Genomic DNA, 57671 nt, shown 5'->3' with positions numbered 1-57671 from the left:
ACTTTCAGGACCATAAATTTCTACAATTCGTCCACGCGGGTATCCACCAATGCCAAGGGCCTTGTCGATTGCTAAGGAGCCACTAGAGATAGAAGCAATCTTCATATCCGTAGCATCACCCATTCGCATAATAGAACCTTTTCCAAAGTTCTTTTCGATCTTTCTGATTGCAACGTCTAATGCTGCTTTTCGTTGGTCAGCCAAATCAAATTCCTCCTTTTTTACGGAATATCCGATAACTAATAATAACAGTTTTAACAAAAAAAACAAGAAAAAACTGAACAAAAGTTCGTTTTAAATTTTTAATTCATGATAAATCATCTGTAAACCATATTGAACGCTTAATATCCGAATTGCCTGCCGACCGATATATGGTGCAAGATGAAGTTGGCGGGTGATAGTTGGACGCCCTTTAATCGCTAAACCAATCCAAACCGTCCCTGCAGGTTGTCCTTCTAAGGAATCAGGACCTGCCACTCCTGTAAAGCCGATGCCAATATCAGCATTAAGTTTTTTCCGACACCCTTCACTCATGGCAGCTGCCGTTTCTGAACTTACCACCCCATATTGATTTATCAGTGTAGCAGGAATATCTAAAAGATTTTCTTTAACACTTGCTGCATATGTAACAAAACCACCATTAAAAACATTCGAAGCTCCCGGAACCGAACAGATTGTACTTTGGAACATTCCCCCCGTCAGACTCTCTGCTGCCGTCAATTTTAATTGTCGTTCCCGTAACAACTCAACAACTACTTTTGCGAGTGAAAGATCATCCCCAAGACCGAAAAAGTACGGTTCTTCAACTTGTAGAATTGCTGCCTGAGCTTGGTCAATTCTCTGTTGTGCTACTTCAGCTGGAAGGTCATGAACAGTCAGGCGAACCTGAATGGCAGTCGGTTGGACATATGATGTGATCACAACTGATTTAACATTTGCAGTCGCTGCTTCAATCTCATCCATTAATTGTGATTCTGGACGCCCTAAAAAGTTTAATGTTCTGCTAACTATTTGTTTTCCAGTTTGATAATGACTTTGAAGCTTTGGTAGTAAACTCTTATCGACCATCGCCTTAAATTCTGCTGGCGGCCCTGGTAAAACGGCGATTACTTTACCATTTGTTTCATACCAACATCCTAATGCTAGACCGACGGGATTTGCTAATGGTTCACCTCCTGCAAGGTATTGTGCTTGGCGAATATTTTCAGGTTCCATGGCAATTTGGCGTTGTTTAAACTTTTCCTGAATCCATCTCCAGTGTTGCTGGTCTGTCTGAAGGCCGGTTCCCATTGTTCTTGCGACAGTAGGCATTGTAATATCATCAGTAGTCGGACCTAATCCACCACAGATAAATACTAGCTGTGACCTGGTCAAGGCATGATTAATTACCCGCTCTAACCGGCTACAATCATCATCAACTGTTGTTTGATACGTGGCCGTAAGATCTAACTGAGTAAGCTTATCGGCTAAATAAGCAGCATTAGTATTAGTAATTTGCCCTAAAACCAGCTCGTTTCCGACTGAAATGATTTCTGCATCCATCAAATTTCACCCCTATTAATATATATACGTAAATTATAACGATTTTCACTAAAATAAAAAAACTTGTAGTCAAATTCTAATTAAACTACAAGTTCTTAAATTATTTAAATCCGTCAGAAAAAACACTACGGCCCTGAATAAAGTAATCCACACCAGAGTAAATTGTAAAGAATAGGCAAATATACAACATAATTTGTCCAAACGGAATATTCCACATTGCGAAAATAACATTGTTTAATAGCAAGAAAATAATCGCAATAAATTGAGTGGTTGTTTTTATCTTACCAGGCATTTTAGCAGCAAGAACAACACCATTTTGTTCAACCAGCAAAAGGCGGAGTCCAGTAACCGATAGTTCACGCCAAATAATAATCGCTGTCACCCATGATGGCACAACACCATTACCAGTTAAGACAATAAAAGCCGTCATTACTAATAGCTTATCTGCTAACGGGTCGGTAAATTTGCCGAAATTAGTTACCAAATGGTCGCGTCGTGCAATTCGGCCATCAAGGTTATCAGTAATTGTAGCTGCGATGAACAGAATGGCTGCAATCAATTGCGCAACCGGGATTGTCGCACCCAAAAAGCTTACGGCTCCCCATCCCTGCAACGGCAATACCATCAATAATAAGAAGAAAGGGATAATAATCAAACGAACAACAGTTAATTTATTAGGTAAATTCAAAATCTACAACTCCTTTAACAATGCAAGTTAACGAGCCGGTTGGCTGTTTGGACGGCTAGTATTATTAGCATTTGAGGGCCGCGTAGCATTGTTTGATTGATTAACTTGTGATGAGGATTGGTTATTAGGCGCACTTGAAGATTGACTTGAGGCACTGCTACTCGATTGGTTTTTACCAAAGTTAATTGTTACATTTCGTGTGTTTTGGTAACGTCCATTATCAGTAAAGTCAATGTCTTGATTACCAATCTTCATTTTGGTTGCTCGTGCATTACCAACTGTAATCACTAATGATGTTGTATCACGACCAATCTTTAAATCAGTCTTTTCATTGTTATTAAGCGTTCTGTTCAACAAGGTGTTATTGTTTGCCCGTACCTGCATCCATGAGCGGTCACTGGTCTCAATATGTAAACTTGTATCTGCATTCAATTGGTCTGCAGTATAGGTAACATTAGTATCGTTACGATTTGGTGCTTGTTGAAGCTTGATAGCCTTAGACTTGCTTTGCTTAGTACTTGCCTTTTTTGAAGATGTCGAAACTTTTTTACGACTTTCCCCAGAAACAGAAACCGAGCTATTATCAATTCGCGTAGAAGAATCACGATGGTTACGGGCGATTGCTGTAAGCCAAATAGCCGCTAAAACTAGCACAATTACACACGCGATAATAATTGTTGGCATATAGTTGCGAACTTTATCAACACTACCGCTAACTGTTTTTCGTTGGCTTGCACGTGTTTCCACTGCCTGTGCTAAGTGATCAGAATATTCTTCAGTCTTAGTTTGTGGTAATTGATCATCATATTTTTGCAATAATTCATTACCATCTAAGCCAACCATATTAGCATATTGTTTAATAAATGCACGGACATAAAAGTCCCCTGGTAATTCATCAAAATTTTCATCTTCAATGGCAATCAAATATCGTTTTTGAATTTTTGTTACCTGTTGAAGGTCATCAAGGGTATATCCTTTTTCTTCACGTGCTTTTCGCAAAATTTTACCAATTTCAATTTTTTTTTGATCGTTCTCGTTCTCGCTCATTGTTCTATCTCCATTTTTATTCTTCTTTTCCTTACTCTTGGATATTATATCATGCTCGCTTCTATAAATTAGCTAATAAATTTATAATCTTATCAGAAAAGTTAAGTTTACTGATGTTGTGGGACTACTTGATATACTGAGATGCCTTGAGGAGTAATAAATTCCTGAGCAACTTGATAGAGGTCTTCGATAGTAACCGTCTCAAGCATCTGGATTTCATCCATTAAATTAGCACCAGCAAAAAGGTCTCCGGCATATCGATTTGCAATGGATTCTGGTGAATCTAATAACCCTATTAACCGTCCTAATTCAGCATTTTTTATTCCTTCAAACCTAGTCCGTGCTGCCTCAATTTGTTGATCAGCGCTTTCTAAAATCTCAATCACTTCATCGGCAAAACGTTCCATTTGATTAGTATCAGAACTAAAGTACGCAAAGTGAAATCCACGTTGCATTTCAAAGTTGTAGCTAAAAGTATCATCGAGCGTTTCGTTATTATATAAACGAAGGTAATTATCTGAGGTATCGTCAAATAATACATCTAATAATAAATCAACTGCTAACTTGTAATGCAAACGTTCTTTACCATCACTGAACTGCTTTGTTCCTCGTAATCCCACCATTACTTTAGGACGAACAATATCCATCGTCAGCGACCTAAAAGGAATTACATCATGGGCAGTTGGGTCATTTAGCTTAAACAACCGTTGTGGCTTCTCAGCAGGCGCAAAAACTTTTTGTTGCTGATTTTGTTTTATCCACATCATCGTTTCATCTGGGTCTAACCGACCAACCAAAAACAAATTCATATTCGCAGGCTGGTAAAAGGTCTTATAAGTATCCATTAAAATCTCAGGAGTAATATGACTAATTGATTCAACAGTACCTGCAATATCAATCCGCATTGGATCTTTTGGATATAAATTCCCCAAAATTCCTAAATATAACCGCCAGCTTGGATCATCCTCATACATTTGAATTTCTTGTCCAATAATTCCTTGCTCCTTTTTCACAGTTTTCGCTGTAAAATACGGATCTTGAACAAAATCTAGCAATACATCTAAATTTTCGCGAAGGTTACTTGTTGTAGAAAACAAGTAACTCGTCTGGGTAAAACTGGTAAAAGCGTTAGAATCTGCCCCGAGTTTTCCGAAAAGATCAAAGGCATCATGATCTTCCTTTTCAAACATTTTATGCTCCAGAAAATGGGCTACCCCATCAGGAACTGTAATTGCATCTTTTTGTTGGTAGGGAATAAAGTGATTATCAATCGACCCAAAGTCAGCCGTCATAATTGCATATGTCTTATGATAGCCTTCCATCGGTAATAATTGAACCTTTAAACCGTTTGCCAATTTCTCACGATAAATGGACTGGTTAAATTTTTGATAAACTTGTTTATCCATGTAATTATTTCTCACCACTTAATAAATAAACTGCTTGAAGTTTCATTAGCTTCGCAACACGAGATACATCTGCAGAAGTAACTTTTCTTATTTCTGCGATAAAATCATTATTTGATTCATTAACTAATTTTGCTACTAATTGTTGCTCTAACACATTGCTTGCTAAATCATGCCCAGCACGATATTGGTTAATCAAACTATCCTGAACTTCTTTTAAGGTTTCTGTTGAGAAATTCCCTTGTTGAATTTCTATTAATTGTTGCTGAATCAGTTCTTGTACTTTTTCTTGATCGCTAGCTTGGACACCAGTTTGAACGCTTACAACGCCATTGAATGGTAACATGCGACTAGCTGCATAGTAAGCTAAGCTAGCTTTTTCTCGAACATTGGTAAATAACTTTGAGTAAGGTGTTCCTCCAAAAAGGCCATTAAATACTAAAGCCGCATAATAATCTTGGTCATGGTAATAGATTGGTAATGAATATGCCAAATTTAGTTTAGCTTGACTAACTTGTTGGTACTCCGTCTTTCGCTGAACTTGGTCATAGGCTAACTGATGATACAATGGGGAGTCACTGTTGACTAATCGATCCTTAAATGGCAACTGCGCAAAAACATCTTGTACTAATTGAAGGTCGATATCACCTAACACAAAAATATCTACTTTATCTTGACTAATCATTGATTGATATGTCGATACAAGACTTTTAGCTGTTAAACTATCAAGATCATTAATCTGTCCAAAACTCGGTACCTGCATCACTGAATCATCGCGGTAGTATAAGCTCATCAAACGCTGATTAGCTAAGAACTGCTTATCATCGTACAATGACTTAATCGCACTTTTTAAGTTATTAGACTGAATTCGAAAAGTAGGACCGTCAAATTCACCATCATCAATCAATGGATGAAACAGTATCTCGTTTATTAATTCGCTTATCTTTTTAAATAAATCTTCGCTAACAAAGCGATTGTTAACGAAACTTGCACGTAATCGCACCGTATGCATTTTTCCTAGACGATTAACGTATAAGTTAACATATGCCCCATACAAGGAAGCTAACTGACGCGCTAGGGCTGTCTGGGTTGGATAGCGATGCGTACTAGTCTCTAATAGGTTTGCCAATAAATTTCGTGCGGTAGCATTTGTTGGTGTTTGCGGAGTCGCAAAATCTATTAAGACGTGATTCATCTTAAATTGTTTTGTGGGTATCATGTGCAAATCCACGCCACGGGCAAGATTAAAATCCACGTTCTCTTTCTCCCTTCAATATAAAGTGCAGCAAGTGTTTATTTATGAACTGCACCCCATTTTCGTTCGCATTATCATACTGAATAATGATACGTTAAATATGAACAAATTACAAACCGATTACGAAAATTCGTTATATTTTTGTCAATTAATTTAGTAAGTAATGCTATTTCATTTTGTTTAAAAGATAATAGCGACCAAGCATTGACTGTAACAATACACTAGGCCGCTAAATATTTACTAATTGTTATCTGGTCCGAGATAATTACTGTCTTGACCGAACCACTTTTCATTAAGCTTTCGTAATTCACCATTTTTTTGAAGATTGCCAAGCCCATTATTAATCTTTCTTTTCAGGGTCTTATCGCCTTTCCTCATCCCTACCGCAAAGTGTTCTACTGGTAATTCTTTACTAATGTAGGTTCGATAGGAATTACTATTTGGCTGGTGCTTAATGTAGTAGTTCGCATACACTTCATCCATAAGTATTCCTTGGATACGGTTAGCATTTAAATCAATAAATGCATTAGGAAAGGTGTCATATAAGACTGGAGTATGATTCTTTATCTTATCTTTTAAAAGTTTGGGCTTCTCATCTAATACTGTTACCCCTGTTGAACCATTTTGGACCCCTAATACCTTTCCTTTCATATCATTTAAATTCCTTATGTCGCTTTTCTTCTTTGTTACAAGAATTTGTCGATTCTCTAAATAGTAACGACTAAAAGCAACCTTTTTTGCACGACTTGGATTAACAGAATAACCATTCCATAACAAGTCAATTGTTCCATTCTTTAACTCTGTTTCTTTCATCGACCAATCAATCGGTTGAAAATCAACTTTTATTCCATACTGCTTAAAAACAGCCCGTGCGAGATCAACATCATAACCTACTAACTTCCCATTTTTTTGACGAAACCCCATGGGAACAAAGCTATCATCTAGTCCTACAATTACACGTTTTCGTTTTTCAATCCTATTCCAAGTATCCTGGGTGTCCGCGCGCTCGGTAACACTTTCACAGCCACTAAGCAGAATTGCGGGAACCAGTAATAGAAGAAGCAGCCAAATTGCTTTTATTTTTTTCATTTCTGCTTCCTCCCTTACTATTCACCTTGCCGTTGGTCTATTGGCTGAACCTTTAAGATATCATCAGCAATATCTTGAGCAAAGTCTAAATCGTGAGTAACAATTAATTGGGTCATTCCATCTTTTTTTAACCCTAAAATAATATTTGCGACATCTTTTCGTAAATTAGGGTCTAATGCTGACGTTGGTTCATCGTAGCAAAGAATTTTAGGTTTCATTGCTAATGCACGGGCAATCGCAACCCGTTGCTTTTGACCCCCAGAGAGTTGATATGGATACAAGTTTCCCTTAGTATTTAATCCTAATTCTTCAAGTAATTTTTGTGCTTCTGCAATTGCCTCTTGCTTATCTTTCTTTAATACCATGATCGGTGCCAGAGTAATATTTTCCATTACTGAAAGATTAGGAAAAAGTTTATAGTCTTGAAATACTACCCCGATTACACGGTCAGCTGCATCAGTTCCTTGCGGGTCAAATTGACGCCCATCAATGAAGAATTCGCCACTATCAGGCGTCTCCAATCCTGTTATACAACGAAGAAGGGTCGTTTTACCAGCACCGGAAGGCCCAACAATGCAAAGTATTTCACCATCTTTAACTGTTAAATTAACACCATCCAAAATTTGCCGGTTACCAAAACTCTTTTTTAAATTTCGAACTTCTAACATTTGTCATTCCTCCCTTACTTAAAGTATGCGTAACATTTCTCAACTTGCCGCAAGATCAAGGTGCAAATCCCAACTAAGATAAGATAAATCAAACCAACAAGCATTAACGGAACCAAGGTGACGTCTCGTGAAGTTGCAACATTTCCAGCCCGTAGTAAGTCGCCAAGACCAATAACATATACCAACGATGAATCCTTTACTAAGTTAATAACTTCATTTCCGATCGATGGAATAACGATTTTAATTACTTGCGGAATAATTATTTTACGAAGTGTTTGCCAGTAACTTAACCGTAAGACACGAGCTGCTTCAAATTGTCCTTGATCCACTGATTGAAAACCACCACGAAATATTTCAGCAAAGTAGGCAGCATAATTAAGAATGAATGCAACAAGAGCCGCATCATAACGTTCAAATACGATGCCGATGATTGGTAAACCGTAAAAAACAAAAATTAACTGTAAAAGTAGCGGGGTTCCACGCATTAACCAAACATAAATTTCTAAAATCCACTTAAGCGGCTTAATTTTAGAAGTTAATCCTAAGCTAACTAAAATCCCTAGTGGAAGTGAGCCAACAAGTGTCCAGAAGAAAATTTGAAGAGTAAGCAGCGCTCCTTGAAATAATGAAGGTAAAATTTCACTTATGTATTGCATTGACATTTATCATTGCCTCCTTAAATAATTGCTTTGTTAAATAACAGTTAAAAAAATCCTCTAGGAATTAATTCCTAGAGGACGAATAAGTCGTGGTTCCACCTCACGTTTACAAACATCTCACAATGTCTGCCTCATCAAGTCTACTTAAAAGTTTGAAATCAAAAACGCCCTCGAGCCAAATGGCTACGAGGGCGTTTCCGCGGTTCCACCTCATAATGCTACCTTCTCACGAAAAATAGCCTTAGTGAGTTCATTAAATAAACTCCGTGCTGTAACGGGCTTCCCCGAGTCTTCCTACTGTGGACTTCAGAAGACCAACTCACAGATGTGATTCAAACTTTAGTATAGGTCTACTTCCACCAACCAAGACTCTCTTTGCTATACTTAAAATTCTACTAGTCTGTTCACTGTCATTTATGATGTTGTAAATATCCTATACTGTAATACCATTCATGTCAAGCATTATTTTAAATTTGGTTATCATCTATCGACCATCGATATAGTGCTCTAATTGGCCAAAAAAGCACAACAAAATAAATTAGGTTTAAGGCTAACGTTGGTGCTAACGTATAAACAAGATAATCACCAAAGCCAACATTAGTAATATCAATAAGGTAATAAGCCCAATAATTAAGGGTTTCAAATACTACAAGATCGACAAAATAAATCATAATCATCGATAGGAATGATGAACTAAAATAGTGCGATAAAAATTTTGTCATCGCAACTACGAGCGGGTATAAAAATATATATAATCCTAAAATACCAGAAAAATATAAATCGTATACTGCTCCTGCTGCAATAGCAAATGGAATTAGCGGTATTTCAATATCATCTTGAAAAAAGTAGGATAATACTAGCCACAATAAAACAAGTTCACTAACCATTGAATATGGGTAGCTAAAAAACAGCGGCGCCCACACATGGCTCAAGGCGCCATCCAAAAACAAACAAACAAACAGCCCTATTGGGAATATATATTTTAATCGTGATAATCGGTACATACTTATCACTCCTGTGAGGCGGCTTCAGCAACTGTAACAATATTAATATCATTAAAATCAGTTGCCGGAGTAATATAAATCTTCTGAGCAAGGCCATAATCATCTTTACCGACGCGAGATACCCGACCAACGTAAAGCCCTTTAGGAGTAATGCCACCCATTCCGCTTGTGACTACTTTTGTTCCCTTTTTTATCTTCGCTTTTGAAGTTACTTGACCCATTTCAAGTTCGTTATTTGCTTCATCATAGCCAGTAATAATACCATTAACAACCTTACCATTTTGACCATCTACAGTAATGGCAAAACGATTTGAAGATTCACTAGTATCACTTAGTAATTCAACCTTACTATTAGTCTTATTAACTTCGGTAATTCGACCAATCAAACCACTGCCACTCATCACGGGCATATTTTTCTTAATGCCACTAGATTGTCCCTTATTAATCACTAACTGTCGCTGCCAAGATGATGGCGTACGCATCAAAACTGCAGCAGTGACCGTATTATAGTCAGTCATCGAATTATTTAATTTTAACTGTTGTTTTAATTGCTTGTTTTCATGTGCCAAAGTCTGATCGCGGACCTTAGTTTGTGCTAATTCTGTCACCTGTTGTTTTAACTCACGGTTCTCAGAATAAGTATTCATTAAACCGTTCACTGAACTAACACTCGTCTGTGCCCAATTTACGGGGAGGGCAACTGCACTATCAACAAACCCAACAATATCATTCCCAAATTGTTGGATAATTGGTGGTGTATTTCGTCTATTCCGTAAAGAGACAGAGCCTGCCATTAATCCAAAGCAAATAACTAGAATTACCACAGCAATAACTAATCGGCGATTGGAAAAAAATTTCTGCATTATGTCCCTCCAATGCATACACAAGGTAATTAAGACGGGGCTTGCCAAACAATCTTGCCTGGCGATGAGCCCCGTTAACCATTAGTTAGTACCAATGATGATTTACTTATGACCTCTTAATGCTAGAGAATCATGGTTATTTTTTCTTCATTACATCAATACTCTTTAATGACTCACCAGTACCAATAGCAACACAATCTAGTGGATCATTGGCAATAAAGACTGGTACTTTGGTAGCATCAGCAATTACATCTGGTAAATGCTTCAATAATGCTCCTCCACCAGTTAGGACAATCCCATGGTCGATAACATCGGCAGCAATTTCAGGGGATGTTTCTTCTAATGTACCTTTAATTGCAGTAATAATACTATCAACAACATCTTGTAAAGCCGTCGATACGTCCTTTGCCGATACCTGCATTGTCTTTGGTAAGCCGGTAACAAGGTCACGACCACGTACCTGGGTTGTTCCCATTTCTTCTGCTGCCTCAACTGATGCAGAGCCAATATCCCACTTAAGCTTTTCGGCGGTTCGTTCCCCAATCAATAAATTCATATGCTGACGAACATACTGAACAATTGCATCATTCATTTTATCGCCAGCCATTCGAATAGAGCGGCTCGATACAATACCGCCTAAAGAAATAGTAGCAACATCAGTAGTACCACCACCAATATCAACAACCATGCTTCCAGTAGGATCCATTACTGGTAAGCCAGCTCCAATCGCCGCAGCAAATGGCTCCTCAATCACGTAGGCATCACGAGCACCAGCTACACGAGTCGCATCGATAACTGCACGTTTTTCAACTTCTGTAATACCGCTTGGTACACATACCATCACATATGGTTTTCCATTATTTCCTAACGTTTTATCAATATAATACTTCATCATTGCAACAGTCGTGTCGTAATCCGCAATGACACCATCCTTCATTGGCCGGATGGCAACAATACTTTCTGGTGTTCGCCCAATCATATCACGGGCATCACTGCCAACGGAAATTACTTCGTTGGTCTTAGCATTACGGGCAACAACTGATGGTTCACGCAATACAATTCCTTTTCCTTCAAGGTAGACAATTGTATTTGCGGTACCAAGGTCAATGCCAAGATTTTTTGTTCCGATTCCTAGCAATCTGCTTCTTCCCTTCATCTTTAAAATCAAATTAATATCGTGCATATTATACCATAGCCTCTCGGTACATACGAACATTAATATACATTAATACTGATAAAGAGACGCTATCTCACGCAGAAATTAAAAATTTCTTTACTTTTTAAAAAGTGACTTATCTTCACGCCAACTATAATAGGAGTCCCGCCCAACAATCATAAAATCAAGGAGGTGAATTCCTATAATTTCGCAGCCACGTTCCAGACGACGAGTGAAAGAGTCATCTTGATTAGATGGCCGAATATCACCAGTTGGATGGTTATGAATCATCACAATCCCATGCGCGGAACATTGAAGAGCATACTGAAAAATCTTATCAGGATATGTCACACATTCACATCCGCCACCGATAAATAATACTTTCCAGTCAATAATTTCATTATGAATATCGGTACATGCAATGCAAATATTTTCCTGCTCTTCTCCTTGGAATCGTGCAACCATGCTGCGGCCAAGTTCTACACTAGAATAAGCATGACCTACAATCTTTTCATGGCTTTTTGCTACTAACTGTCCTAACTCAAGCGCTGTAAAAAAGTTAACCATTTCTGGCGCCCAATCTAGCAGCTCTTCTTTTTCCGCTCGTGATAATCGTTTGATCGCTAACGGAGTAGGACATTTGCGCAAAAATCGCTGGCATAATTCTTGCTTTTTAGTACCCGTGCTCTCAGGAAATGCGTCAAATACTAACTTTACATAGTGATTAATCATTTCATTTTCCATAAATAAACATTCTCCTTTTTAACCCTCTATATATTTAAATACGAAAAATTTTTGATTTTGCACTTTTTATTTTGTAAATAATTTACGAACATCTGAAATAAAGTAGAGTGAGCCTGTAATAATCATTACATCTTCTGCATTCATTTGACGCGCAATTTCACTAATTCCAAGCTGCCATTCATCTGCAACTTGAACGGGATATTTGGTTGGAATATCGCTGATTCCTTCTTTAAGATCTGCACTTGGCCGCTTTGGCCCTGGCCCAGCAAAGTGTGTTACTACTAAATGAACGTTTCCTAGGCTTGCAAGTTCACCGAGCATTAAATCGTATTGTTTATCAGCTAAAATAGCAACAAGAATATAAACTTCTCTTTCAGCAAAATCCTCTTTAATTGTTTTAACCAGTGCTTGAATTCCTGGCAAATTATGAGCACCATCAAGTAATACTAACGGCACTTCGTTAACCTCTTCAAGTCGTCCCGGCCATGTGGTCTCCTTAAGTCCTTTAATTAATGCATGACGATCAAGAGTAAGTTCTTGTTGTTTCATAAAAGTTTCAACAGCCGCAATCGCAACTGCAGCATTTTCAACTTGGTAATCCCCGCCTAAACCCAGCTTAGCCTCTAAACAATGTATTTGGGGACTCTGATATTTTATTTTGGCCAAAAATTGGTGACGATGAATTTTTTGAACAAAAAATTCATTTCCTAGTTCGCATATAGGCGCCTGCTTACGCTTAGCATCATTAATAATTGTTTCTCTTGCCTCTTGCGGTAAATCACCAATCACAACTGGAACCTGCTCTTTTATTATTCCAGCTTTTTGCGTTGCAATTTTTGTTAATGTATCGCCAAGATATTTCATGTGATCCCACCCTACTGTTGTAATTACACTAACAATCGGTGTAATTACATTTGTAGAATCGTAAAGCCCCCCAATACCAACTTCCAATAGTACAACATCAGGTTTCTTTTCAGCCATGTAGCAAAACATTAATGCCGCATCGATTTCAAACTCAGTCGGCCCGCCTGTTGGTAGCTCACAATCTAATTTTTTGACAACCGGTTCAATTCGTTGTACTAATCGTAACAGGTCATCATCACTAATCTGAACGCCATTATACCCAATCCGTTCATTAAAGCGGGTAATAAACGGGGAGGTAAAACTTCCAACTGTGAGGCCTTGTTCTAGCAAGACAGAGCGCATCATGGCTACAACTGATCCTTTTCCATTTGTTCCTGTTATATGGACATAGTTTAATCCTGCTTGCGGATCACCAAGTTCTTTTAAAAATCTTTTCATGCGGTTCAAGGTCGGTAACTTCTTAAATTTTGTCCGCCCATGAATAAAAGATAACGCTTCTTCATAAGTTTTTATCATTTTCATCACCCACTACCTATCTAACCATAAGACCCAAACTACCGACAAGTAAAAATAAGCCTTACATAGTACAAACACAACACAAAAAAGGACCAAGAAAGTCATGCTTTCTCAGCCCCGTGCTTTTAAATTTTAATGGTAAAGGTCGAACCGGCCTTTTGCTAGTAGTTCTTTGATACCGCCAGTTTCCATTAATGAACGGTCCGCAATAAGTTTTTTCATAACTGATGCCGGATAGCCACGAAGTTCGTGACCTAGCGCATTACCATAAGCTTTAGTATTCCCATATGATGCTACAGTTCCTAACGACTTATAAACAAATGGTTTTTCTTCATGCTCGCCAGTCTTAATCCTAGTAGCGATGTCGTCAGCAGCATAATCGGCCATTGCTAGGGCAATTTGCGCCGTTGTCGGGTACGGACGCTTGCCATCAGGTGGCATTACTGCAGCTACATCTCCTAAAATGTAAACATCATCATGTTTAGGATCCGTTAAGTGTGGTGTTACCATTACACGACCCCGTTTTTCATCAAAGCCGCTTTCTTTCATTAATGGACTACCACTCACACCAGTTGTCCAGATAATTGTCCCTGCATTCATTGATTGTTCTTGGCTTTCATCAGCGTGCCGATAATAAACCGTACCTGGATCGATTTTAGAGATCCGTGACCCGTCTAATAATTGAACATTTGATTCTTTAATAAGCTCGACCCCATAGTCAGCAAGCTTTTCATTAAACATTGGCAAAAGACGGGTAGCCGCTTCCACTAGTGTTATTTTAATTTTAGCGGGTGAAACACCAGCAAGTTTAGCATAACTTGGCCGTGCCTCAACTAGTGCTCCAGCCAATTCAATTCCAGTAAATCCACCACCACAAATAATAATATGCAAATCATCTGGATTTTGTGTCTTCCGATAATCACGCATCTTGCTAATAATATGGTCATAGATTGCAGAAGCTTGTTTTAGATTCGTCATTGGGAAAGCATTCTCTTCTGCTCCAGGAACACCAAACGTTTCTGAAACAAATCCAAGACCTACTACACAATAATCGTAATGAAGCAATTCATCATGTCCTGCTAATTTAACCGCCTTGTTGTCAGGATCAATCTTAACTACTTTTGCTTGAATAAATGTTGTAATCCGCGGTTTTACCACATCTCTAATATGATAAGAAATCTTGGAAACACTTTGCGTCCCCGCAGCAGCTTCATGTAAATCAGTAGTTTCATAGTGATAGTCGTTTTGATCAACTAGAGTAATGTGAACACTGTCCTTCAACTTTTTTTGTAGTAAGACGACAGTTTTTAAGCCAGCATAGCCAGCGCCAAGTACAACAATCTCTTTCATCGTTACTCATCCCTTCATTATGTGTTCTATATTAATATTATAAACGTATTTTTGAACTTAAAAAAGTTAATTACCCTCATCGGCCAGTTTAAGCATTCGATAATGTTGATTCGTTTTTTGTAAATCAACGGGGCTTCCTTGCATTGCAATTGTTCCGTTTTCAATAAAGACAACTTGATCCATCATTTCAATACCTTGTAAATGGTGGGTTATCCAAATCAAGGTTTTGCCCTTCAACTGCTCCATAAAGGTCTCAATAACCTGCTCTTCAGTTAGGGGGTCTAACCCAACAGTTGGTTCATCCAAAAGAATAATTGGTGCATCCTTTAATAAAATCCGCGCAAGCGACAAACGATGACGTTCACCGCCCGAAAACCGTAACCCAGCCTCATCGACCATCGTGTGGAGGCCCTTAGGTAAGCGCTGAACCATTGATGCCAATCCAACACGTTTCAGCACTTCCCATACCTGCTCTTCACTAGCATTTTCGTTACCCAAACGAATATTATTTAAAATCGTTGTATTAAAAAGATACGGGGACTGGTGAACGATGCCAATATAATCCGAAATCTGGTCACCAAATTCATCCGTTGGTATTCCATTTAATGTAACTGAACCGGCCGTTGGCTTTCGGTCACCACGAATCAGACTTGCCAATGTACTCTTCCCTGCACCGCTACGACCAAGAATCGCTAATTTTTCACCAGGCTTAATATTAAGATTAATCCCCCGCAACACCATTTGTTCAGTCTGCGGATAGCGATATTTCAGATCTTTAACTTTTAAATTATAAGGAGCAGTAATGTTAATATCTTTAGCAACAGTTAATTGTGGTTGAGGTAATTTATTCAACCGATTTAATGAATCGGTATAGACATTAGTTTGTTGGGCAGCTGTTGGTAGACTAGATAATACTTCATCAAGCGGGAAAACGCAGAGAACAAAAGCGGCAATCCAGTTGGCACTTCCACCCCAGTGCCCGCCAAAACGAGCTGCTCCCCATAAAATCAAGCTGACTACAACTAACAAAATCATTACTTGTAAAATAAAATCTCGCCAATGTTCGAACCGCTTCATTGCTTTTTGCGACGCTAGTAAATGCTGTTCACTTTGGTCATGGTAACTTAAATATTCAGCACTACGCCCGGCAAAAACCCAATCAGTAATTCCCATAATATTATCAGTTAAATCAGCGTAAAGAGTATTAGTATATTGTTTTTCCAACTGTTGGCGGGCACCATTAACTAATACCGACCAGACAGGAATCGCAATAATTATTAAGCCGAATAAAATCAACATTAACAATCCCATCAGCGGCGATATAACGCCCATACCAATAACGATTATCGCATATAAACCAAAAGCAACAAGAGTGGGGAAAATTGTCCGTAAATATAAATTTTGAATGTGAGCAACATCTTCTGATAAAAGTCCTAAAATATCACCAATCCGATATTTACTGTTAAAGAAAACGGCATCTTGCTCTAATGAATCATAAAGTTTCTTTCGAAAAGCGGACGTCATCTTAAAGACCCAGTTATGACTTGCTAACCGCTCAAAATAATTTGTTACTGGGCGAAAAATCCCGAAAGCACGAGTCAGTACAATTGGAACATAAACTAATAAAATATTAAACGGCATTGTTGCCGATTTACTAATCAAATAACCAGCAGTGAACATCAAGCCACTCGCACAAATAAAAGTAATAATTCCAAGAGTAATAGCTAAAACAAGCGTCCACTTATAACGTTTGAGAAACGGCTTTACCCACCGATCATGTTTCATCGCTTTTAATAATGGTATCTTACCCATGGGCAACCTCCTTTCCCTGCGTTTGTTGCATTAACTCATTAAAGTAACCTTGTTGGTCTAGCAGCTGCTGATAAGTACCCTGCTCAAGTAATTTACCGTCTTTTAAAACAAGAATATAATCCATTTGTTTCATCCAGTGAAGCCGATGGGTGGCAAAGAAGACCAGCCGGTTTTTCATTAATGGAATCATCCGTTGCTTTAGTTCTAACTCAGTTTCGATATCTAAGTGGGCTGTCGGTTCATCGAAAATCATCACTTTTCTTGCGGGGTCGAGAAAAGCACGCGCCAGCGCAATCCGCTGTGCCTGTCCTCCACTGAGTGCCCGGTGACCATTCCCAATCATTGTTGAAAGCCCCTTTGGCAGTTCAGCCACTAGATTATCTAACCCTACCACATGAACAGCCTCTTTAATTTTTTCCTCTGATACATTTGGAGTATAGAAAGCAATATTATTTCTTAGAGTATCAGCAAAAATATATGGTGTTTGCGGAATATATAAGATTTGCTCTTGCCAGTCTTTAATATTTAAGGTATCCACTGACTGTTTTTGAATATTAATCTGTCCTGATGTTGGAGCTAAAAATCCACTTAATAGGTTAATCAAGGTTGTTTTACCAGCTCCACTCATTCCAATTATGCCAATCTTTTGATTTCCGCTAACCGTTAAATCAAGGCCCGCTAATTCACTACCATCATCAGGATATGCAAATTTAACATCTTTAAGCACTAACTGGTCATTAGCTTGCCACTGATGGAGGCTGATGTTGGGCTGTTTTGGCAATGGCATATTGATAATCCGCAGAACCGCATGAAATGAATTTTTACCATTCAACGTTGCGTGGTAATCACTGGCAAAGTTTCTAATCGGCAAAAAGTATTCCGGCGCTAGAATTAAAATTGCTAATGCTGGAAATAGTAGTAAATGTCCATTAATCAACCTTAAACCAAGGAAAACGGCAAGAATGGCAATTGCCAATGTTGTAAAGAAGTCCAAAGCAAAAGTTGATAACATTGCAACCTTAATTACGCTCATCGTTGATTTTCGGAAGCGTTCACTCGACCGATAGATACTTCGTGAATACTTCTTACTCAAGCCAAAGTACTTCAATGTATCGATTCCCCGCAAAGAATCAATAAAGTGATTAGACAATACTTGGAAAGCGGCAAATTGACGATCTGCCTTAGCCTTTGCTGCATATCCTAAAATAATCATAAATAAGACAATTAAAGGATAAACAAGTAGCATTACTACTCCAGAAATCCAGTCAAGGCAAAAACAAACTATTAAAATAATTAGCGGTATTATCATCATGCTAATAACTTTGCTGTAAATTAGCTGAATGTAATTCTCAACTTCTTTAATTCCATCAAGGGCCAAAGTTACCATATTACCAGTACCCTCGCGTTGAACAATTGCCGGGCCCAATTCAAACACCTTTTTCAATAACTGCTTCCGAAAATTTTGGGCAGCAGTTCGCGAATATTGATCAAGCCAAGTGTTACCTACTTCTGTTAATCCGTGACGAAAAAGGTAGCAAACAATAAATCCACTTAACCAGTAAAGCTGGCTCGGCAAAGAATGTCCCTGCCATAAGCCAGTCAATAAGGCGGCCAAACTCAAGCCTTGACCAAGGATAAGAAAAGCTTGTAGGACATAAAGCCCCACAAGCTTAATCATGATATGTCTGCTCCCCTTTATTTTGAAGAGTAGTCGATCAATCATAAAATTTATTTAACCTCCGGAATAGCTGGCATTGCGATCCGCTTACGGAAAATCCAATAAGCCCAAATCGTATATGCCAAAACAAATGGCAATAAGCAACATGTAGCAATGGTCATTACTACCAAAGTGTATTCCGTTGATGATGCATTTTGAATAAGCAAATCATACTTAGGACTAATACTACTGATCAGTACCCGTGGGAAAAGACCGATAAAGATCAATACTACCAAAGATACGAGAGTCAACCCGCTTGAAATAAAGGCAATTAGTTCATGACCAGCAAAGGTTTCAACGTGAGCAAGAACTGAGAAACCAACAATTAATACAAGCATAATAATTGTTCCAATTGGGTGAACACTCATAAAGTCGGTCATAAAGATCAATAGCAATGCAAAGACAACTTCACCAGCATAAAGAATCCAATATAGGAATTCTGCATAGTTCCGTGCACGTTCTTGAACAGGACCTGTTGTTTTTAATGCAATGTAGTTAATCCCATGAAGATATGTTAACAGCAATAAAGCAATTCCACCAACTACCGAAATCCAGTTAAAGTAATCAAAGAAACCAGCATGGAAATTACCATTAGCATCAATTGGCATTCCATGAATCATGCTGACAAACATGATTCCCAGAAAGAATGGAACAATTGCGCTTCCGATTGCTAATGCCCAGTCCCAAAAACGTTTCTGTGGCATTGGACTCTTGCTCCGAAATTCAAATGAAACACCACGAATAATAAGTCCGGCTAAAATAGCTAATAAAATTAAGTAGTAACCACTAAATAAGCTAGCGTACCAATATGGGAATGAAGCAAACATGGCACCACCAGCAGTGATTAGCCAAACTTCATTAGCATCCCATACAGGTCCAATTGTTTGAACCACCTGATCACGTTCACTTTCATCGTGAGCAAGCGTTTCAACCGCCATTCCTACTCCATAGTCAAATCCATCAAGGAAGAAGAAGCCGGCAAACAGCACTCCAATCAAAATGAACCATAGTAATTGAAGAAAACTCATTTAGAACGCCTCCTTATCAAATGGATCAAGAACCTTCTTAAATTTAGGTTCAACTGCTTCGGAAGGATCCTTTCTTAATTCACGAACAATTAACCAAATTAAAGTAATTGCTAAGGTCGTAAATAAGACGAAGTAAATGATGTTTGAAGTTAGCAAGGAGCCAACCGAAACATTTGGCGATACACTTTCCGCAATCGTAAACAAACCGTAGACAGTCCAAGGATCACGACCAAATTCAGTAACAAACCAACCAGCAGTATTACCGATAAATGGCAGGAAGGTCGTTATAGCAATGCACCATAATGCCCACCGCCGTTGCGAGAGTGGTTTCTTACTCTTTTCACGGGTCATAATTAAACCAACCAATGAAACTAGGAAGATCCATGCACCAATACCACACATAATTCTAAAGCTGTAGAACAAAGTGTTTACTGGTGGATAGAAGTCAATATCCTTTCCATACTTCTTCTTAAACTGCGCATTGAGTTCGTTCATCCCAGTAACAGCCCCCGTTGTTTTATGGTATGACAAAATACTTAAAACATCGGGAATATCAACATTGTACTTTACCTCATGGTCCTTCATGTCAGCAATTCCGACAACTGTCCATGGTGCACGTTTGCCAGTAGTGTTAAATACATCTTCAGTAGCGGCAAACTTCATTGGCTGTTCCTTAATTAAGTACTGCATTTGGGCATCCCCAAGGGCAATTCCACCGATAGAGAAGATTAAGGAAAAGAGCAAACCAATTCGCATTGACTTCTTGTAAAACTTCTTATTAGCCTCTGTGAGCTTATTGTTCTTCTTTAGCAATTGGAATGCAGTTAAACCGGCAATAATGATCCCGCCCATCATAATAGCGTTAAGGATAACATGTCCGTATTCATACCATAATTGCGGGTTCTTCAATAAAGCTCCAAAGTTGACCATAACAGCACGACCACCTTTTACTTCATAGCCGACTGGATGTTGCATAAAGGAGTTAGCAGTTAAAATCCATAAAGCAGATGTTAACGAACCAATACTTGTCATCCAGATAAAGAAGAGGTGAACCCCTGGCTTAACCTTTTTCCAAGTAAACACCCACAAGCCAATAAATGTAGATTCCATAAAGAATGATAGCAATGCTTCTAGGGCAAGCGGGGCACCAAAAATATCACCCATAAATCGTGAGTAGTCAGACCAGTTCATCCCAAATTGGAACTCCTGAATCAAACCTGTAACAACACCAACGGCAAAACTTAATAGGAAAATATTTCCCCAGTATTTTGCCATTTTTTTGTATGTTTCATCTTTAGTAGAAACATACATGCTTTCCATAATGGCGACGATGAATGCTGTCCCAATAGAAAATGGAACAAAGAAGAAGTGATAAACCGTCGTCATGGCAAATTGGAAACGCGCCAGACTAAGAATAGTCATTACAAATACCTCCCTCCGAAGTACATCAGAAAAATAAAATAGTTGAAACCGTTTCCCGTTTCTACATATTTAATCATAATACTTGTGATAAATAATTACAATCAATAAATAACAAATATGTGGGATATTCGTTAATTTAATCGCTTACTTATCAGCTTTTTATTCCTTATCAATCGATAAAGAAAATTAAATGATATATGATTTAATCTTCATATAAATAAAAAAAGAAGCTAGTTTTTTCTAGCTTCTTTTATTTCTTTATCGGTCATTATCACTCTAAAATCACATGTAATGAGCAAAGAAACCAATTATATCAGTGCCTTTACCAAACCAATTCTTAAAATAAATATGATATATTTTTCATTTGATATCTTAGATGTCAATTATCTTGTTATAAATTCACACTAAGCATTTTGCAGAGAAGCCAAGCGGTCTTTAGCAGCTGTTAATTTTTGTTGCCATTCAGTTGCTTTTTGGCGTTCTTCTTCAACCACTTTTTCCGGTGCATTATCAACAAACTTCTTATTACCGAGTTTCTTTTCTGACCGTTCTACCTCTTTTTCAAGCTTAGCAATTTCTTTTTCCATCCGAGCACGTTCTTCATTAAGGTCAACTAATTCTGCCATTGGGATATAAACCTCAGCGCCAGCTAAAATCCCACTCATTGCAAGCTTTGGTGCTTCTACCTCTTTGCTAATTGTGAGTTTTTCAGGATGACAGAAACGTTCAATGTAGTCACGGTTATCATTTAACATTTGAGCTAAATGATCATTGTCAACTTTTACTAAAATATCAACTGGCTTAGACATTGGCGCATTAGCTTCATTCCGAATATTCCGAACTGCCTTAATTAATTCAATTAGACTGCTCATTTGTTCCGTGGCCACTGGATCGTCAAGATCAGGAGTGGCAACTGGGTATTTAGCAACCATGATTGACTTACCATCATGAGGCATTGACTGCCATAATTTTTCGGTAACGAATGGCATGATTGGATGTAACATCTTAAGAGTTTGATCAAGGACATAGCCAAGAATGTTCTTAGTATCGGCTTTTTCTTCATCAGATCCGTTATTAAGCTTTTCCTTAGTCATTTCGATATACCAGTCACAGAAATCGTTCCAGATGAAATTGTAAAGGGCGCGGCCAGCTTCACCAAATTCAAATTTTTCAAACTGTTCATTGACTTGCTTAACTGTCGCATTCAAGCGGCTTAAAATCCACCGGTCTGCTAAATCCCACTTACTTTTATCTGGAAGAACCGGTGCAGGCATATCACCAAGGTTCATAATAACATAACGGCTTGCATTCCAAATCTTATTAATGAAATTCCAAGCAGCATCCATCTTAGTGTAACTAAAGCGAATATCCTGACCAGGAGTCGAACCAGTAATTAAGAACCACCGTAAGGCATCGACACCGTATTTTTTAATAACATCCATTGGGTCAATTCCGTTACCCAGTGATTTACTCATCTTGCGACCCTGTTCATCCCGAATCAATCCATGAAGTAAGACGTTCTTAAACGGAGCGCGACCGGTAAATTCAAGTGATTGGAAGATCATCCGTGAAACCCAGAAGAAAATAATGTCATATCCAGTAACTAATGTATTGGTTGGGAAGTAACGCTTAAAGTCAGCAGAGTCGGTATTTGGCCAGCCCATCGTTGAAAATGGCCATAATGCGCTAGAGAACCATGTATCTAAAACATCTTTATCTTGTTCCCAATTTTCAGCATCTTTTGGTGCTTCCATCCCCACATATACTTCGCCAGTTTGCTTATTGTACCAAGCCGGAATCCGGTGTCCCCACCAAAGTTGCCGGGAAATAACCCAATCATGAATATTTTCCATCCATTGAGTAAAAGTATGTTCAAAACGTTCTGGCACAAAGTTTACACGATCATCAGTATCTTGATTCTTAAGAGCAGCTTCTGCTAATGGCTTCATCTTTACAAACCACTGAGTAGAAAGACGCGCTTCGACCTGAACACCAGTCCGTTCAGAATGCCCAACCGAGTGAACAATCGGATCAATCTTTAGCATATAGCCTTGATCTTGAAGGTCCTTAACAATTGCTTCCCGAGCTGCAAAACGATCCATTCCTTCGTACTTGCCAGCATTTTCGTTCATTGATGCGTCTTCATTCATCGTGTTAAGTTCTGGAAGATTGTGCCGCTTTCCAACCTTAAAGTCGTTCGGATCATGGGCTGGAGTGATCTTTACCATCCCGGTACCAAATTCAGGGGTTACATATTCATCGGCAATAATTTCAATTTCACGGTTCACAAGCGGTACCATTACTTTTTTACCAACTAATTCCTTATACCGCTCATCATTAGGGTTAACTGCAACAGCTTCATCACCAAACATCGTTTCAGGACGGGTTGTTGCAATTTCAATATAGTCTTTACCGTTAAATGTTGTTCCATCTGTAAATGGATATTTAACATGATAAAAGGCACCCTTGTCATCTTTATGGATAACCTCAATATCAGATAAAGCAGTCCGCGCTTGTGGATCCCAGTTAATAATGTAAGTTCCCCGGTAAATCAAACCCTTGTTATAAAGATCAACAAAAACCTTCCGAACAGCCTTATTTAATCCTTCGTCAAGGGTAAAACGTTCCCGGTCGTAATCAACAGAAATTCCCATCTTTGCCCACTGTTGATGAATAATATCTGCGTATTCATCTTTCCAGTCCCAGACTTGTTGAACAAACTTCTCCCGGCCAAGATCATAACGAGAAACACCTTGTTTACGAAGACGAGCTTCAACTTTAGCTTGGGTAGCAATTCCGGCGTGATCCATTCCGGGAACCCACAAAACATCATATCCTTGCATCCGTTTTTGCCGAATAATCATATCTTGTAAGGTCGTATCCCAAGCATGACCTAAGTGAAGCTTCCCAGTAACGTTCGGTGGCGGAATAACAATCGAGTAAGGGTGAGCTTTTTTATCTCCACTTGGTTTAAAGAATCCTTGGTCGATCCACCATTGGTACCGTCCCTTTTCAACAGTAGACGGATCATACTTGGTAGACATATCTTTTTCTGTCATAACAGAAACTCCTTTCAAAAATCAATCATCATTCATGCATTAACTAAAAAAACGCCCTATCACAATCGATAGGACGAATTAATCGCGGTACCACCTAAATTGGACATAGTTATTTACTATCTCCCACTCTATCATCTAATAACGGTAATGAACCGGATATCCCTACTTTAATTTCAGTATATCAGCTCCCGAACTACCTTCATAAAGTTTAACTAATCCCCTTGCACTATCAGGATTTCGCTGATGAAGTACCGCTTTATTACTCTTTCGGTCAATGCTTATTAAGTTGTATCATAGCTAAATTATCAAATCTCGTCAAGCCTTATTTTAAAGTAATTCAGCAAAGACATCTTCGTTCTGGTTTAAGTAATCATCACCAGGATGAATCTCGGTAATTTCAATCCCATCAAGGGCACGTTGCATTAATCCTTCGATATCGAGCCGCTTTTCATACTCACGGGCTCGGTCAACGTTAGGCCGCGTTTTAGGCGATGGCGGGGTAAATACCGTACAACAATCTTCATAAGGTAAAATTGAAAGTTCGTAGGTATCAATGTCTTGCGCAATTTTGATAATTTCAGTCTTATCAAATGACAAAACTGGTCGCAAAACCGGATAAGATGTTACATCATTAATCGCAAGCATACTTTCCATTGTTTGCGATGCAACTTGACCAAGAGATTCACCATTAAAGATTGCTAAGCCATGACGTTTAATCATTAAGGCGGCCGCTAATCGAAGCATCATCCGCCGTTGAATCGTCATTAAGTAACCTTCCGGAACCTTTTCCTTTACTGTTTCTTGGATTTCAGCAAACGGTACTTGGATAAACCTGATACTCCCACTATACTTAGCAAGCTTTTCTGTTAATTGCTTTGCCTTTGCCAATGCTTGCGGACTTGTGTATGGCGGACTAAAGAAGTGAACCATTTCCATTGAAACACCACGCTTCATTCCTAGGTATGCTGCAACCGGTGAATCAATCCCACCAGACATCATCATCATTCCCTTACCAGCGGTTCCAACGGGCAAACCACCTGCCCCCTTAATCGTCTCGCTGGATAAGAAAATCCCATTAAGCCGAATCTCAACCCGAAGCGTTAAGTCTGGGTTGTGGACATCAACTTTAAGCTTGTCAGGGAATTTCTCTAATAAGTATTCCCCTAGCTTATTATTCATCGCAAAGGTATCCAATTCAAAATGGTGGTCAGAACGGCGAGTTTCAACCTTAAAAGTAATCGGTCCTTTAACTTGTTCTGCAATCATTTGTGCCGCTGCCTGAGCAGTTGCTTCAAACGACTTATCAACTTTAATTGATGGTGAAAAGTTTTGAATACCAAATACTAATTTCAATCGTTTCATTACCGAGTCATAATCAGCCCCATTTAATTCAACATGGAGTCGATCTCGTTGAGCATGAACTTTAACTTGCTCAAAACTATGAAGGGCTTTGCGTACATTAACCCCCAAGCGGTCAATAAAAGATTTTTTATTATGACCCTTTGTTGAAAGCTCACCATACCGAACCATAATTTCTGTATACTGCACGTTACATCCTCCTTTCAAAATTATTCAATGATTTTCTTAAAACCAGCATAAAGTTCATCAAATACTTTATTGAACTGATCTGCTTCCGCTAATGTATTTTGGTCACCAAGACTAATACGCACTGCACTGGTTGCCACATTTTCTGGAATCTTCATTGCCGCTAGCGTTCCAGCTTCTGAATGCTTCTTAGAAGAACAGGCACTTGTCGTTGAGATGTAGATATCCTGATCTTCAAATGCATGAACAATCGTTTCACCCCGAACTCCCACAATCGCAAAACATAAAATGTGAGAGGCAAAGCCGTCATTTCTTCCTGAGATTAGTTTTACATGGTCAAACTGACTTAAATGATCATAGATTCGTTCTTTAATCGCTTGTTCACGTTTAACGGCTGTTTGTTCGTTTTCTTTTACCAAGCGGATTGCCTTTGCCAATGCAACATTACCAGGCGTGTTTTCAGTGCCGCTCCGCAATGTTCTTTCTTGACCGCCACCAGCAATCAGTGGTTCTAATTTTCGTCCACTCTTAAAGTAAATAAAGCCGGTTCCCCGCGGTGCATGAAATTTATGACCAGAAAACGTAGCAAAATCAACCCGATCACTAAAGACGGCATCGTCAATCCCCTTGCCAATCGCTTGAACCGCGTCAACCATAAAATGAATATTGGGATAATCCTTTAAAATTTCACCAACTGCTTTAATTGGTTGAATCGTTCCAATTTCATTATTAACTGCCATAATTGAAACTAAAATCGTATCCGGCCGAATTGCTGCTTTGACATCTGCAGGATTGATCCGTCCTTCCTTATCAACCGGAAGATAAGTAATCTCAAAGCCAAGGTCTTTTAATTGCGCCATTGCATTCTTTACCGCAGCATGTTCAACACTGGTCGTAATAATATGCTTACCAAAGCGGTGTTTTGCCATTGCAGTTCCTTTAATTACCCAGTTATCACCCTCAGAACCACCACTAGTAAAAACAATCTCACTTGGCTTAACCCCTAGCAACTTTGCTATTTGTTGGCGAGCCTGTTCTTGAAGATTCCAAGCATTTTCACCAAACTTGTGCAGACTGCTTGGGTTTCCCCAAATCTTTTGACTAACGGCATCATATGTCGACAAAACTTCTGGCAGGATTTTTGTCGTTGCACTGTTATCAAAATAGATCATACTGATTTCCTTCCTAAAATAAATACACAAGGCAATTACAAATGAGCAATTGCTTTGATTAAGATTCAACAGTCGAGGATAGGTCGCTGCTGAAGATTTCGACTCTTCTTAAAACGGTTGTATATTATAACAGAAAATTACTTATTCGGCATTAGTTATTAATTCGTACTAACAAAAAAAGGCTGATAACAATCATCAACCTCTTTAAGTTATTAATCTTTACCAATTTCACGGTAATAACTATCTTCTATTCGTTTATAACTACCGGGTTCAACCTCTTCTAAAACCGTCGCAATCGCTTCTAAACTAGCGGTGTAATTGAACTGATCAAAGAGGTCCTGCGATTTTTTAGCAGCTGCCGCAATTCGCTCGTTGTCACTAAAACGGTTGGCATATTGCTGAAAACGTTCTGTTAGCTCTGCACTATCACGTAATATGTCAGTCTTATCATTTAGTGTATCGATATCAGATTCAACGATAATTAACTGCTTGGTAATTTCATCCATATTAATTTTATACTCGTTTAACTCATCAGCCAGTTTTTTAATTTCATCGCTTACCCCAAAGAAGTAATCAAGGTAGTCTTTAGGCAGCCCTGGCAAATTCAATTGCTCCACTTGGCGATGAATTGTCCGAATTTGAACTGAATATTTCTGGAGCATTTGCCGTGCGCGCTGTTCGTCAGTTTGAAGCTTGGCAACTTCATCGTTAAGTTTTTCCTGACTTTTTTCAATCTCAGTTAAATTCTTTTGATTGGTCTTTTGGCGGTCTAACACTTGGCTATAAACGGCCGACTTATTAGCAATTGCTTCCGCATCATCACGGTACTGTTTTATAATCGCTTTGATCTGCTCATTTAGTTCACGAACAGTTTCTTGCTCATGGTTAGTTAAAGTATAATTGATACTCAACCGATCAAGCTCTACCCCCAGCTCATCATTTTGTCGCTGGGCATGACGGGTAAATTCTTTCATGACGTCAATTAGGTGAATCGCTTCGTCCTTAGCATCAATTTCTTTTTGCATTACCCCATATAAATAATCAATTCGCTCACTTAAGTCCTTATTAGACTGTTTAACAATATCTAATTGCAAATCATTAAGCTGTCCAATCGTTTCATCTAATTTTGCTTTTAATTGGTCAATCTGCTTTTCAATATTTTTTTCTGTAAAATGGTAATTTTGTTTTACCAGCGTCTCATAACCATTTTTAAGTTCAGCTAATTGCTCGGGAAATTCGGTTGCAATTGGTTTATAAAGCTTCGGAATTTCTGTTAGTTTTTTCTCAAAGGCCGCATTTTTACTTTGTAGATCAGTAAGAATTTCCTGAGCCGCTTCAATATCACCTTTATTAGTTAGATCTGTAAATTTAGCAAATTGTGCTTCTAATTCAGCTAATTGATTATTCAATTTTTTCTCACTATCGCCATATTCAAAACTTTTTTCGTTTAAATGACGATGGAATTGACGATACTTAGACCGAATCCGTTCTACTGCTTGCATATGGGTATGTTGCTGTTGACGCAAATGCTGGAGTTCTTTGTCCATTTGTTGGATAGTTGCTGTCAATTTTGCTAGGTCAGCTTGTGCATCGCGAATTTGTGTATTTATTGTTAATAATTTACTCGTCCGGGCATCTGCTAAAAGTTGGGGGGCTTTTTTGTTAAAGTCGTTGATTGCTGGTTGGACCTGCTTTTCATATTTATTTTTAATTGTTTCAAATTGTTTTTTAGCATCACCAATTAACTGTAACGCTTCTACATCCTTTATTTGCTGGCCAACTTTTTGGCCTGCGATCTTTTTCGCACTAGCCATTAAGTCATTAATCTGCTTGACCACGCGTCGTTGATACCAATAGACGCAGACCAATAATGCGACAACAATGATTAAAACACCAATCAATACTTGAAAAACCACTTTTTACACCTACTACTTTTTATTGTTTATTGATATTGCATAACAATTAGCCGTATAATCCTATTCAAAATTATAGCATACCTTAACGTTACTGCTGAGAAAGAAGGAAAAATATGTCAGAAAATTCATTATTGACCGCCCAACTAGCGAGTCTCCTCACTGGTGAACATAATAAAATTGCTAACTTAGCTAACGCTAGCGCCCTCCTTATGCAAAGCCTTGCAGAAATAAATTGGGCAGGCTTTTACCTATTTGACAAAGAAAAAAACGAGTTAGTCCTCGGACCATTTCAAGGGAAAGTTGCCTGTATGCATATCAAACTCGGCAACGGTGTTTGTGGCACAAGTGCCGTTAAGCAGAAAATAATTGTCGTTGATGATGTCCAGCAATTTAAAGGATATATTGCCTGTGATAGTGCCGCTCAATCTGAATTAGTTATCCCACTAGTCAAAGACTCACAATTAGTCGGTGTACTGGACTTAGATTCGCCGATAAAAAACCGTTTTGATAAGGAAATAACAAATGAATTAGAAGCATTTTCCCAGATGCTCTTGAAAATGCTTGACTAATACTATAAATTCGTTGTACACTAGTTTTTGTGTAAAATAATGCAGCAGTGAGGGGCAAGCTCGTCAACAGACTGGTGCCAATTGGTGTTTTTAGTAACTCGGCTGCTAGGGTGAAAAATTCAAATCAGCCTGCACGAATGCCAAGCTCACATCGGATTATTTTACTCCAACTAAAATTATTGGAGGAATTTATTTATGTCTCGTTACACTGGTCCAAGTTGGCGTGTTTCACGTCGTCTTGGCGTATCACTTTCAGGTACTGGTAAAGAATTAGCACGTCGGGCTTACGCTCCTGGTGACCACGGTCGTGATCGTCGCGGTAAGCTTTCAGAATACGGTACACAATTACGTGAAAAGCAAAAGCTTCGTTTTATGTACGGTATGACTGAACGTCAATTCTCAAACCTTTTCGTTCGTGCCGGTAAGATCAAGGAAGGTACTCACGGTGCCAACTTCATGGCATTGCTTGAACGTCGTCTTGATAACATGGTTTACCGTCTTGGCTTAGCTACTACTCGTCGTCAAGCTCGTCAATTAGTTAACCACGGTCACATCACTGTTGATGGTAAGCGTGTTGACATTCCATCGTACGAAGTTAAGGTTGGTCAAGTTATCGCTGTTCGTGACAAGTCTAAGAACTTAGACATTATCAAGAACGCCGTTGAAGCCGTTGTTTCACGTCCTTCATACGTTGACTTTGATGCTGACAAGCTTGAAGGTAAGCTTAACCGGATTCCAGCACGTGAAGATATGAACGCTGATATTGATGAAGCTCTTATCGTTGAATTCTACAACAAGTAATCTTTAAGGTTACTTATGTTAAAAGATCGGATTTTATCCGGTCTTTTTTTGTGCCCAAAAGAACTCCTTTCACTTATAATAATATAATTTCATTAGGTAATTATGGATGTATTTATAAATTCATAATTACCTATTTTTATATAATTTTATTAATAGCATTATTATTGCAAAAAAAAAAAAAAAAAAAGCATATAGTTGAAAATGTAAATAATAATTATTATTTATTTAACAATTTTTTCAGTACTGAAAGATTATCCTCTACTATTTTAACAATAAAAAAAGAGAATTATTATAGCCTATTTATTTCGCTTCTTTATTAATGATTCAAAAAGAAGCGTCCAGTAAATTAGTTAAGGAGGCTACCTTTCATGGCAGGACTATATGGAAAAAAAGATGAAGAAAAACATGATGTATTAGATCCTATTTTTGGTTCTTATACTGCTGATCATGCTTTATCGAAATACGAATTAAACAAAGAACCTGTTTCTCCAGAAGTGGCTTATCGAATCGTAAAAGATCAACTGATTGATGAAGGTAATGCACGTGAAAACCTAGCTACTTTCTGCCAAACATATATGGAACCGAAAGCAACTGAAATTATGGCCGAAACAATGCAAAAAAACGCCATCGATAAGTCTGAATATCCACGAACTGCTGAACTCGAAAATCGTTGCGTTAATATTATTGCTAACTTATGGCACGGGCAAAAGAATGAAAACTACATGGGTACTTCAACAGTTGGTTCTTCTGAAGGTTGTATGCTTGGTGGACTTGCAATGAAATTTGCCTGGCGAGAACGAGCCAAAAAATTAGGTCTTGATATTAATGCTCATAAGCCGAATTTGGTAATTTCATCTGGTTATCAAGTATGTTGGGAAAAATTTGCAACATACTTTGATATAGAATTACGAACAGTTCCAATGGATGAAGAACATCAATCACTTAATATGAATACTGTTATGGACTACGTTGATGAATATACTATTGGAATCGTTGGTATTATGGGAATTACTTATACTGGTCGCTATGATGATATCGCAAAGTTAAATGACCTCGTTGAAGAATATAATAAAACAACTGATTATAAAGTTTATATTCATGTTGATGCTGCTTCAGGTGGTTTCTATGCCCCATTTATGGAACCAGACATTAAATGGGATTTTCAACTAAAAAACGTTGTTTCGATTAATTCTTCAGGTCACAAATATGGTTTAGTTTACCCTGGAATCGGTTGGGTTCTCTGGCGCGATAAGAAATTTGTTCCTGATAAGTTAATTTTTAAGGTTAGCTATTTAGGCGGAGAATTACCAACAATGGCTATTAACTTCTCACGGAGTGCCTCGCAAATTATTGGTCAATATTATAATTTTGTTCGTTTTGGTTTTGACGGCTATAAGAAGATCCAAAAGCGAACCCACGATGTCGCTGTATATTTAGCAACCGAAATTCAAAAGATGGGGATGTTCGAAATGGTCAATGACGGTTCCCAACTCCCGATTATCTGTTATAAATTGAAGGATCTAACTGCACAAAATTGGTCATTATACGATTTGGCTGATCGGTTGCGGATGCAAGGTTGGCAGGTTCCTGCATATCCACTTCCTCAAAACCTCGATACAGTTGAAGTACAACGAATCGTATGTCGAGCTGATTTTGGAATGAGCAGAGCCCATGAATTTATCGATGACATGAAGCGAGATATTGAGGAGTTAAATAAGTCGATTTTAGTTGGGCACAAAACAACTGAACTTAAAAAGTACGGCTTTACCCATTAATTTTTAAGATTACATTTGTTCTACATAGTTAAGCCTTTCTAAAAGATTTTTAATTATGTAGAACTTTTTTATATCATCTGCTGAAAAGGAGGTTTGTAATTATCATGAATACTTTACAAAACAAAAGAACACTTACCATGTGGGGGTTCTTTTCCATTACTGCAGCTATGGTTTTAACAGTTTATGAATACCCAACTTTCGCAACTTCTAAACTCCACCTAGTATTCTTTCTGATTTTAGGAGGTTTATTTTGGTTTATTCCCGTTGCGTTATGTGCAGCAGAAATGGCTACTGTTAAAGGATGGAATGATAATGGCGGTGGTGAATTTAGCTGGGTCAGCCACACCCTTGGGACGAGATTCGGCTTTGCGGCTATCTTTTTTCAATGGTTTCAAATTACTGTAAATTTCTGTACAATGATTTACTTTATTTTAGGAGCATTATCTTTTGTAGTTAGCTGGCCAGCTTTAACCAATAATGCTTGGGTTAAATTCTGGGGAGTATTAATCATATTCTGGCTAGTTACATTTTCTCAATTTGGAGGTACAAAATATACTCAGAAAATTGCAAAGTTTGGCTTTTTAATCGGAATCCTGATTCCATCAGCCATACTATTTATTCTAGCAATTTGGTATCTATGTGTAGGTGGTAAATTATTAATTACTTTCACGCCTCATCAATTTGTTCCCGACTTTACAAAAGTTGATACATTGGTCGTTTTTGTATCGTTTATTTTAGCGTATATGGGTGGTGAAGCCTCTGCTTCCTATATTAATGAGTTGAAAAATCCAAATAAAAACTACCCATTGGTTATGTTTATATTAGTTATTTTGGCAATTTGCTTAGATACACTAGGCGGTCTTACAGTTGCTGCTGTGATTCCACAAAATCAACTTTCCCTAAGTGCTGGGGTAGTTCAAGCATTTAATTACCTATTTATCAATTTAAGTCATGGTGAATTAGGTTGGCTTACTCGGATTATAGGGTTAATGCTTGCCTGTGGTGTGATTGCTGAAATTAGTTCATGGGTTACCGGTCCTTCGCGAGCAATTTATGATACTGCTAAAATGGGAATTATTCCAAGTTACTTTAAAAAAACTAATAAACATAATATTCCTGTCCGTTTAATTATTGTTCAAGGTCTTATTGTATCAATCTGGGATGCGGTCTTAACACTTGGCGGTGGCGGCGGTAATGTTTCATTCTTCGCAGCAATGGGACTAACAGTCGTTATTTACTTAGTTGCTTACTTCTTATTCTTTATTAGTTATCTTGTTTTAGTTTACAAAAAGAAAGACTTGCCTCGAACTTATAATGTGCCCGGTGGTACCTTTGGAAAAACTATTATTGCTATTTGTGGGCTTTTAGTAACCCTATTTGCCTTCATTATTTCGTTTTTCCCAACAACTTCGTTACCAGCATCATCTCACGGAATTTACATGGCTATTTTAATCATAAGTTTCCTTATCGTATTAGTTATCCCATTTATTATTTTCCAAATAACCAAGAAGCACCATACTGGTTTATTGGACGAAGAAAATCACAAAAAAGGAGATCATCCAGATGAATAATTTACCAATTGGAGTTATGGATTCAGGACTTGGTGGACTCTCTGTTGTTAGAATGATTCAAAATAAATTACCAAATGAGTCAATAGTTTTTGTCGGTGATGAAGGACACTTTCCGTATGGAACAAAGCCGCAGGCAGAAGTCAGAAAGTTTGTTATAAAAATTAGCAAATATCTAGAGCAACGACCTGTCAAATTAATGGTTATCGCTTGCAATACAGCAACTGCAGCGGCTCTACCAGCTGTTAAAGAACAACTTAAAATTCCAGTAATCGGTGTAATTCATCCAGGAGCAGAGGCCGCTGTTAAAACTCACGCAAATGTAATTGGAGTTATTGGAACTGATTCAACAATAAAAGATGGCGCCTATGAAAGAGAAATTCATAAAATTGACCCAACAATTAAAGTTATTAGTAAGGCAACACAACCTTTAGTGGCAATAGTTGAACACGGGCTTACGGAAACTCCTGAAGCTCAACAAACAGTCAATGAACAGTTATCAATTTTTGATAAAAATCCTATTGATACTTTAATTTTAGGGTGTACCCATTTTCCTTTCTTAGAAAAACAAATTCAAAATAAGATTGGAAAAAAGGTAACTTTAATCGATCCTGCAAAAGAGACAGTCCTTCAAATACAGTCTTTACTAGAACAAAATAATATGTTAAGTAATGAAGCTCCAACATATGACCTTTATTCAACAGGCAATAAAAATGACCTAATAGCTGGCGCAAATAAGTGGCTACATGACAAATATACTTCTTGTACCAGCTTAAAATTAAATTGATCACATTAACAACAGATCTTATTTTTATAAGAGGTAAAAATCTGTAATAAAAAAGCTAACAGCTGGAAAAATTTTTTCATTAGCTGTCAGCTTTTTTTATCGGTGTCTTCCTAATATAACGTTATAAATATATTTAGGAACTATATGATAATAATTTAATTAATTTATTTTCACGACTACATCCGTGTTAAGTTAAACCTTATTCGTCTTTAATAACCTCTGTTCGCGGATTATGCGGAGTCTTTGCTTTAGAAATAACGCCTTTTGCCACAAGATCTGCAATTTGTTGAGGATCATAACCAAGTGAAGATAATATTTCTTGGTTATTTTCTCCTAAATCCGGTGCTCGTTTATAAGTTGGCTGGTAATTTGATATTGTAAACGGCATGCCGACCGTCTTAAAGGTCCCCCTATTTCCTCCTTGATTAATCTCGACAATCGTTCCATCATTATTTAAATCAGGATCATTAGCCAATTCATGCCAATCAAGAACTGGACCAACTGGAATACCAGCCGCCCCTAATTTTTTAGTTAACTCATACTTATCATATTGTTTAGTATAGGACTCAATTAAGGGATAAATTTCTTGCTTGTGTAATTGACGATGTTGCCAATCCGTAAAGCGCTCATCTGTAGCCCATTCTGGATGCCCCATCACATTAGCAATTGCTTCCCAGCTTGAATTTTTATTTTGAATAACAATATAAACATAAGCATTTGGATCATTTTCCCAGCCTTTTGCCTTATAGGTCCAACCAATAACCTGACCGCCTTCGCTATTTTCTGCACGAGGAATTGCTTTGCCCCACTGATAATTAGGATAGACAGCATAGTATGGTAACGCACCGAGATTATCCAAAATAAGCTGGTCACGTAATTTTATGCGACACAAGTTAATCACCGCATCTTGCATTGATTGATAAACATAAGTACCTTCTCCAGTGTGTTCTCGTTGAAGGAGGGCTGCTAAAATGGCAATTGTTAAATGCATGCCAGAATTAGAGTCACCTAAGGCAGCAGCTGATTGAGTTGGGATATTAGCAGAACCCTCATTCCAACCAGTTGCTGAAGCTGCACCGCCAGCTGATTGGGCAACTGGTTCAAAAGCCTTTACATTAGCAAAACGTGATCCCTTATTAAACCCTTTTAACGATGCCATAATTAAACGAGGGTTTAGCTGATGAACCTTATCCCAACCAAAGCCTGCCTTAGTCGCTGCCCCAGGTTTGATATTTTCAACAAAAATATCTGCTTTTTTCAGCAAATCATACATAATTTTCTTGCCTTCAGGGGTTTTAATGTCTAACGTTAAGGACTTTTTATTTGCATTCAGCTGTAAATAATAAAGACTCCATGAATCTTTAATATCTAATAGTTCATTCCGCGTTGGATCACCGGTATTAGTACGTTCGATTTTGATAACTTCTGCCCCTAACCAAGCTAATAATTGGGTACATGAAGGTCCCGATTGAACCTGCGTCCAATCAACAACTTTAATTCCCTTTAACGGTGCACTATTATTCATGATGAGCAGTCCTTTCTTTTCTTTCTAATGGTGCTAAATTTAATTGCGGATTTAGATTGCCAATATGTCCCGACTCTTTTCCCATTGATGGGGCAATCTGAACATTAATAACACTTGGTTTCCCTGAATCTACAACCTTGCTAAAAGTGGCCTTCATGTCAGCATAATTACTTACAAAATAATTATTTCCACCAAATGCTTGAGCTAACAGGTCATACCTTGCAGTCGGATTAAGCGTTGTTGGACCAAGTTGATTAGGCACAACTTGACCAATCCCGTTATAAATTCCGCCATTATTAATAACAACAACAGTAATTGGCAAGTGATAGCGACATATTGTTTCAATCTCCATTCCATCAAATCCAACTGCACTATCGCCTTCAAGAGCAACTACATGTTTACCGGTCTCAATCGCTGTGGCAATCGCATACCCAAGGCCAACTCCCATTACACCCCACGTCCCAGTATCTAGCCGATGACGTGGCAACTGCATACCAATTAAATTTCGACCAATATCAAGAGTATTGGCCCCCTCGCTTACCAAATAAGTATCCGGATTAGCTTGAAAATAATCGGCAATCGGCTCAATCGCCCCATAATAACCAAATAATGGGGTAGTTTTACCGCTATTAATCCGTTTAGCAAACTTGGCATCGTTTTTGATCTTGTCTGCATTAATTTGTGCAAGCCATTCAGAACTGGCGCGATAACCGCTAGCAATCAGTTTAGGAACCAGCTTATTAAGAATTGAACACAGATCGCCCTGAAGTGGAGCATCAATTTTTTGTGCTGAATCAAATTGAGTAGCATCAATGTCAAGTTGAACAAATTTGGCATGAGGATTAAATAAGGGGGCATCCCCATAAGAAAGCATCCAGTTTAGACGTGCCCCAATTACAATTACAACATCCGCATTCTTTAGCGATAACGAGCGTGCGGCCGCTGCTGAATACTTATTGTTATCTGGCACTAATCCTTTAGCCATTGACATTGGCAAAAACGGGATAGCAGTCTTATTAATCAGTTTTTGTACCTGTTTTTCTGTTCGGGCATAAGCTGCCCCTTTGCCAAGAATTATTAATGGCTTTTTGGCTTCAGTAATAATTGCAATCGCGCGAGAAATAGCTTCATCACTAGGTAACTGTTGGGGAGCGGGATCAACCAGTTGATATATTCCCGGTGTAATTTGCCCACTTTCGGTATTCTCTTGAGCAATCGTTTCCGCTGGCAAATCGAGGTAAACTCCCCCTGGCCTACCGGAAACGGCAGTCCGAATTGCACGCGCTACTGCCAGTCCCATATCCTGTGCACGATCAACCCGATATGCTTTCTTACAAAACGGTTTAGCAATATTGTACTGATCGAGCCCTTCATAATCTCCTTGGGATAAGTCAATAACACTTCTAGCAGACGATCCTGAAATCATAATTAAAGGAAAACAATTCTTTGTTGCTTGAGCAAGTGCTGTTAACCCATTTAAAAAGCCAGGGGCCGATACCGTCAATGCAACTCCAGGTTTTTGAGTTAAAAAGCCTGCTGCAGCTGCCGCATTTACTGCTGAATCTTCCCGCCTAAAGCCGTAGTACTCCATTCCACGCAGTTCTGCGAGCCGTGCTAAGTCGGTCACCGGAATTCCAACGATTCCATATAATCGATTAATACCGTTTTTTTGTAATGCTTCAATTAAAATATTTGCGCCTGTTTTATCTAAAGAATTATCTGTCATTTCCATCCACCTCACCTACTTCAACTAACTAGTCATATCAACTCAATTAATTAATTTATAATGCAGAATGAAATAATTAGCAAACAATCCGTCCCTCACTACTTAATTAATTCATAGACAAGGCTAGATGGCGACGAAAGATCATCACGATAACGGTAACCACCAACATTAAACTTTTTAACCCCCGCTATTGTTTTAATTTGGTTTTCAGCTAAATAACGAACCATATTGCCACGAGCCATCTTTGCTAAAGTCGCTTTTTGCTTAATTTTTCCGTCAATCATTTCACCAAAGATACACTTAATAAACTGATCATCCGGTCGCAAATAAGGGGTAATCGCTTTTTCATATTCAACTGATGCTAGATCAAGAACCAGATTGTTATTACGATAAAGCGATTGATATAATCGATTCCCCCAAAACTGATAAAGGTTATCGTAACCATCAAATGATACGTTGTCACCCATCCCCAGCCGATATGGAACAATGCCGTCAAAGGGCCGTAATAATCCATAAAAACCTGATAAGATTCGTAAGTTCTGCTGTACATAATCTAACCCCGTTGCCGAGAAAACATCAGGGGCCATATATTGATATTGCAATCCCGTAAAAGCAATAATTGCTGGTGTTAAGTGACGTTCTAAGTTCATCTCATGTAGCCATTGATAATTTTTCATTGCTAGTCGCGTACTACAATTTCCCCAAACTTTGTGCACTTCATCATAAGAAAGTGTCTTCATCCATTGATAAATCTTCTTCGTTTGTCCTAAAAACTGTGGTAAATCATGATATGGTAAGGAGTCTGTATCTACCTGCATCGTTCGTGCTGGCGCAATAATTATTTTCACTTTTATCATCCTTTTCAAAATTTTTTGTAAGCTTTTTCAGTAAATTGGTCTAATTAGATTTTAACTTGTAACAGCCAGTTGATGAGGGCGTTTTCAGTAAATCGTTTCAATAATTTTGGTATATGATAAAACGCACCAATTCAACTTATAAAGCGCTTGACAAGTTTTTTTGATAGTTGTAAATTAGTTCATCGTAAAGAGAAAGTGAATAACTTCACCAGACAATTGGTTAAGTTAGAAGGGAGAATACAAATGGAGCAAGAAAAAGTTCCAGTACAAGGTCAGGTTGCTGAACGAACGCTTTCATTAACCGCTAGTTGGGCATTTTTTGCCTTGTCAATCGTTATTAATTCAATGGGGAACGTTTTAACACTTGTCACAAGCTCACATGTTCATCCTCAATTCCTCGGTTCTGCTTACTGGACAGCAGCTGAAAATAACCTTGGGATCGCTGTTTTAGGCAATAACTCTATGACCCTTTTTTGGGCATTTATGGTTCTAGGAATGTTAACTTCTGTCCTCAACGCGATTTTAATGCACAAATGGGATTGGCGGCGTATCGGTGGTAATTTTATTTTCATGTTACCATTCTCAATCTTTATCCAGTGGTTCTCTGACATCTTTAATCGGATCATGCCCGATGCCACTACTTTACCAATGGTTATCCTCTATGTTTTTATTAACTTCTTAGGGGTTGCTTTCATTGGAACCGCCATCTCAATTTACCAACGTGTAAACCTTGTGCTGCACCCCGCTGATGACCTTTTCCAAATCATTCGTTTCCGTTACTGTCATGGTAATGCAACGATTGCGATGTGGTTATCATACATCCCACCAACAATTATGGCCATTATCGCTGCCTTTATGCAAGGCGGGATTTATAACTTTGGTTTAGGTACTTTATTTGCCTTAGCCTTTCAAGGTGCCATTACAGGTTGGGCAGATCGCTTTATCTTCCCTAAGTTAAAGCACCAAGCACTTGATATTGGTAATTAAAATTATATAGGAGTGATTTATCATGGCATTTAACAAAAGTTTAGCGGGTTACTTTGATGACGTACAACACATCGGGATTCCAACTGATGATATGACAAAGACCATTGCTTTTTGGGAAAAATTAGGATTTAAGAAGTTAGGTGAATTCGATACTGACGACCAGGGAAACGAAGTCGTCTTCATGCAATATGGTCACCTAACTTTAGAAATTTGGACTGGTGACGGTGCCGTTCATAAGACAGGTGCTATTAATCATATTTCGCTTAACACCAGTGATGCAGACGCTGCTTTTAAAGCTGCGAAGGCAGAAGGGTTCAAATTAAAAGATAGCGAAGTCCAACACTTAGACTTCTGGGACAAGGGAATCAAGTTCTTCAATATTGAAGGTCCTAACAGTGAAACAATTGAATTTTGTGAAATTGTAAAATAAACCATCACCCTTGACTAATCAATCATAAAACCCTTATATAGCAGCATAGTACACAAAGAGGCGCTAGTATTCGGAAATCCGAACGCTAGCGCCTCTTTACACTTGCCAGGGAGCGTAAAACAAAGTCGCAACTGATTTCTGTCACGCACCCTTTCATTAATTAAGACTTTTTCTTATATTGGTGTGGCCGATAGCCATTGTAAAATTGAAAAATTGCTAAGACGATATTGGTCCAATTAATTAGTAAGAACCACGGAGCAACTCCACCGCCACCATTGCTTGCAGCATAGTAAGTCCAAAAACCAATCACTACTGCAACGACATTAATCCAGGCAAATGTTTTTGACATTAACCGATTGTTCAGTTGGGCAATTGTCCATACTAAGTTAACAATAAACCAAAATGCCAACACCCAAAATACTGCACTAAACATAATAAACACTTCCCTTATGCTTTAGCCTGCTTTTCTATCCCTTTCATAGTCATCATATAACAAATTTTATACAATTATCAAGAAATAACGGTCTGCAATTTCGTGTTACAATTGCATGATAAGGAGGCATGCGATATGTCAGAACAAGAAAAGAGTGCGGCTCAACAGCGAATTGATAATGCGATTTACGGAACACCAAAGATCAAGCCAGATGAACAGCGGAAATATCTCGGTACATTTCGCGAACGGGTCTGCCTTACAATCAGTGTGCAGGAATTAAAAGAACAAAACTGGACCAAGGCCTTAACCGCTGAATTAGCGCGGGGGATTGGCAGCTTAGTATTTATCAACGGTAACTTATCTCAAGATGAAATTCGTCCATATATTCAAACAGCTACCCATGCTAATGCCCGCTTTACATTAAAGACCGATCCTGAATATAAAACCGATCCTGCAGCATTGGCTGTTGTCGTTGCTGCTAAAACCGCTGTGTATCAATCACCCGTTGACGTCCAAAAACGCTATCCTAATTTAGCTAATTCATCGCATAACTCAAAAACAACCTCACTGCCTCACCAAGGATTTTTCCATCGACTCTTCCATAGAAAGGAACGAAGCTAGTTTATGCAACAACCACTTGCTTATCGAATGCGCCCACGAACCCTTGATGAAGTTGTTGGTCAATCTCATCTTGTCGGTCCAGGAAAAATAATTTCACGAATGGTTAAAGCTAAAATGCTCTCATCAATGATTCTTTACGGACCACCAGGAACAGGAAAAACAAGTATCGCTAGCGCAATTGCTGGCTCGACTAAGTATGCCTTTCGGAAATTAAACGCAGCTACCGATACGAAAAAAGACCTGCAAATCGTCGCCGAAGAAGCAAAAATGAGCGGAACCGTAATCTTATTGCTCGATGAAATTCATCGTTTAGATAAGGTTAAACAAGATTTTCTTCTTCCGCACCTTGAAAGCGGTCGAATTGTTCTTATTGGTGCAACCACCGAAAATCCCTATATTAGCATTAATCCTGCAATCCGCAGTCGGACGCAAATTTTCCCTGTTCACCGCCTGTCAAGTGAAGAGATGATGATCGCTATTGAGCGCGCCTTAACGGATAAGGAGCGCGGCCTTGGTAAATTGCCAATTGTTCTGGAAGAAAATGCTAAAGAGCAATTAGTCAACGCAACTAATGGCGACTTGCGCAGCGCACTAAATGGCCTCGAATTAGCTGCTAAGTCAACTGATCCAAGCGCCGATGGCAAAATATATCTTACATTACCGATTATTGAAGAAAGCGTGCAGAAAAAAGCCTTGTCTGCTGATAAAGATGGTGATGCCCATTATAACGTTATTTCAGCATTTCAAAAATCAATTCGTGGTTCTGATACGGACGCAGCGCTCCATTATCTTGCACGCCTCATTGAAGCCGGCGATCTTACTATCATTGCACGGCGTTTAATGGTTACTGCCTACGAAGATATCGGCTTAGCAAACATGCCGGCTGTTCAACGAGCGGTTACTGCAATTCAAGCAGCAGAACGAGTCGGTTTGCCAGAAGCAAGAATTCCATTAGCTGATGCTGTAATCGAGCTGTGCTTATCTCCCAAATCAAATTCTGGAATTACAGCAATTGACGAAGCGCTATCCCAAGTTCGTCAAGGTGGATTTGGCGATGTCCCAGATCACCTCAAAGACGCTCACTATAAGGGTGCTGCTAAACTTGGTCATGGGATTGACTATGATTTTCCCCATGACCATCCCCAAGATTGGGTTGCTCAACAATACCTTCCTGACCGAATCAAGGATGCCCAATACTATCAGCCAAAAAACAACGGCCGGTTTGAAGCCAGTCTCGGCCGTCAATACTGGCAATTACGGCAAGCACAGCGGCAAAACCTTAATGGACAGCACCATCCGCGCAAATAATTGCACCAATTAATCAAAGATGCTATTATTAAAGATGAAAATTCTGTAGTGTACGCGTTGTCTAAACGCAGGTTTGCCTTACAGTCTTATTACTTTGGGACTAGTGCATCGCCTTTTGGACAACATGCCTTTACACTTGGTAGTTGAATATTAGGCAGCCGTGTCCCACCTGTCTTAAACACAGGTCAACACTGAATGACAATTAACGGCACCAACGGAGTTTTCGTACATAACCTGGTGGCGTGATAGTAAGGATGTCTTTTACTACCACGCTTTTTTACTTCTAAATTATAGATAGGATCGATTTCATGCTGTTATCAATTTTAATGACTATTTTTGGCTTGATTGCCCTGTTTGAAGGAGTCTTCCTCCTTGCACATATTCATAAGCCCTTCCTTGTATTTGACCCTAATAAAAATAAATACCTTCCGCCCCAATTTCGTAATTGGGGAATTGTAATGACCATTGTCGGTATTTTAAGTATTATTGCTGGATGGACTGACAGTACCGGATTCCTAGTAATCATGGTTATTATCGGCTGTGTAAGCGAAACTTTAATGGCGTTTGCAATCACTGCCGATTTTCGGATAAATCATCGCAAGTAAAGTTCTAGTAAAGCTTTACGCTCAATAGCGGAAAAGTGTATAATAATGGTAAATAATTTAAGGAGGGCACTAAAATTATGGCACAAGAATATAAACACATTTTAGTTCCAGTTGACGGTTCAAAAGAAGCTGAATTAGCTTTTAAGAAGGCAGTTTCTGTCGCAAAACGGAATGGGGCTGACACTGAATTACGTCTTCTTCATGTTGTTGATACCCGAGCATTCCAAAATATTTCAAGCTTTGATACCTCAATGGTTGAACAAGTAACAGACACCGCAAAGAAGACCCTTGATAAGTATATTGACTATGCTAAAAAGAATGGTGTTGATAATGCCAGCTATTCAATTGAATATGGTGCTCCAAAGACAATTATTGCCCGCGATGTACCTAAAGAAATGGGTGCTGACCTTATTATGATTGGTGCTACGGGGCTAAACGCCGTTGAACGGATTTTAATCGGTTCGGTTACCGAATTTGTTACCCGGACAGCAATTTGTGATGTCTTAGTAGTACGGACCGATTTGGACAATAAACCGATTGAAGATCCAAAGAAGCGTCGGTTCTAGTTTTTAAGATTAAATCAATCAAATGCTTCATAAGCGTTAGCCCCGCTAATAATTATGAAGCATTTTTATTATTGCAATTATTTAAATGATGGGAGGGCTGTGCGCATTGGAAGTAAAGTACGAAACCGTAAAACAAACATTACGTAATGAAATTATCGATGGCAAATATCAAATTAACGAAAAACTGCCAACCGAAAGCGCATTAATGAAACGTTTTGACGTATCACGATATACAATTAGGCGAGCTGTTGGTGACCTTGAAAACGAGCATTATATTTACCGAATCCAAGGTGGTGGAATGTTCGTTCAGGATTGGCAACGAGATTGGTCAAAAAATGAAAAGAATAAAATTATTGGCGTTATTAGCACTCATATGGCTGATTATATTTTTCCCCCAATCATTTCGGGAATCGACAGCATCGTGACAGAGCAAGGGTATTCACTAATCGTTGGCAACACTCTTAACGACCACCACCGTGAACGCCAAACAATTTTAAACATGCTCGATTTAAAAATTGCCGGCTTAATCATCGAACCAACGGAAAGTGCTATGCCTAATCCTAATCTTGACTTATACCGCCAAGTTAAAAAATATCAGATTCCCACAATTCTCTTTCACTCAACTTATCCCGGTTTTGACTTCCCGTCGCTCTTAACTAAAGATAAAGAAGCCGAAGAAGAATTAGTAAAATACCTCTTTGATCTTGGTCATTCTGATATTCTTGGCGTTTTTCAAATTAATGACCAGCAAGGTGTTGACCGGATGGGAGGGATGATTAAAGCCTACCAAGATTATGGGATCCCAACTACCAAATCAAATGTTATTATGTATCAATCCGGTGATTCCTATGAAAGTATTATAAAAAAAGTCGATATTATGCTGAATAGCAATCAAGAAATTACTGCGATTGCCTGCTATAATGATCGGTTAGCCACCAGAATTATTAGCCACCTACAAAAACAAGGGATAAGGGTCCCTAACGATATCTCAGTGATCGGCTTTGATAATTACGAAATGGCCCAAATTATTTCGCCAAGCTTAACAACAGCTAACCACCCTAAACGACAGCTGGGCGAAGATGCAGGAAAAATGATTCTAAAAATGATTGATGGTGAACATGTTGAGTCTAAAATCTATGCTCCCGCCATCATTAAAGGACAGTCTACCGCTCCTGTCACCAAAGCCAATGACAATTAGCAGTTATCATGCGGTGACTAGAAGGCTAGAATATATTTATAGAATACGAGGAGAATTAAAATGAATAAAGTACCGCAATTAAAACTTGCAGACGGTCAAACAATGCCCCAAGAAGGTTTTGGCTTATACAAAATTACGGATCAAAGCACTATCACCTCTGCCATCCGTTATGCCTATGATGCTGGCTATCGATTATTCGATACCGCCCAGCTATACAAAAACGAAGCCGAGGTTGGAAAGGCACTGCAAGAACTTAATCTACCGCGCAAAGAACTTTTTATTACAACTAAAGTATCTGAACCCAATCAGGGATTTAAACAAACAATCTCCGCGGTAAAAGAATCATTGCATAAATTAAGGCTCGATTACGTTAACCTCCTCCTTATCCATTGGCCAATCGAACGAGCCTTCTTCGATACATGGGCAGCGTTGGAAGAACTTAAAAAGCAAGGGCTGACACGGTCAATTGGTGTCAGCAATTATCAAATGATTCACCTGCAATATTTAGCGACTCAAGCACACGAAATGCCTGTCATTAACCAAATTGAACGCCACCCGCGCCTAAACCAGCAACCGTTAGTGGAATATGATCGGAAGCATAACATTGTGACCCAGGCTTGGAGCCCACTGGGGCGGGGAACCATTTTAGATAACCCTACACTGCAAAAAATTGCAACTCATCACAACAAATCAACCGCGCAAATTGTCCTTCGCTGGCATCTTCAAAGCGGTGTTGCCTTTATTCCCAAATCTATTCATCAATTACGAATTAAACAAAATCTCGATATTTACGATTTTAAGCTTAGTGATGATGAGATGACCACCATTAATAAACTAAATAATTTTACCCGCGTTGGTAAAGAACCTTCCTTAGTCTATGAATATAACCTTAAATACTAAAAAATAACGTCCATAAGCTTGCTGTGGACGTTATTTTTTTATTACGATTCTTGATATGGATTCTTTTTGACTACCCGTGCCGGATTACCAGCAATTATGACGTTATCACCAAAAGATTTAGTAACAACGCTCCCGGCGCCAACAATCACATTATTACCTAATACAACTCCTGGACAAATAATCGCCCCGCCGCCTATCCACACATCATCGCCAATCGTAATATCCTTGCTTTGTCCGTATGCGCCATTGCGCCGAAGCGTGGGATCAAGCGGATGATTCACCGTATATAACTGAACACGCGGACCTAACAAACAATGCTTACCAATATAGATTGGACTAACATCAAGCATTACACAATCATAATTTGCAAAGAAATCATCGTCAACATAGATATTATATCCGTAGTCGCATCTGAACTGAGCATGCACTTCACACCCTTTACCGACATGCCCGAATAATTGCCGAATTATCTGCTCACTTGCTTCGGGATTTTCTTCCCCCATCGCATTAAATCGCTCAACCAATTTGCGTGCATACTGACGCTCATGAACAAGCTGGTGGTCATAAACCTTAAACACTTCCCCAGCTAGCATTTTTTCTTTTTCTGTTTTCATTTTATAACCAGCTTTCTTACCGCTAAGGATAAAAAGAAATGGTCATACCCGTCTCGAGGTCAGCGAGTAAAACCATTTCTCCTACTAGAATATTTTTCTACGAAACTTATTATTCAATAAAGTCAACTTTAACATCTAACATCTCAAAGAGGTCCTTAATTTGTTGTGGCTTCAAGCTGAAACTCAAGATTGTATGGTGACCCCCACCAGCGTGCATCCAACGTTCTGCACCTTCCTTAAGACCAACAGTAGGCGTCCACAATTGTTTAGCAACTGGAAGGTGTGGTGTTTCTGCTTCTGGCTTATGACAGTCAACAGAGTAACCAATAACCTTGTAGCCATCATTGAAGTATGACAGGGTAACATCAACAGCTTTACCTTCCCGACCGGTAAATACTAATCGTGCCGGGTCATCTTTACCCCCAATGTCTAATGGGTGAACTTCAACTCGTGGCTTATCAGAAGCGATAGTTGGATCAACTTCAAGCATGTGGGAACCGAGAATTGCTTGGTGACCGGCCCGTAAATCAAGCGTGTAGTCTTCCATGAATGCTGTGGCAACATTGTCAGCAGCAATCTTTAGCAAGCGGTCCATTCCAGCAGACTTCCAATCACCTTCAGCACCAAAGCCGTAACCATCACGCATTAATAATTGCGCAGCTAAGCCAGGTAGTTCCTCTAAGCCGTGTAAATCTTCAAAATTAGTAGTAAAGCCAGTGTAGCCCTTTTCATCCATGAATTTCTTTAATGCAAGGTATTCACGGAGTTGGTAACGAACAGAATGTTCATAATGTTCCTTAGTATTATCCCCTTGAACCATTTCATACTTACTTTCAAGGTCTTTATAAGCAGCATCGATTTCATCTTCACTAATACCGTTAACGTATTCTACTAATTCACTTACTGGCCAGTAATCTACTGTCCAGCCAAGGAACATCTGGGCTTCAACCTTGTCCCCTTCAGTAACAGCAACGTTCCGCATAGTATCGCCGAAACGGACAATCTTAATGTTGAAGCTTTCATTATAAGCAACAGCAACATTTTGCCAATCAGCAATTTCTTCTTGAACTTCTTCATCACCCCAGAAGCCATAAACAATCTTGTTATGCTTTTGTAAACGAGCATTAATGTAAGCATATTCACGGTCACCATGAGCTGATTGGTTTAAGTTCATGTAATCAAAGTCAATGGTGTCATATGGAATCTTGTTTAAGTATTGAGTTGCTAAGTGAAGTAGTGGCTTTTGCAAAAGCTTGGTACCACGAATCCAGTTCTTAGCTGGGGAGAAAGTATGCATCCAAGTCATAACACCGGCAACGTTATCGTTATAGTTTGCTTCTTTCATGAACTTAGTAATGCCTTCAGCAGTGGTCATAACACCTTTGAAAACAACCTTGTATGGTAATTTGCCGCTTGCATTTAATTTATCAACAATATCCTCTGCATCAGCAGCAACTGACTTTAATTGTTCTTCACCGTAAAGGAATTGACTACCAGTAACAAACCAAAATTCATAATTTTTAATATCCATGAGATTACACTCCTTTTGTGCATAAAGTTATTTTATTTAATGTAGCTACCAAGTTAATTAAGCGTGCGCTGCATGGTCTTTAGAATGGGCATTATTTTGTCCGTAATAAGCATTAGCACCATGCTTGCGATAATAATGTTTATCAAGTAAATATTGTGGCAAATGCAAGTCTTGATGAGTTAATTGCATTGCGTGATAATCTTCTTCTGCAACGACTTCCAGAACCTTTGCATTGTACACGGCCTTATCAGGCGTCGGTCCCCAGGTAAATGGTCCGTGTTGCATAACTAATGCGGCCGGTGTGGCCTCATAGTCTAAGCCCCGTTCCTTGAAAGAGCGAACAATTACTTTACCAGTATTGCCTTCGTAATCTTCTTCGATTTCTTCCTTAGTTAAGGCATCGGCAGCAGGGACATCAGTATAGAAGGTATCAGCGTGGGTTGTATTCATCGCTGGAACATCCATCCGTGCTGCTGCAAATGATACTGCCCATGGTGAATGAGTATGAACAACTCCACCAATCTTTGGGAAGTGATTATAAAGGTAAGTGTGGGTAGGAGTATCACTGGATGGATTCAAGTCACCCTCGACTACCTCACCATCCAAGTTAACAACAACCATGTCTTCCGGCTTCATCTCATCATACGGAACTCCTGAAGGCTTAATGACAAACAATCCTTTTTCACGGTCAATTCCCGAAACATTCCCCCAGGTAAAAGACACAAGTCCTAGTTCAGGAAGCCGCATATTTGCTTCGTAAACTTCTTTTTTTAGATCTTCAAGCATGAATTAATTACTTCCTTTCTGCTCATCACGTTCATGAATGTCTTGACCAGCTAATGCTTCCACCGGTAAACCAGCCTGATAACGCTTAATAAAGCTTGCATAGCCCTTTACGCCTGCTGGTTCTGGAGTTAGGGTCATACTTTCTGGATCCTTAAATACTTCTTCATCTAAATAATCAGCTAAGGATTCGGCTGCGTTTGTTTCTGCATATTTGGCAAGGACAGCCATCCCCCATGGTCCACCCTCACTTGCAGTATTCATAATTGTAATTGGGATATTTAAGGCGTTAGCAAGAACCTGTTGACCAATTACCGGAGTTCCGAAGAGACCCCCTTGGGCAATCATGACATCAGTTTGAACGTGTTCCTCATTTAGTAAGATGTCCATCCCAATCTTTAATGGTGCAAATGCTGCATAGAGTTGTGTAAGGAAGAAGTTGGCGAGGTTCATCTTACTATTTGGAGTACGGACAAATAAGGGACGTCCTTCTTGGATCTTGGTAATGTTTTCACCAGAAAGATAACTATAATTAATTAATCCACCAGCATCGGGATCAGAATGGACAGTCGCGTCAAAGAGCGTCTCGTATAGCGTATTAGTATCGATTTTGGCTCCAATTGCATTAGCAAAGTCTCTAAATAGTCCAACCCAGGCATTGATATCTGATGAACAATTATTAATGTGGACCATGGCTACTGGATCACCAGTTGGCGTGGTAACAATATCAATATCACGATGAAGCTTCTTTAATGGCGCATCCAACACATTCATGGAGAAGGCTGAAGTTCCAACCGAAATATTTCCAGTCCGCTTGCGAACACTGTTAGTTCCTACCATTCCCGTTCCTGCATCCCCTTCTGGAGGTGCCATCAAACTACCAGCTTGTAAAGTTCCACTTGGATCAAGGAGTTTGGCTCCCGCATCCGTTAACTTACCTGCGCTATGCCCAGCAATTTCAACTGATGGCAAAATTGCTTTTAATTTCCATGGATACTGTTGAACTTCCGGAAGGGCATTGAATTTATCAATAAACTCTTGCTTGTAAGTTAAGGTTTGATCATCGATTGGAAAGACTCCTGAGGCGTCACCAATTCCAAGAACTTTTTCACCGGAAAGTTTCCAATGAACATATCCAGCTAGGGTTGTAATGAAATCAACATCTTTAACATGCGGTTCTTGATTGAGAATTGCTTGATAAAGGTGGGCAATACTCCACCGCTGCGGAATATTAAAATCAAATAACTCTGTTAATTTATCGGCGGACTCTGCAGTAATATTGTTTCGCCAAGTCCTAAATGGTACTAGTAAGTTATTTTCCCTGTCAAAGGGCAGGTAACCATGCATCATGGCACTAACACCAATAGAGCTAATATTTGTCAAGCTCGTGTGATACTTGCTCTGAACATCAGCTTTAATTTGGGAATAAGCTGATTGAATTCCTTCCCAGACTTGATCGAGCGGATAGGTCCAAATTCCATCATTAAATTGATTTTCCCAAGTATAGCTGCCTGACGAAATCGTTTCAAAATCGGTATTAATTAAAACGGCTTTGATCCGCGTTGAACCTAATTCGATCCCCAGGGAAGCCTGTCCCTGCTCGATTTGCGTTGCTGTTTCACGTAAATTCATTAAAGATCCCTCCTAGTTTTCAGGATTGCTTGCCTTTACGCGACCACGGTTAGTTCCTTGTTCTTCAATCTCTTCAAGCGTGTGACCACGAGTTTCTGGAACACAGGTTTTGACGAAGATTACACCAAGGATACAGATGATACCGAAAATAGCGAAGACAGCTTCTTGTGGCATACTTGCCGTCATAATTGGGAAGATCAGACCAACTAACCAAGAACCAATCCAGTTAAATGATGATGCTAAGCCTGAAGCCCGACCACGAATAGCTAATGGGAAGATTTCACCAACAAGAACCCAAGTTAGCGGAGCCCAAGTAAATGAGTAAAATGCAACATAGATACATAAGAAGACAACAATTGTCATCGGATTCATATTTGGCATCATCCAATTGATAACTGCTGGCAAGATGAAGGAAAGCCCCATGACAGCACCCCCAACCATTAGGAGTGTCCGCCGGTTAAACTTATCAGCAATCCACATGTAAACTAAGGAACCAACAACTAAGATAACCCCTTGAACAATTGGCCACATTAAATTAGATGAAGCCGCTTGGCCTGTTGCCTTTTGAACAATCAATGGGATGTAGTAGAAGATGGCGTTTGCACCTTGGAATTGTTGGAAGGCCGCAACTCCGACCCCAGCAATAACCAAGTAACGATATTTACCACTGAATAATGTTGACCAGCTTGTCTTTTGATTTGCTTGACGTTCTTCCTTGGCTGTTTCTTTGATACTTGCTAATTCTTGATCGATTTCTGCCGGGTTCTTACGAATGTAAGTTAAAACCCGCCGTGCTTGTGCTTCGTCACCTTTCCGTAATAAGAAACGTGGTGATTCAGGTAAGCGAAGAACACCGAGGAATAAAATCAAAGCTGGAACAGCAGCTAACCCTAACATTAAACGCCAGGCCCATTCACCAGGGAGATCTTTTAATAGGAAGTCAACAACGTAGGATAATAGCATCCCAGAAACAATCATTGTCTGGTTTAATCCAGATAAACGTCCCCGCGCCTTAGCAGGTGCCATTTCCGACATATAAGCGGGAACTAATGCTGAGGCAGCCCCCACTGCTAGACCTAAAAGCATCCGAACAATAATTAAGTAGTAAGCACTTGCTTCGCCCATGTCCGGTGAAACACCAGATAAAACGGAGAAAACCATAAAGACGATTGCTGACATTAAAATCATTTTTCGACGACCAAATTTGTCTGAAAGTTGACCGGCTAATGCTCCCCCGAAAATTGCCCCAAACATAACTGCAGAAGTAATCCAACCAACGAGTGAAGCTGCATTTTCAAGGTGCCAGTCGGCTTGCAAGAAAGGCAAAGCACCGGTCATAACGCCGATATCGTAACCAAATAGGATTCCCCCAAATGATCCGAAGAAGTAGATAAATGCACTTGATATTTTCTTTTCGGCTTTAGCCATTACATTCATCCTCCTTAAAGATAGAATTTAAAGTAATAATTTCATGAACATGAACGCGCTTTCATTGAACAACTATTATAATAAACTATTTGTACGTACAAATCAAGCAAAGTTTTAAACATTAGTCATTACCAATTGTGAAAAATCGTTTTATACATTTCATAATTATTTGTCTAACTAACTGTTAAAAACGTTTATGCATGTGAAAAGTATTTTTATTTTTTATTACAAAAAAAGACTAATCCCGATTTAACGTATAAAAATAGAAATTAGTCTTTATTTAAGAATTAAGTTTTCTCCGCCAATTTATACGGACAAATACAGGGGTTATTCATAAAACAATTTCATTTGAACACTTTCATGAAAATTCCCAAAATTATGACCATAAATTGTACAACCACCTTTATGAGTAGCTGTCTTTTTTATTTCAAATCGTAAAATAAATCTAGCAGGATCATAAGTTAAATCATTAAGAGATATATTTGACCATGGCTGTCCATCAAGATATGTACCATGATCAGTGATCCTAAAAGTTTTTTGTAAACCATATTGATTAACATTATTAGGTACCCATGCAGGCGTATATTTTCCTCTAACATCTGAAAAATCACCTGGACTCGTCCAAAATCCTAATTCTGTTCTATTTAATGAAATAGTGATATCAGATGGCCAATTATTATTAGAAAACGGAAATTCACTTCCCAATTCTACTACAATATCAATCATTTTTAATTCATCATTCTTTTGTAAGTGGTTAGGAAGTTGATATTCAATATATCCATCATTCCACCAAATCATCCCCGCCTCCATTCGATGAGGATCCGCAAAATAGGATGGATTGTCTACTTTTCCAATATATCCCGTTGAACTTGCTAAGCCACAAGAAGGCTTTACAGAAAAATTAGTAAACTGCCCAACTGGTACTTCAGTTTTATAAATTTTATATTTTTCATAAATCGTCTTTGGAAAATGTATATTAATCTGATCAACACGTAATTTAGCAACTTTTTGATGTCCAACTCGATGAAATTCAATAATGTGTACATCGGCTAATTTATCCAGATGTTTTGAAACGATTGTAGAGCTTAATCCCACTTCATTCGCAAGTTTCATAATACTCAATTGTTTTTTTGATAGTAGTTTAATTATTTTTAAGCGTACCGGCGAAGCTAATGCTTTGTAAACATTAATATAATCTTCTGAAATCATGGTTTCCATGTCTCATCCCTCCTTATTAAAACAATCAATACATTCATTGATTGTTTTAACATTTAAATAATTTTTTCTAATTTAATCAACATTAAGATTGACTATTTATACATCTAAAACAATTATTTTGTTTATTAACTATATGATATCGTTTTCAAAATTCAATAACAATAAACATTTTTATTGAGCTTCGCCAAATTTATTCAATAAATCCTATATAACTTATTGAAAGCGATTTCTAAAGGACGTATCTTTGCATTGTAAGTTATTTCTTATCAAGGAGGAATTATTTTGAGTAAACTTACTTATACTACACCCTTAATTATTCAGCGTGCAGATCCGTATATTTATCGTCATAGTGACGGTTATTATTACTTTACCGCTTCTGTTCCATCCTATAATCGAATTGAAATTCGTAGAGCTCGAACAATAGAAGGCTTAGCGCATGCTGCTCCTCGAACAATTTGGCGTAAGCACAACGAAGGTCCAATGAGCCAATTAATCTGGGCTCCAGAATTACACTTTATAGATGGAAAATGGTTTATTTACTTTGCTGCTGCTGAAACAACAGCTTTTGATGAAAATGGAATGTTTCAACATCGAATGTTTTGTATCGAATGTGATGAGAAAAATCCAATGGAAAGTGAAGATGATTGGATAGAACGCGGTCAAGTTCATACACCTATGGACTCATTCTCGCTTGATGCAACCTGCTTTAAGCTTAACGGTAAATTATATTATGTTTGGGCTCAAAAAGACCCCGATATCAAAGGAAATTCTAATCTCTATATTGCAGAAATGAAAAATCCTTGGACACTAAAAACTCCCCCAGTAATGCTTAGTAAACCTGAATACAATTGGGAAACAAAAGTATTTTGGGTTAATGAGGGACCAGCTATTCTCCATCGAAATGGAAAGCTTTTTCTTACTTATTCTGCAAGTGCTACAGATGAAAATTATGCAATGGGTATGTTAACTTGTGACGAAAATAAAGATGTACTTAATCCACAAAATTGGCAAAAATCATCTACTCCTGTATTTCAAAGCGATATCACTCACCATCAATATGGACCAGGCCACAACTCATTTACTGTTGCTGAAGATGGCAAAACTGATTTAATGGTTTATCACTGTCGTAATTATACAAATATTAAAGGGGATCCGTTGTATGATCCTAACCGTCATACAATTGTTAAATTATTTACTTATAACAATGATGGTACACCTAATTTTGGTAAACCCGTTCCATATAGCAATCTTTAATTGAGAAAGGAATGTATAATTATGGATAAAACAGAAAATTCAGCAATTGTTACTGAAAATCGTAGTAAAGATTTTTGGGGATTTCCCGTTACACACTTTAGTTACTTTTTTACATGGGCAATTGTGTTTGGATATTTAACGCTTTGGCTTGAACAACAGGCACACTTCAATGGAATTGAAGCCGGATTAGTTTTCTCAATGATGTCTGGAATTTCTCTGATTTTTCAACCTGTCTTTGGTATTATTTCTGATCGACTAGTAATGAAAAAGAATCTGGTCATTACAATTTCCATTGGTATGATTTTAATTGGACCTTATTTTCAATGGCTATTTAATCCGCTTTTATCAATTAGTCGTTTTTTTGCGGCTCTTACTACCGGAATTTACTTAAGCTTTATTCTAAATGGTGGTGTATCTGTAATTGAACAATATGTTCAACGTGCAAGTTTAACTAACGGCTTCGAGTATGGGCATTCACGAATGGGTGGCTCATTAGCTGGGGCTGTAGCTGCTTTAGTTGGTGGCCGCTTATTCCTTTGGAGCCCTAATTCAATCTTTTGGGCATGTACAATTGCAGCTATTGTATTAACTTGTTGTTTCGTCTTTAGTGATAAAATCCACTTAGACAATGTTCAAGCTGCAGGGGAAGACACCTCTAATAAATTAAATGTTAAACAAATTGGTTCAATTTTTAAGCTTCGTAACTTTTGGATTCTCTCACTTTTCTATATGGGAACTTCTGCTATTTATGATGTTTTTGATCAACAATTTATTATCTTTTTCAAGTCATTTTTCCATGCAGTAGCACAAGGAACTATTGCTTATAGTTATATGACTAGTGCTCAAACAGCATTAGAATTTCTCTTAATGATTCCAATGCCATGGATTATTAATAAAATTGGTTCACGTAACGGATTAATTTGTTACGGGATTATTTTAACAATACGTATTGTAGGATCTGCCTTAGTGCCTAGTTTAACTTTTGTTATTATCTTGCGTTTACTAGCTGGTCTAGAAATGCCTATCTTACTTGTTTCTATTATGAAATATATTGCCGGGGCCTTTGATCTTCGTCTTTATGCCACTGTATATGCACTTTCTTCAAATTTTGCTAAACAAATTTCAGTTTTCTTTTTCTCATCATTTGCAGGAAAATTATATGACCAAATTGGCTTTCAACATACATATTTAATTCTAGGAATTATTGTTGGAATTGTTACCCTTATTTGTGCTTTTACTCTTACTAAAGAAGATCCTATTCAAGCTGGTGAAATCAAAGAAAAACCTACTAAATAATTTATAATCATATAAAAAAACGAAGCTGAGACATAGTAAAACTATCTCAGTTTCGTTTTTTGATTACACATATTTTAATTATACTTCTAAATTCTTTAGTTCTAATAAAATTGTATCTTCAGTGACTGAACCGTGCCGAGCAATACTGAGACTCTTTGCAATCTCCAAGGCTTCTTTAGCCTTTTTTGCATCATTTTTTAAGATATAGCTTCTTCCAATACAAAGGTACAACTCATCTAATAAGAATAATGAATCATGCTCACGGCACAGTTCAATCCCTTTATTAGCGACTTTAATTGCATTATCCGGATCATCAAGCTGAAGATATAATTCTGCAATTTGACAATCGATTGAAGCCCACTGGTGAAGGCTTCCGATTAATTTTTTGTTATCAATTAACTTTACTGAACGGGTTGTTAGGCGAGCAGCCCGTTCTTTGTCGCCACGTTTTAAGTAAGCCAGCGCCATCCCAGCAGTAGTCATTGCTAAGTAAATATTTGCGCTAGTAGTAGCAAATTGTGTCAATACCAGTTCAAAATTGAAAATTGCTTCGTCTAATTGATCGCTCTCAACTTGAACCATTCCAACTAGATAATAGTAACGTTGCTTATCAAAATCACTCTCTAAATTTTTAACATGAACCTTCTTCAATAGTGTTGAAGCATCCTCAAAATTGCGTGAAATTAAGTTATCAACAATTTGGTTAAATGTTTCATTTATTCCACTAACTTCATTTTCGACAATTCGATCAGAAGAAATATTTAAACGTTCACATATTGCCGTTAAAATATCCATTTTGGGTAAGCGATTTTGTTTTTCCATTAGGCTAATCGTTGCTTGAGTACAGATTCCCTCAGCTAAAGCTGTCTGAGATAACCCGCGTTTGCGACGAATTTGTTTTAATAGGTCTCCTCGGAGTTTCATTGTTTACCTTCCTTCATCATGATTGTTGAATTATAAAAAATAAATCCTTTATAAGCTACACCATTGCCAACCATAGTATACCACTATTAATGGTACACTTTTTATTAATTTGATAATATTTGCTGCATAATTATAGGGTATAAATAAATTAATGATTATAAAGCCTAAAATATTGCAAATAACTATCCAAAATTATATTATCTTTGGTCATCCCCATGTAACTTTAACAATCAAAATTAGCGTTGTGATAATATTCTTAAAATTTTTAATAGTTATATTATATTATAACAACGTTTTACTTCAATGCCAATATAGCGAATTTTGCTTAACTTTGCAAAATATTTACTTACTTTTTATCAATTATAAGAATAATAAAAATCAGAATATTGACGAATCAATATCCTGACTCCTTTGTTGCTTAATCATTATTATATTTCTTTTGCCCCACGCGTTCAGTTCCCAACTTACGGAAATCATATTTGATCTTACTATTGCGTTCAAACTCTTCAAGACCTAATTGAATTAGCCGATCAATTAAATCAGAATATGAAATTCCCGAAACTTCCCACATTTGCGGATAAAGGCTAATATTGGTAAATCCTGGTAATGTATTTGGTTCACCCAGATAAGGCACGTTATTACTATCCACAAGGAAGTCAATTCGAGCCATCCCCTTCATGCCAAGAGCTTTATATGCCTTTAATGCCATATCAGTAATCTCATCAACTAAATATTGTGGTAATTTTACTGGCAATTCAAAGACGACTCCACTCGCATCGACAAACTTATTTTCATAGTCATAGAATAAATCATCTTTAGGAACACGTACAGCCCCTAACTTAGATGCAATCGGATGTTCATTTCCTAAAATAGAAATTTCAACTTCTTGTGGCCGATCAATTCCTTGCTCCACTAATACCTTATAGTCGTATTTAAAAGCATCGTCAAGCGCCGTTTCATATTCGTCTGCATTAGTAACACGATGAATCCCTACTGACGATCCCTGTTTAGCTGGCTTTACAAATGTCAGATTGCCTAGTTTCTCTTCAATTCGTCCCCATGAGTAGTCTGCACGATTTTCAGGTGTAACTAATACATAAGGAGTATTACGAATCCCGGCCTGAGTAATTATCTTTTTAGTAAGATCTTTATCAAAAGCCATGGCACTAGCAGAAATGTTTGAACCAACATATGGCTTGTTAAGGAGCTTAAATAAACCTTGAATTGTTCCATCCTCACCAAGATTACCATGGATAACCGGGAAGAAGAAGTCGATCTCTTTTTGTTCGTTTAATGCCATAATGGGGGCTAGCGGACTGGAAAGATCCATTTTGCGATAAGCTTCTTCAACTACTTCATCCTCTGGCTCACCATCAAAGATTTTTTGTGAAGCCTCATTATTAAGTAAGATTCCATCTTTGGTGAACATAAATAAGCTCACATCATACTTATCTTTATCAAGCGCATCGTAAATATTATGTGCTGATCGCTTTGACACATCATGTTCAGAGGAGTTGCCTCCAAATAATAAAGCGATGTGTAATTTCTTGGTCATAGTAAATACCACCTTAAACATTTTTTATCTTAACCGTTTTCCTAGAACCTTAAGTATAACATGAACCATAAATATCCGCCAAGGTTATTAATAAAAAGAATGTTATTAATCTGAGTTTTTCTGCATTTACTAAACCTATCAATAATAAAATACCAACACTACGTTATAAATAACCCGGGAAATAATCTTTTTTAGGACAAGATAAACTAACAACTATCGTACTTAGACTTTACAATATTTAAAATCATAACCACCCGTCAA

The 57671-nt window shown here is 38.3% G+C and carries 50 protein-coding genes, 1 other RNA gene and 2 other annotated features (1 of these 53 running past the window's edge); of the genes, 16 read left to right on the top strand and 35 right to left on the bottom strand.

Annotated elements, in window-relative coordinates; genetic code table 11:
• The 23 genes from recA to ezrA form a co-directional block, all read right to left on the bottom strand.
• Nucleotides 1-204, bottom strand: partial view of a recombinase RecA gene (gene recA / locus DTK66_RS04665; RefSeq protein WP_153930225.1) — the start only. It extends 876 nt beyond the left edge of the window; 204 of the gene's 1080 nt are visible here — the first part of the coding sequence; it begins with the start codon at nt 202-204; its stop codon lies beyond the left edge, outside the window.
• 90 nt (nt 205-294) lie between these two features.
• On the bottom strand, nt 295-1542 hold the full coding sequence (locus DTK66_RS04660) for a competence/damage-inducible protein A (RefSeq protein ID WP_153930226.1): 1248 nt from the start codon (nt 1540-1542) through the stop codon (nt 295-297).
• Nucleotides 1543-1642: 100 nt separating this feature from the next.
• Entirely contained in the window at nt 1643-2230 is a 588-nt protein-coding gene (gene pgsA / locus DTK66_RS04655; RefSeq protein WP_153930227.1) for a CDP-diacylglycerol--glycerol-3-phosphate 3-phosphatidyltransferase, read from the bottom strand.
• A gap of 27 nt (nt 2231-2257) precedes the next feature.
• Nucleotides 2258-3277 (bottom strand): helix-turn-helix domain-containing protein, encoded by a 1020-nt coding sequence (locus DTK66_RS04650; RefSeq protein ID WP_153930228.1) that lies wholly within the window; start codon nt 3275-3277, stop codon nt 2258-2260.
• A gap of 107 nt (nt 3278-3384) precedes the next feature.
• Nucleotides 3385-4683 (bottom strand): EF-P 5-aminopentanol modification-associated protein YfmH, encoded by a 1299-nt coding sequence (gene yfmH / locus DTK66_RS04645; protein ID WP_153930229.1) that lies wholly within the window; start codon nt 4681-4683, stop codon nt 3385-3387.
• Between the two features lie 4 nt (nt 4684-4687).
• The gene (gene yfmF, locus DTK66_RS04640; RefSeq protein WP_191667922.1) at nt 4688-5935 is read right to left on the bottom strand and encodes an EF-P 5-aminopentanol modification-associated protein YfmF; all 1248 of its coding nucleotides are present in this window, start codon (nt 5933-5935) and stop codon (nt 4688-4690) included.
• 240 nt (nt 5936-6175) lie between these two features.
• A complete protein-coding gene (locus tag DTK66_RS04635) occupies nt 6176-7024 on the bottom strand; it encodes an amino acid ABC transporter substrate-binding protein (protein WP_191667921.1) in 849 nt (282 codons plus the stop codon).
• 17 nt (nt 7025-7041) lie between these two features.
• Nucleotides 7042-7692 carry an amino acid ABC transporter ATP-binding protein gene (locus DTK66_RS04630; protein ID WP_153930231.1) on the bottom strand — a complete coding sequence of 217 codons (651 nt, stop codon included), beginning with the start codon at nt 7690-7692 and terminating at the stop codon, nt 7042-7044.
• Nucleotides 7693-7706: 14 nt separating this feature from the next.
• The gene (locus DTK66_RS04625) at nt 7707-8354 is read right to left on the bottom strand and encodes an amino acid ABC transporter permease (RefSeq protein WP_172971247.1); all 648 of its coding nucleotides are present in this window, start codon (nt 8352-8354) and stop codon (nt 7707-7709) included.
• Nucleotides 8355-8422: 68 nt separating this feature from the next.
• Nucleotides 8423-8768, bottom strand: a binding site (T-box leader).
• 50 nt (nt 8769-8818) lie between these two features.
• Nucleotides 8819-9355 carry a rod shape-determining protein MreD gene (gene mreD, locus DTK66_RS04620; RefSeq protein ID WP_153930232.1) on the bottom strand — a complete coding sequence of 179 codons (537 nt, stop codon included), beginning with the start codon at nt 9353-9355 and terminating at the stop codon, nt 8819-8821.
• 5 nt (nt 9356-9360) lie between these two features.
• Nucleotides 9361-10218: a rod shape-determining protein MreC gene (gene mreC / locus DTK66_RS04615; RefSeq protein ID WP_153930233.1), complete on the bottom strand. Its 858-nt coding sequence runs from the start codon at nt 10216-10218 to the stop codon at nt 9361-9363.
• Between the two features lie 136 nt (nt 10219-10354).
• Nucleotides 10355-11356 carry a rod shape-determining protein gene (locus DTK66_RS04610; protein WP_153930250.1) on the bottom strand — a complete coding sequence of 334 codons (1002 nt, stop codon included), beginning with the start codon at nt 11354-11356 and terminating at the stop codon, nt 10355-10357.
• A 135-nt stretch (nt 11357-11491) separates the two neighbouring features.
• Nucleotides 11492-12118: a JAB domain-containing protein gene (locus DTK66_RS04605; RefSeq protein WP_153930234.1), complete on the bottom strand. Its 627-nt coding sequence runs from the start codon at nt 12116-12118 to the stop codon at nt 11492-11494.
• 66 nt (nt 12119-12184) lie between these two features.
• Nucleotides 12185-13498, bottom strand: coding sequence for a bifunctional folylpolyglutamate synthase/dihydrofolate synthase (locus DTK66_RS04600; RefSeq protein ID WP_191667942.1), 1314 nt, complete (start codon nt 13496-13498; stop codon nt 12185-12187).
• Between the two features lie 132 nt (nt 13499-13630).
• Nucleotides 13631-14848: an NAD(P)/FAD-dependent oxidoreductase gene (locus DTK66_RS04595; RefSeq protein ID WP_153930235.1), complete on the bottom strand. Its 1218-nt coding sequence runs from the start codon at nt 14846-14848 to the stop codon at nt 13631-13633.
• Between the two features lie 66 nt (nt 14849-14914).
• On the bottom strand, nt 14915-16660 hold the full coding sequence (gene cydC, locus DTK66_RS04590) for a thiol reductant ABC exporter subunit CydC (protein WP_153930236.1): 1746 nt from the start codon (nt 16658-16660) through the stop codon (nt 14915-14917).
• Complete coding sequence (gene cydD / locus DTK66_RS04585; RefSeq protein WP_153930237.1) at nt 16653-18383, bottom strand: thiol reductant ABC exporter subunit CydD; 1731 nt, start codon at nt 18381-18383, stop codon at nt 16653-16655. The genes cydC and cydD overlap by 8 nt, the downstream gene beginning before the upstream one ends.
• Nucleotides 18384-18388: 5 nt before the next feature.
• The gene (gene cydB / locus DTK66_RS04580) at nt 18389-19405 is read right to left on the bottom strand and encodes a cytochrome d ubiquinol oxidase subunit II (protein ID WP_153930238.1); all 1017 of its coding nucleotides are present in this window, start codon (nt 19403-19405) and stop codon (nt 18389-18391) included.
• The gene (locus DTK66_RS04575) at nt 19406-20827 is read right to left on the bottom strand and encodes a cytochrome ubiquinol oxidase subunit I (protein ID WP_153930239.1); all 1422 of its coding nucleotides are present in this window, start codon (nt 20825-20827) and stop codon (nt 19406-19408) included.
• 404 nt (nt 20828-21231) lie between these two features.
• Entirely contained in the window at nt 21232-23886 is a 2655-nt protein-coding gene (locus DTK66_RS04570; RefSeq protein ID WP_191667920.1) for a valine--tRNA ligase, read from the bottom strand.
• 66 nt (nt 23887-23952) lie between these two features.
• Nucleotides 23953-24170: a binding site (T-box leader), on the bottom strand.
• A 43-nt stretch (nt 24171-24213) separates the two neighbouring features.
• Complete coding sequence (thiI, locus tag DTK66_RS04565) at nt 24214-25434, bottom strand: tRNA uracil 4-sulfurtransferase ThiI (RefSeq protein WP_191667919.1); 1221 nt, start codon at nt 25432-25434, stop codon at nt 24214-24216.
• A 20-nt stretch (nt 25435-25454) separates the two neighbouring features.
• The gene (locus tag DTK66_RS04560; protein WP_191667918.1) at nt 25455-26603 is read right to left on the bottom strand and encodes a cysteine desulfurase family protein; all 1149 of its coding nucleotides are present in this window, start codon (nt 26601-26603) and stop codon (nt 25455-25457) included.
• 212 nt (nt 26604-26815) lie between these two features.
• Nucleotides 26816-28519 carry a septation ring formation regulator EzrA gene (ezrA, locus tag DTK66_RS04555; RefSeq protein ID WP_191667917.1) on the bottom strand — a complete coding sequence of 568 codons (1704 nt, stop codon included), beginning with the start codon at nt 28517-28519 and terminating at the stop codon, nt 26816-26818.
• Between the two features lie 113 nt (nt 28520-28632).
• Between ezrA and DTK66_RS04550 the strand changes: the two genes are divergently transcribed.
• The 5 genes from DTK66_RS04550 to murI all read left to right on the top strand — a co-directional run bounded on the left by DTK66_RS04550 (nt 28633) and on the right by murI (nt 34019).
• On the top strand, nt 28633-29088 hold the full coding sequence (locus DTK66_RS04550) for a GAF domain-containing protein (protein WP_191667916.1): 456 nt from the start codon (nt 28633-28635) through the stop codon (nt 29086-29088).
• 195 nt (nt 29089-29283) lie between these two features.
• Nucleotides 29284-29889 carry a 30S ribosomal protein S4 gene (gene rpsD / locus DTK66_RS04545; protein WP_153710199.1) on the top strand — a complete coding sequence of 202 codons (606 nt, stop codon included), beginning with the start codon at nt 29284-29286 and terminating at the stop codon, nt 29887-29889.
• 368 nt (nt 29890-30257) lie between these two features.
• Entirely contained in the window at nt 30258-31664 is a 1407-nt protein-coding gene (gene gad, locus DTK66_RS04540) for a glutamate decarboxylase (protein WP_153930243.1), read from the top strand.
• Nucleotides 31665-31768: 104 nt separating this feature from the next.
• Nucleotides 31769-33235 carry a glutamate/gamma-aminobutyrate antiporter gene (gene gadC / locus DTK66_RS04535; protein WP_153930244.1) on the top strand — a complete coding sequence of 489 codons (1467 nt, stop codon included), beginning with the start codon at nt 31769-31771 and terminating at the stop codon, nt 33233-33235.
• Nucleotides 33228-34019 carry a glutamate racemase gene (gene murI, locus DTK66_RS04530; RefSeq protein WP_191667915.1) on the top strand — a complete coding sequence of 264 codons (792 nt, stop codon included), beginning with the start codon at nt 33228-33230 and terminating at the stop codon, nt 34017-34019. The genes gadC and murI overlap by 8 nt, the downstream gene beginning before the upstream one ends.
• A gap of 199 nt (nt 34020-34218) precedes the next feature.
• Here murI and frc read toward each other — a convergent pair whose 3' ends face one another.
• From frc to yaaA, 3 genes are all read right to left on the bottom strand, one after another.
• The gene (gene frc / locus DTK66_RS04525) at nt 34219-35544 is read right to left on the bottom strand and encodes a formyl-CoA transferase (protein WP_153931386.1); all 1326 of its coding nucleotides are present in this window, start codon (nt 35542-35544) and stop codon (nt 34219-34221) included.
• Nucleotides 35537-37270 (bottom strand): oxalyl-CoA decarboxylase, encoded by a 1734-nt coding sequence (gene oxc, locus DTK66_RS04520; protein ID WP_191667914.1) that lies wholly within the window; start codon nt 37268-37270, stop codon nt 35537-35539. Before oxc ends, frc begins: the two co-directional genes overlap by 8 nt.
• A gap of 98 nt (nt 37271-37368) precedes the next feature.
• Entirely contained in the window at nt 37369-38118 is a 750-nt protein-coding gene (gene yaaA / locus DTK66_RS04515) for a peroxide stress protein YaaA (protein ID WP_191667913.1), read from the bottom strand.
• A 252-nt stretch (nt 38119-38370) separates the two neighbouring features.
• On the opposite strand from yaaA, the gene DTK66_RS04510 reads away from it, so the two are divergent.
• Together DTK66_RS04510 and DTK66_RS04505 are read left to right on the top strand one after the other, a co-directional pair.
• Nucleotides 38371-39114, top strand: a complete 744-nt coding sequence (locus DTK66_RS04510; protein WP_191667912.1) for a DUF6198 family protein — start codon at nt 38371-38373, stop codon at nt 39112-39114.
• A gap of 22 nt (nt 39115-39136) precedes the next feature.
• Nucleotides 39137-39544: a VOC family protein gene (locus DTK66_RS04505; RefSeq protein ID WP_153931388.1), complete on the top strand. Its 408-nt coding sequence runs from the start codon at nt 39137-39139 to the stop codon at nt 39542-39544.
• Between the two features lie 160 nt (nt 39545-39704).
• Here the strand turns inward: DTK66_RS04505 and DTK66_RS04500 are convergent, their stop codons facing one another.
• On the bottom strand, nt 39705-39977 hold the full coding sequence (locus DTK66_RS04500; protein WP_153931389.1) for a hypothetical protein: 273 nt from the start codon (nt 39975-39977) through the stop codon (nt 39705-39707).
• Between the two features lie 135 nt (nt 39978-40112).
• Here DTK66_RS04500 and DTK66_RS04495 point away from each other — a divergent pair, with 135 nt between their 5' ends.
• The 7 genes from DTK66_RS04495 (at nt 40113) to DTK66_RS04470 (ending at nt 45175) form a co-directional block, all read left to right on the top strand.
• Complete coding sequence (locus tag DTK66_RS04495; RefSeq protein ID WP_153931390.1) at nt 40113-40598, top strand: YueI family protein; 486 nt, start codon at nt 40113-40115, stop codon at nt 40596-40598.
• A 3-nt stretch (nt 40599-40601) separates the two neighbouring features.
• Complete coding sequence (locus DTK66_RS04490; protein ID WP_153931391.1) at nt 40602-41906, top strand: replication-associated recombination protein A; 1305 nt, start codon at nt 40602-40604, stop codon at nt 41904-41906.
• Between the two features lie 37 nt (nt 41907-41943).
• Nucleotides 41944-42131: non-coding RNA, 6S RNA (ssrS, locus tag DTK66_RS11205), on the top strand.
• Between the two features lie 83 nt (nt 42132-42214).
• Nucleotides 42215-42511, top strand: a complete 297-nt coding sequence (locus DTK66_RS04485) for a hypothetical protein (protein ID WP_153931392.1) — start codon at nt 42215-42217, stop codon at nt 42509-42511.
• Between the two features lie 77 nt (nt 42512-42588).
• Nucleotides 42589-43077, top strand: coding sequence for a universal stress protein (locus tag DTK66_RS04480; RefSeq protein WP_153931393.1), 489 nt, complete (start codon nt 42589-42591; stop codon nt 43075-43077).
• 106 nt (nt 43078-43183) lie between these two features.
• On the top strand, nt 43184-44275 hold the full coding sequence (locus tag DTK66_RS04475) for a GntR family transcriptional regulator (RefSeq protein WP_191667911.1): 1092 nt from the start codon (nt 43184-43186) through the stop codon (nt 44273-44275).
• Nucleotides 44276-44335: 60 nt separating this feature from the next.
• Nucleotides 44336-45175, top strand: coding sequence for an aldo/keto reductase (locus DTK66_RS04470; RefSeq protein WP_191667910.1), 840 nt, complete (start codon nt 44336-44338; stop codon nt 45173-45175).
• A 41-nt stretch (nt 45176-45216) separates the two neighbouring features.
• Here the strand turns inward: DTK66_RS04470 and DTK66_RS04465 are convergent, their stop codons facing one another.
• From DTK66_RS04465 to DTK66_RS04440, 6 genes are all read right to left on the bottom strand, one after another.
• Entirely contained in the window at nt 45217-45789 is a 573-nt protein-coding gene (locus DTK66_RS04465; RefSeq protein WP_191667909.1) for a sugar O-acetyltransferase, read from the bottom strand.
• A 109-nt stretch (nt 45790-45898) separates the two neighbouring features.
• Nucleotides 45899-47320, bottom strand: a complete 1422-nt coding sequence (gene araA, locus DTK66_RS04460) for an L-arabinose isomerase (RefSeq protein ID WP_191667908.1) — start codon at nt 47318-47320, stop codon at nt 45899-45901.
• A 57-nt stretch (nt 47321-47377) separates the two neighbouring features.
• The gene (locus tag DTK66_RS04455; protein WP_153931399.1) at nt 47378-48106 is read right to left on the bottom strand and encodes an L-ribulose-5-phosphate 4-epimerase; all 729 of its coding nucleotides are present in this window, start codon (nt 48104-48106) and stop codon (nt 47378-47380) included.
• Between the two features lie 3 nt (nt 48107-48109).
• On the bottom strand, nt 48110-49735 hold the full coding sequence (locus DTK66_RS04450) for a xylulokinase (RefSeq protein ID WP_153931400.1): 1626 nt from the start codon (nt 49733-49735) through the stop codon (nt 48110-48112).
• Nucleotides 49736-49747: 12 nt separating this feature from the next.
• On the bottom strand, nt 49748-51172 hold the full coding sequence (locus tag DTK66_RS04445; RefSeq protein WP_370649456.1) for a sugar porter family MFS transporter: 1425 nt from the start codon (nt 51170-51172) through the stop codon (nt 49748-49750).
• Nucleotides 51173-51490: 318 nt separating this feature from the next.
• Nucleotides 51491-52381: an ArsR/SmtB family transcription factor gene (locus DTK66_RS04440; protein WP_191667906.1), complete on the bottom strand. Its 891-nt coding sequence runs from the start codon at nt 52379-52381 to the stop codon at nt 51491-51493.
• A gap of 282 nt (nt 52382-52663) precedes the next feature.
• Here DTK66_RS04440 and DTK66_RS04435 point away from each other — a divergent pair, with 282 nt between their 5' ends.
• Nucleotides 52664-53635: a glycoside hydrolase family 43 protein gene (locus DTK66_RS04435; RefSeq protein WP_191667905.1), complete on the top strand. Its 972-nt coding sequence runs from the start codon at nt 52664-52666 to the stop codon at nt 53633-53635.
• A gap of 21 nt (nt 53636-53656) precedes the next feature.
• Nucleotides 53657-54931, top strand: a complete 1275-nt coding sequence (locus tag DTK66_RS04430; protein WP_191667904.1) for an oligosaccharide MFS transporter — start codon at nt 53657-53659, stop codon at nt 54929-54931.
• Between the two features lie 78 nt (nt 54932-55009).
• On the opposite strand, the gene DTK66_RS04425 is transcribed toward DTK66_RS04430, so the two are convergent.
• A complete protein-coding gene (locus tag DTK66_RS04425; protein WP_191667903.1) occupies nt 55010-55855 on the bottom strand; it encodes a helix-turn-helix domain-containing protein in 846 nt (281 codons plus the stop codon).
• 418 nt (nt 55856-56273) lie between these two features.
• A complete protein-coding gene (locus DTK66_RS04420; RefSeq protein WP_153930416.1) occupies nt 56274-57410 on the bottom strand; it encodes a D-alanine--D-alanine ligase family protein in 1137 nt (378 codons plus the stop codon).
• Between the last annotated feature and the right edge of the window lie 261 nt (nt 57411-57671).

It is taken from the genome of Limosilactobacillus walteri (assembly GCF_014830205.1).
GTDB classification, from domain to species: domain Bacteria; phylum Bacillota; class Bacilli; order Lactobacillales; family Lactobacillaceae; genus Limosilactobacillus; species Limosilactobacillus walteri.
The sequence above is the reverse complement of the archived record's forward strand: the minus strand, read 5'-3'. Positions and strand labels throughout refer to the sequence as shown.

What these genes read in the sequence shown, in the direction of transcription:
- DTK66_RS04660 (WP_153930226.1), bottom strand. Translation starts at nt 1,542, where the DNA reads ATGGATGCAGAAATCATTTCAGTCGGAAACGAGCTGGTTTTAGGGCAA.
- DTK66_RS04505 (WP_153931388.1), top strand. Translation starts at nt 39,137, where the DNA reads ATGGCATTTAACAAAAGTTTAGCGGGTTACTTTGATGACGTACAACAC.
- gadC (WP_153930244.1), top strand. Translation starts at nt 31,769, where the DNA reads ATGAATACTTTACAAAACAAAAGAACACTTACCATGTGGGGGTTCTTT.
- DTK66_RS04440 (WP_191667906.1), bottom strand. Translation starts at nt 52,381, where the DNA reads ATGGAAACCATGATTTCAGAAGATTATATTAATGTTTACAAAGCATTA.
- DTK66_RS04420 (WP_153930416.1), bottom strand. Translation starts at nt 57,410, where the DNA reads ATGACCAAGAAATTACACATCGCTTTATTATTTGGAGGCAACTCCTCT.
- DTK66_RS04635 (WP_191667921.1), bottom strand. Translation starts at nt 7,024, where the DNA reads ATGAAAAAAATAAAAGCAATTTGGCTGCTTCTTCTATTACTGGTTCCC.
- cydC (WP_153930236.1), bottom strand. Translation starts at nt 16,660, where the DNA reads ATGGGTAAGATACCATTATTAAAAGCGATGAAACATGATCGGTGGGTA.
- DTK66_RS04470 (WP_191667910.1), top strand. Translation starts at nt 44,336, where the DNA reads ATGAATAAAGTACCGCAATTAAAACTTGCAGACGGTCAAACAATGCCC.
- DTK66_RS04510 (WP_191667912.1), top strand. Translation starts at nt 38,371, where the DNA reads ATGGAGCAAGAAAAAGTTCCAGTACAAGGTCAGGTTGCTGAACGAACG.
- mreC (WP_153930233.1), bottom strand. Translation starts at nt 10,218, where the DNA reads ATGCAGAAATTTTTTTCCAATCGCCGATTAGTTATTGCTGTGGTAATT.
- yfmH (WP_153930229.1), bottom strand. Translation starts at nt 4,683, where the DNA reads ATGGATAAACAAGTTTATCAAAAATTTAACCAGTCCATTTATCGTGAG.
- DTK66_RS04480 (WP_153931393.1), top strand. Translation starts at nt 42,589, where the DNA reads ATGGCACAAGAATATAAACACATTTTAGTTCCAGTTGACGGTTCAAAA.
- DTK66_RS04485 (WP_153931392.1), top strand. Translation starts at nt 42,215, where the DNA reads ATGCTGTTATCAATTTTAATGACTATTTTTGGCTTGATTGCCCTGTTT.
- DTK66_RS04430 (WP_191667904.1), top strand. Translation starts at nt 53,657, where the DNA reads ATGGATAAAACAGAAAATTCAGCAATTGTTACTGAAAATCGTAGTAAA.
- araA (WP_191667908.1), bottom strand. Translation starts at nt 47,320, where the DNA reads ATGGATATTAAAAATTATGAATTTTGGTTTGTTACTGGTAGTCAATTC.
- gad (WP_153930243.1), top strand. Translation starts at nt 30,258, where the DNA reads ATGGCAGGACTATATGGAAAAAAAGATGAAGAAAAACATGATGTATTA.
- DTK66_RS04595 (WP_153930235.1), bottom strand. Translation starts at nt 14,848, where the DNA reads ATGAAAGAGATTGTTGTACTTGGCGCTGGCTATGCTGGCTTAAAAACT.
- DTK66_RS04500 (WP_153931389.1), bottom strand. Translation starts at nt 39,977, where the DNA reads ATGTTTAGTGCAGTATTTTGGGTGTTGGCATTTTGGTTTATTGTTAAC.
- DTK66_RS04570 (WP_191667920.1), bottom strand. Translation starts at nt 23,886, where the DNA reads ATGACAGAAAAAGATATGTCTACCAAGTATGATCCGTCTACTGTTGAA.
- DTK66_RS04495 (WP_153931390.1), top strand. Translation starts at nt 40,113, where the DNA reads ATGTCAGAACAAGAAAAGAGTGCGGCTCAACAGCGAATTGATAATGCG.
- DTK66_RS04455 (WP_153931399.1), bottom strand. Translation starts at nt 48,106, where the DNA reads ATGCTTGAAGATCTAAAAAAAGAAGTTTACGAAGCAAATATGCGGCTT.
- DTK66_RS04605 (WP_153930234.1), bottom strand. Translation starts at nt 12,118, where the DNA reads ATGGAAAATGAAATGATTAATCACTATGTAAAGTTAGTATTTGACGCA.
- DTK66_RS04650 (WP_153930228.1), bottom strand. Translation starts at nt 3,277, where the DNA reads ATGAGCGAGAACGAGAACGATCAAAAAAAAATTGAAATTGGTAAAATT.
- frc (WP_153931386.1), bottom strand. Translation starts at nt 35,544, where the DNA reads ATGAATAATAGTGCACCGTTAAAGGGAATTAAAGTTGTTGATTGGACG.
- DTK66_RS04630 (WP_153930231.1), bottom strand. Translation starts at nt 7,692, where the DNA reads ATGTTAGAAGTTCGAAATTTAAAAAAGAGTTTTGGTAACCGGCAAATT.
- cydB (WP_153930238.1), bottom strand. Translation starts at nt 19,405, where the DNA reads ATGAGTTTTCTTCAATTACTATGGTTCATTTTGATTGGAGTGCTGTTT.
- DTK66_RS04425 (WP_191667903.1), bottom strand. Translation starts at nt 55,855, where the DNA reads ATGAAACTCCGAGGAGACCTATTAAAACAAATTCGTCGCAAACGCGGG.
- DTK66_RS04445 (WP_370649456.1), bottom strand. Translation starts at nt 51,172, where the DNA reads ATGAATGTAATGGCTAAAGCCGAAAAGAAAATATCAAGTGCATTTATC.
- oxc (WP_191667914.1), bottom strand. Translation starts at nt 37,270, where the DNA reads ATGACAGATAATTCTTTAGATAAAACAGGCGCAAATATTTTAATTGAA.
- mreD (WP_153930232.1), bottom strand. Translation starts at nt 9,355, where the DNA reads ATGTACCGATTATCACGATTAAAATATATATTCCCAATAGGGCTGTTT.
- murI (WP_191667915.1), top strand. Translation starts at nt 33,228, where the DNA reads ATGAATAATTTACCAATTGGAGTTATGGATTCAGGACTTGGTGGACTC.
- DTK66_RS04550 (WP_191667916.1), top strand. Translation starts at nt 28,633, where the DNA reads ATGTCAGAAAATTCATTATTGACCGCCCAACTAGCGAGTCTCCTCACT.
- rpsD (WP_153710199.1), top strand. Translation starts at nt 29,284, where the DNA reads ATGTCTCGTTACACTGGTCCAAGTTGGCGTGTTTCACGTCGTCTTGGC.
- cydD (WP_153930237.1), bottom strand. Translation starts at nt 18,383, where the DNA reads ATGATTGATCGACTACTCTTCAAAATAAAGGGGAGCAGACATATCATG.
- DTK66_RS04575 (WP_153930239.1), bottom strand. Translation starts at nt 20,827, where the DNA reads ATGACTATTCTTAGTCTGGCGCGTTTCCAATTTGCCATGACGACGGTT.
- DTK66_RS04560 (WP_191667918.1), bottom strand. Translation starts at nt 26,603, where the DNA reads ATGATCTATTTTGATAACAGTGCAACGACAAAAATCCTGCCAGAAGTT.
- DTK66_RS04600 (WP_191667942.1), bottom strand. Translation starts at nt 13,498, where the DNA reads ATGATAAAAACTTATGAAGAAGCGTTATCTTTTATTCATGGGCGGACA.
- DTK66_RS04625 (WP_172971247.1), bottom strand. Translation starts at nt 8,354, where the DNA reads ATGTCAATGCAATACATAAGTGAAATTTTACCTTCATTATTTCAAGGA.
- DTK66_RS04450 (WP_153931400.1), bottom strand. Translation starts at nt 49,735, where the DNA reads ATGAATTTACGTGAAACAGCAACGCAAATCGAGCAGGGACAGGCTTCC.
- DTK66_RS04490 (WP_153931391.1), top strand. Translation starts at nt 40,602, where the DNA reads ATGCAACAACCACTTGCTTATCGAATGCGCCCACGAACCCTTGATGAA.
- DTK66_RS04465 (WP_191667909.1), bottom strand. Translation starts at nt 45,789, where the DNA reads ATGAAAACAGAAAAAGAAAAAATGCTAGCTGGGGAAGTGTTTAAGGTT.